Annotated in this window: 40 protein-coding genes, 1 pseudogene and 1 riboswitch; of the genes and pseudogenes, 20 read left to right on the top strand and 21 right to left on the bottom strand. The window is 63.9% G+C overall.

Features of this window, described 5'->3' with window-relative positions:
* The first annotated feature begins 168 nt into the window (after nucleotides 1-168).
* Complete coding sequence (locus NKJ26_RS11820) at nucleotides 169-1,236, top strand: alpha/beta fold hydrolase (RefSeq protein WP_352695367.1); 1,068 nt, start codon at nucleotides 169-171, stop codon at nucleotides 1,234-1,236.
* Between the two features lie 197 nt (nucleotides 1,237-1,433).
* Here NKJ26_RS11820 and nadE read toward each other — a convergent pair whose 3' ends face one another.
* The 3 genes from nadE to NKJ26_RS11800 form a co-directional block, all read right to left on the bottom strand.
* Nucleotides 1,434-2,261, bottom strand: coding sequence for an NAD(+) synthase (nadE, locus tag NKJ26_RS11810; protein WP_352695366.1), 828 nt, complete (start codon nucleotides 2,259-2,261; stop codon nucleotides 1,434-1,436).
* Between the two features lie 603 nt (nucleotides 2,262-2,864).
* Nucleotides 2,865-4,298 carry a pyruvate kinase gene (gene pyk / locus NKJ26_RS11805; RefSeq protein ID WP_027023535.1) on the bottom strand — a complete coding sequence of 478 codons (1,434 nt, stop codon included), beginning with the start codon at nucleotides 4,296-4,298 and terminating at the stop codon, nucleotides 2,865-2,867.
* Complete coding sequence (locus NKJ26_RS11800; RefSeq protein WP_502903103.1) at nucleotides 4,295-4,741, bottom strand: DUF1036 domain-containing protein; 447 nt, start codon at nucleotides 4,739-4,741, stop codon at nucleotides 4,295-4,297. Before NKJ26_RS11800 ends, pyk begins: the two co-directional genes overlap by 4 nt.
* A gap of 287 nt (nucleotides 4,742-5,028) precedes the next feature.
* Here NKJ26_RS11800 and NKJ26_RS11795 point away from each other — a divergent pair, with 287 nt between their 5' ends.
* The 3 genes from NKJ26_RS11795 (at nucleotide 5,029) to NKJ26_RS11785 (ending at nucleotide 7,731) form a co-directional block, all read left to right on the top strand.
* Nucleotides 5,029-5,826 carry an N-formylglutamate amidohydrolase gene (locus tag NKJ26_RS11795; protein ID WP_352695365.1) on the top strand — a complete coding sequence of 266 codons (798 nt, stop codon included), beginning with the start codon at nucleotides 5,029-5,031 and terminating at the stop codon, nucleotides 5,824-5,826.
* A gap of 10 nt (nucleotides 5,827-5,836) precedes the next feature.
* Nucleotides 5,837-6,145, top strand: coding sequence for a DUF1244 domain-containing protein (locus tag NKJ26_RS11790; protein ID WP_352600310.1), 309 nt, complete (start codon nucleotides 5,837-5,839; stop codon nucleotides 6,143-6,145).
* A 404-nt stretch (nucleotides 6,146-6,549) separates the two neighbouring features.
* A complete protein-coding gene (locus NKJ26_RS11785) occupies nucleotides 6,550-7,731 on the top strand; it encodes an MFS transporter (RefSeq protein WP_352695364.1) in 1,182 nt (393 codons plus the stop codon).
* Here NKJ26_RS11785 and NKJ26_RS11780 read toward each other — a convergent pair.
* Nucleotides 7,689-8,603, bottom strand: coding sequence for a LysR family transcriptional regulator (locus tag NKJ26_RS11780; RefSeq protein WP_352695363.1), 915 nt, complete (start codon nucleotides 8,601-8,603; stop codon nucleotides 7,689-7,691). The genes NKJ26_RS11785 and NKJ26_RS11780 overlap by 43 nt on opposite strands.
* Before the next feature lie 97 nt (nucleotides 8,604-8,700).
* On the opposite strand from NKJ26_RS11780, the gene NKJ26_RS11775 reads away from it, so the two are divergent.
* A complete protein-coding gene (locus NKJ26_RS11775) occupies nucleotides 8,701-9,672 on the top strand; it encodes an SDR family oxidoreductase (protein ID WP_352695362.1) in 972 nt (323 codons plus the stop codon).
* Between the two features lie 57 nt (nucleotides 9,673-9,729).
* Here the strand turns inward: NKJ26_RS11775 and NKJ26_RS11770 are convergent, their stop codons facing one another.
* From NKJ26_RS11770 to NKJ26_RS11760, 3 genes are all read right to left on the bottom strand, one after another.
* Nucleotides 9,730-9,888 carry a DUF3309 family protein gene (locus tag NKJ26_RS11770; RefSeq protein WP_140735496.1) on the bottom strand — a complete coding sequence of 53 codons (159 nt, stop codon included), beginning with the start codon at nucleotides 9,886-9,888 and terminating at the stop codon, nucleotides 9,730-9,732.
* Between the two features lie 144 nt (nucleotides 9,889-10,032).
* A complete protein-coding gene (locus tag NKJ26_RS11765) occupies nucleotides 10,033-13,209 on the bottom strand; it encodes an efflux RND transporter permease subunit (protein WP_352695361.1) in 3,177 nt (1,058 codons plus the stop codon).
* Nucleotides 13,210-13,288: 79 nt separating this feature from the next.
* Entirely contained in the window at nucleotides 13,289-14,458 is a 1,170-nt protein-coding gene (locus tag NKJ26_RS11760; RefSeq protein ID WP_352600320.1) for an efflux RND transporter periplasmic adaptor subunit, read from the bottom strand.
* 163 nt (nucleotides 14,459-14,621) lie between these two features.
* On the opposite strand from NKJ26_RS11760, the gene NKJ26_RS11755 reads away from it, so the two are divergent.
* Nucleotides 14,622-14,825 (top strand): hypothetical protein, encoded by a 204-nt coding sequence (locus tag NKJ26_RS11755; RefSeq protein WP_352695360.1) that lies wholly within the window; start codon nucleotides 14,622-14,624, stop codon nucleotides 14,823-14,825.
* A 455-nt stretch (nucleotides 14,826-15,280) separates the two neighbouring features.
* On the opposite strand, the gene NKJ26_RS11750 is transcribed toward NKJ26_RS11755, so the two are convergent.
* Both NKJ26_RS11750 and NKJ26_RS11745 read right to left on the bottom strand, forming a co-directional pair.
* On the bottom strand, nucleotides 15,281-16,411 hold the full coding sequence (locus tag NKJ26_RS11750; RefSeq protein ID WP_352695359.1) for a patatin-like phospholipase family protein: 1,131 nt from the start codon (nucleotides 16,409-16,411) through the stop codon (nucleotides 15,281-15,283).
* Between the two features lie 314 nt (nucleotides 16,412-16,725).
* Nucleotides 16,726-17,815: pseudogene (locus NKJ26_RS11745) on the bottom strand (citrate synthase/methylcitrate synthase).
* Nucleotides 17,816-17,907: 92 nt separating this feature from the next.
* On the opposite strand from NKJ26_RS11745, the gene NKJ26_RS11740 reads away from it, so the two are divergent.
* Nucleotides 17,908-19,050, top strand: a complete 1,143-nt coding sequence (locus tag NKJ26_RS11740) for a citrate/2-methylcitrate synthase (RefSeq protein WP_352695358.1) — start codon at nucleotides 17,908-17,910, stop codon at nucleotides 19,048-19,050.
* Between the two features lie 24 nt (nucleotides 19,051-19,074).
* On the opposite strand, the gene phaR is transcribed toward NKJ26_RS11740, so the two are convergent.
* Complete coding sequence (gene phaR / locus NKJ26_RS11735; RefSeq protein ID WP_352600329.1) at nucleotides 19,075-19,683, bottom strand: polyhydroxyalkanoate synthesis repressor PhaR; 609 nt, start codon at nucleotides 19,681-19,683, stop codon at nucleotides 19,075-19,077.
* A 302-nt stretch (nucleotides 19,684-19,985) separates the two neighbouring features.
* Here phaR and NKJ26_RS11730 point away from each other — a divergent pair, with 302 nt between their 5' ends.
* From NKJ26_RS11730 to NKJ26_RS11705, 6 genes are all read left to right on the top strand, one after another.
* On the top strand, nucleotides 19,986-21,170 hold the full coding sequence (locus NKJ26_RS11730) for an acetyl-CoA C-acetyltransferase (RefSeq protein WP_352600331.1): 1,185 nt from the start codon (nucleotides 19,986-19,988) through the stop codon (nucleotides 21,168-21,170).
* 126 nt (nucleotides 21,171-21,296) lie between these two features.
* Entirely contained in the window at nucleotides 21,297-22,022 is a 726-nt protein-coding gene (gene phbB, locus NKJ26_RS11725) for an acetoacetyl-CoA reductase (RefSeq protein ID WP_352600333.1), read from the top strand.
* Nucleotides 22,023-22,732: 710 nt separating this feature from the next.
* Nucleotides 22,733-26,146, top strand: a complete 3,414-nt coding sequence (locus NKJ26_RS11720) for a helicase-related protein (RefSeq protein ID WP_352600335.1) — start codon at nucleotides 22,733-22,735, stop codon at nucleotides 26,144-26,146.
* Between the two features lie 28 nt (nucleotides 26,147-26,174).
* Complete coding sequence (locus tag NKJ26_RS11715) at nucleotides 26,175-26,561, top strand: RNA-binding S4 domain-containing protein (protein WP_352695357.1); 387 nt, start codon at nucleotides 26,175-26,177, stop codon at nucleotides 26,559-26,561.
* A 235-nt stretch (nucleotides 26,562-26,796) separates the two neighbouring features.
* Nucleotides 26,797-27,135, top strand: a complete 339-nt coding sequence (fdxA, locus tag NKJ26_RS11710; RefSeq protein WP_352600339.1) for a ferredoxin FdxA — start codon at nucleotides 26,797-26,799, stop codon at nucleotides 27,133-27,135.
* A gap of 370 nt (nucleotides 27,136-27,505) precedes the next feature.
* Complete coding sequence (locus tag NKJ26_RS11705) at nucleotides 27,506-28,087, top strand: CarD family transcriptional regulator (protein ID WP_006327799.1); 582 nt, start codon at nucleotides 27,506-27,508, stop codon at nucleotides 28,085-28,087.
* A gap of 143 nt (nucleotides 28,088-28,230) precedes the next feature.
* On the opposite strand, the gene NKJ26_RS11700 is transcribed toward NKJ26_RS11705, so the two are convergent.
* The 3 genes from NKJ26_RS11700 to NKJ26_RS11690 all read right to left on the bottom strand — a co-directional run bounded on the left by NKJ26_RS11700 (nucleotide 28,231) and on the right by NKJ26_RS11690 (nucleotide 30,611).
* Nucleotides 28,231-29,016: an amino acid ABC transporter ATP-binding protein gene (locus NKJ26_RS11700; protein ID WP_352695356.1), complete on the bottom strand. Its 786-nt coding sequence runs from the start codon at nucleotides 29,014-29,016 to the stop codon at nucleotides 28,231-28,233.
* Nucleotides 29,013-29,693, bottom strand: a complete 681-nt coding sequence (locus tag NKJ26_RS11695) for an amino acid ABC transporter permease (RefSeq protein WP_352600342.1) — start codon at nucleotides 29,691-29,693, stop codon at nucleotides 29,013-29,015. Before NKJ26_RS11695 ends, NKJ26_RS11700 begins: the two co-directional genes overlap by 4 nt.
* Before the next feature lie 144 nt (nucleotides 29,694-29,837).
* Nucleotides 29,838-30,611: an amino acid ABC transporter substrate-binding protein gene (locus NKJ26_RS11690; RefSeq protein WP_352695355.1), complete on the bottom strand. Its 774-nt coding sequence runs from the start codon at nucleotides 30,609-30,611 to the stop codon at nucleotides 29,838-29,840.
* A gap of 328 nt (nucleotides 30,612-30,939) precedes the next feature.
* Here NKJ26_RS11690 and NKJ26_RS11685 point away from each other — a divergent pair, with 328 nt between their 5' ends.
* Entirely contained in the window at nucleotides 30,940-31,803 is an 864-nt protein-coding gene (locus tag NKJ26_RS11685; protein WP_352600345.1) for an RNA polymerase factor sigma-32, read from the top strand.
* An 18-nt stretch (nucleotides 31,804-31,821) separates the two neighbouring features.
* Here the strand turns inward: NKJ26_RS11685 and NKJ26_RS11680 are convergent, their stop codons facing one another.
* The 4 genes from NKJ26_RS11680 to thiB all read right to left on the bottom strand — a co-directional run bounded on the left by NKJ26_RS11680 (nucleotide 31,822) and on the right by thiB (nucleotide 37,208).
* Complete coding sequence (locus NKJ26_RS11680; protein WP_352695354.1) at nucleotides 31,822-33,228, bottom strand: M48 family metalloprotease; 1,407 nt, start codon at nucleotides 33,226-33,228, stop codon at nucleotides 31,822-31,824.
* Between the two features lie 322 nt (nucleotides 33,229-33,550).
* Complete coding sequence (gene thiQ / locus NKJ26_RS11675; RefSeq protein WP_352600349.1) at nucleotides 33,551-34,327, bottom strand: thiamine ABC transporter ATP-binding protein; 777 nt, start codon at nucleotides 34,325-34,327, stop codon at nucleotides 33,551-33,553.
* Nucleotides 34,320-35,936 carry a thiamine/thiamine pyrophosphate ABC transporter permease gene (thiP, locus tag NKJ26_RS11670; protein ID WP_352600351.1) on the bottom strand — a complete coding sequence of 539 codons (1,617 nt, stop codon included), beginning with the start codon at nucleotides 35,934-35,936 and terminating at the stop codon, nucleotides 34,320-34,322. Before thiP ends, thiQ begins: the two co-directional genes overlap by 8 nt.
* Before the next feature lie 273 nt (nucleotides 35,937-36,209).
* On the bottom strand, nucleotides 36,210-37,208 hold the full coding sequence (gene thiB / locus NKJ26_RS11665) for a thiamine ABC transporter substrate binding subunit (RefSeq protein ID WP_352695353.1): 999 nt from the start codon (nucleotides 37,206-37,208) through the stop codon (nucleotides 36,210-36,212).
* Nucleotides 37,209-37,251: 43 nt separating this feature from the next.
* Nucleotides 37,252-37,366, bottom strand: a riboswitch (TPP riboswitch).
* A gap of 87 nt (nucleotides 37,367-37,453) precedes the next feature.
* Between thiB and NKJ26_RS11660 the strand changes: the two genes are divergently transcribed.
* From NKJ26_RS11660 to NKJ26_RS11640, 5 genes are read left to right on the top strand one after another with little or no spacing between them, the layout of a single operon-like run.
* Nucleotides 37,454-38,098: a thiamine diphosphokinase gene (locus NKJ26_RS11660; protein WP_352695352.1), complete on the top strand. Its 645-nt coding sequence runs from the start codon at nucleotides 37,454-37,456 to the stop codon at nucleotides 38,096-38,098.
* Nucleotide 38,099: 1 nt separating this feature from the next.
* Entirely contained in the window at nucleotides 38,100-39,920 is a 1,821-nt protein-coding gene (locus tag NKJ26_RS11655) for an ABC-F family ATP-binding cassette domain-containing protein (RefSeq protein ID WP_352695351.1), read from the top strand.
* Nucleotides 39,921-39,976: 56 nt separating this feature from the next.
* Nucleotides 39,977-40,219: a type II toxin-antitoxin system CcdA family antitoxin gene (locus NKJ26_RS11650; RefSeq protein ID WP_352695350.1), complete on the top strand. Its 243-nt coding sequence runs from the start codon at nucleotides 39,977-39,979 to the stop codon at nucleotides 40,217-40,219.
* Nucleotides 40,167-40,361: a CcdB family protein gene (locus tag NKJ26_RS11645; RefSeq protein WP_352695349.1), complete on the top strand. Its 195-nt coding sequence runs from the start codon at nucleotides 40,167-40,169 to the stop codon at nucleotides 40,359-40,361. Before NKJ26_RS11650 ends, NKJ26_RS11645 begins: the two co-directional genes overlap by 53 nt.
* A 35-nt stretch (nucleotides 40,362-40,396) precedes the next feature.
* Nucleotides 40,397-40,516, top strand: coding sequence for a CcdB family protein (locus NKJ26_RS11640; protein ID WP_352695348.1), 120 nt, complete (start codon nucleotides 40,397-40,399; stop codon nucleotides 40,514-40,516).
* Between the two features lie 24 nt (nucleotides 40,517-40,540).
* Here NKJ26_RS11640 and NKJ26_RS11635 read toward each other — a convergent pair whose 3' ends face one another.
* Together NKJ26_RS11635 and NKJ26_RS11630 are read right to left on the bottom strand one after the other, a co-directional pair.
* Entirely contained in the window at nucleotides 40,541-42,190 is a 1,650-nt protein-coding gene (locus tag NKJ26_RS11635) for a hypothetical protein (RefSeq protein ID WP_352695347.1), read from the bottom strand.
* A 75-nt stretch (nucleotides 42,191-42,265) separates the two neighbouring features.
* Nucleotides 42,266-43,564: an adenylosuccinate synthase gene (locus NKJ26_RS11630; protein WP_352600363.1), complete on the bottom strand. Its 1,299-nt coding sequence runs from the start codon at nucleotides 43,562-43,564 to the stop codon at nucleotides 42,266-42,268.
* Nucleotides 43,565-43,777: 213 nt separating this feature from the next.
* Between NKJ26_RS11630 and NKJ26_RS11625 the strand changes: the two genes are divergently transcribed.
* Nucleotides 43,778-44,689 (top strand): DMT family transporter, encoded by a 912-nt coding sequence (locus NKJ26_RS11625; RefSeq protein WP_352695346.1) that lies wholly within the window; start codon nucleotides 43,778-43,780, stop codon nucleotides 44,687-44,689.
* A gap of 55 nt (nucleotides 44,690-44,744) precedes the next feature.
* On the opposite strand, the gene serA is transcribed toward NKJ26_RS11625, so the two are convergent.
* Nucleotides 44,745-46,346 (bottom strand): phosphoglycerate dehydrogenase, encoded by a 1,602-nt coding sequence (serA, locus tag NKJ26_RS11620; RefSeq protein WP_352695345.1) that lies wholly within the window; start codon nucleotides 46,344-46,346, stop codon nucleotides 44,745-44,747.
* Nucleotides 46,347-46,408: 62 nt separating this feature from the next.
* Nucleotides 46,409-47,584: a phosphoserine transaminase gene (locus tag NKJ26_RS11615; RefSeq protein WP_352695344.1), complete on the bottom strand. Its 1,176-nt coding sequence runs from the start codon at nucleotides 47,582-47,584 to the stop codon at nucleotides 46,409-46,411.
* Nucleotides 47,585-47,721: the final 137 nt, after the last annotated feature.

The raw sequence follows: 47,721 nt of genomic DNA, 5'->3' as shown, positions 1-47,721 counted from the left end.
CCTACGCTCTTACCTGAGTACTTATTTTATCTTGTACGCCAGTAGGATATTAGTTCAGACCTTCAGTACTACTGCCGTACTGCAGTACTGACCTACTGCCCTACTACCCTACTGCCCTACTACCCTACTGCCCTACCCCACAACTTATCCCGTCCCACCCCGCTCCACATGAACCTGATCTACGCCGCACTGGCCTTCCTGATGGCGCTTGTCTTCGGCCTTGTCGGCGTGACGCGCGTCGGCTCATGGCGGATCGAGCGGCGCAATCCCTCGATCGGTGAATTTGCCGACATCGGCGGCGCTCATATCCACTATGTTCATGTGCCGGCGCCCGCCGGTGCCGACCTGCCGCCGATCGTCTTCATCCACGGCGCCAGCGCCAACCTCAGGGACCAGATGCTACCGCTGCGGCCGCTGCTCGAAGGCCGCGCCGAAATGCTGTTCTTCGACCGGCCAGGCTTCGGCTGGTCGGGCCGCGGCTCCGGCAACAACGAGGATCCCTCGGCCCAGGCGAACACCCTCGCCGTGCTGATGGACGGTCTGGGCATCCGAAAGGCGATCATCGTCGGTCATTCCTTTGGCGGCGTGGTGACATCGGCTTTCGGCCGCGAGCATCCCGACAAGACGCTTGGTCTGGTCTTCCTGGCACCGGCGACCCATCCCTGGCCGGGTGGCGCAACCTCCTGGTACTACGATCTGACCACAATTCCGGTGATCGGCCGGCTGTTCTCCGAAACGCTTGCCTATCCTGCCGGAATGCTGCGGATGGCCGACGCCACGACCTGCGTGTTCTCACCCAACAAGGTGCCGGAGACCTATCTCGCCAATGCCTCGATCCCGTTGGTGCTGCGGCCATCGGCCTTTCGCGCCAACGCCAACGATGTCGCCGGGCTCTATCGCTATACACTCGGCGCGGCGCCCCACTATGCAGACATCCAGGCGCCGGCCGTGATCATTTCGGGCGATCGCGACAAGGTCGTCTATGCGAAGATCCACTCCGTCGGTCTCCAGCGCGACATACCCGGCGCCCAACTCGTCTGGGTGCATAATCTCGGCCACAAACCGGACTGGATTGCCCCCGATCTCGTCGTCGGCGCCATCGAGAAGGTCTCCGGCAGGGATGTCGACCTGCTGGCGATGGCCAAAAGCGTCGAAGCCCGGATCGCGGGCGATCTGTATGGCGTCGGCAAATGCGCCGATCTCAAGGAGCCGGAAGCAGAGCTTGCACCGACCTGACACGTGTCATCCGAGAGTCATCGCAAGACGCCATTGATGGGCACCGCATCTTCTTCGGTCACGGCGCATGCGCCGTTCTCGCCGGCACCTTTCTCGACCATTCTCCTCTGGAAGGATCTTACGCAGAACGGATCATCCCAGGCGGGGCTTTGCCGGAAACCATATCGACGCTTCCCATGACATTCTCGCCGAGTGAATCATGGCGCAAATGGCATCTCACGCTTGTGATGGGTCTTCTCGTACGTCCGGCAGATGATATCGAAGGCTTCCTGGCGTACCGGCTCGCCATGCAGGAAGGCGTCGATCTCAGCATAGGTGACGCCATGGGAGGCTTCGTCGGGCTTGCCCGGTGCCAGGTCCTCAAGGTCGGCGGTGGGGATTTTTTCCACCAGGAACTCCGGCGCGCCGAAGTGCCGGGCGATGGCCCGGACCTGGTTCTTCACCAGCCCGCTCAACGGCGCCAGGTCGCAGGCGCCGTCCCCGAACTTGGTGAAGAAACCCATTACCGCTTCCGCCGCGTGGTCGGTGCCGATCACCAGGCCATGGGCCGCCCCGGCGATGGTGTATTGCGCGACCATGCGCATGCGCGCCTTGGTATTGCCGAGGACGAAGTCCCGCGACAGCGCGGCCTTGCCTTCGAACGCCGCGACTTCCCCGGCCAGGGATTTGACCGCCGGGCCGATGTTCACCGTGTGGCGCTCGTCGGGGGCGATAAAGTCCACCGAAGCCTGAGCTTCGTGTTCGTCGAACTGGGTTTCGTACGGCAGGCGCACCGCAATAAAGCGATAGTCCAGGTTGCCGGCGCGTTCGCGCAGCTCACGCATGGCGCGCTGGGCCAGCAGGCCGGCGGTCAGCGAGTCGACGCCGCCACTGATGCCCAGCACCAGGGTCTTGAGCCCGGAGTTCAGCAGGCAATCCTGGACAAAGGAGATCCGCCGCGTCACTTCGGCTTCGAGGGCGGCCTGGTCGGCGAACGGTGGCTGGACCTTGAGCTGTTCAGCAATCTGGCGCTGTACGGCTTGCATGATTCACTCCTTGCGGGATGGGGGCTTGAACGGGTTGATGGGTACGGCCTGGCGAGGCTCTAACGGTGACCTGGAAGACCTGGCGCAGGTAGGCCACGACGTTCGGATCCTTGCACTGGGCCTTGCCCGCTCGTCGGAGATCTTCGCCACGGGCTGGCCGTTGCGGTCATTTTAAGCACGATGCTCATCGGTTCCATCCCCACGATGTCGCAGTGAAGTTGGTGCCGATGCCGAAGCTGATATTGATCCGACCGCGGCGCGCGGAACATCCCAGGTGGGCCTCCCACAGCGCCGCCGGGCACTGCGCAATCGAGAAAGTCGATTTCGACCTGCTCGACGCAGCCGAATTGAATTGACGAAAGATACTGGGCCCGGACCAGCACCTCCATTACCCATTCCTCGTATGCGCCGCTTTCTGCGGCGCATAGACCATGCCGATGCCGCGGCAAGGGCGCTCAGGAAACACTTCAAGACACGGCTAGACCGTTTCACCGTTTCATGGAAACGGCGAACCGCTCTAACTCTTTGTTTTGAATGCGATTCCCAAGAGAAAGCGCTATGCGCTTTCCCGGGAAAACCGCTCACGCTCTTCCTGGAATTGCTCTAGCGGCCGGCCGCTTCCGATCCGACATAGGCGATGCGCAGCATGTTGGTAGAACCCGGCGTCCTCAGCGGCACGCCGGCGGTGATGATGACGCGGTCTCCCGGCTTGCCGAATTCTTCTTCCAGTGCGATGCGGCAGGCGCGATCGACCATGTCGTCGAGATCGGTGGCGTCGGGCGAGACGACGCAATGCGTGCCCCACAGCAGCGACAGCCGCCGCGCGGTGTTGACGATCGGCGACAAAGCCACGATCGGCACCTGTGGCCGCTCGCGGGCGGCGCGTAGCCCAGTGGTGCCGGACGCCGTGTAGGTGATGATCGCGGCCAATTTCAGTGTCTCGGCGATCTCGCGCGCGGCCAGCGAAATGGCGTCGGCGCCGGTCGCTTCCGGCTCGGAGCGCTGCGCGTTGATGATGCCGGCGTAGGTGGGATCGGTTTCGACCTTGGTGGCGATGCGGTTCATCATCGCCACCGCTTCGACGGGATAGGCGCCCGCCGCCGATTCGGCCGACAGCATGATGGCGTCGGCGCCCTCGAAAACGGCGATCGAAACGTCGGACACTTCGGCGCGTGTCGGCACCGGTGCGGTGATCATCGATTCCAGCATCTGTGTTGCAATCACGACCGGCTTGCCGGCACGGCGCGCGGCGCGCGTGATCTGCTTCTGGATGCCGGGCACGGCCTCGAGCGGCATCTCGACGCCGAGATCGCCGCGCGCGACCATCAGCGCGTCCGACAGTTCGATGATCTCGGCCAGCCGGGCGACTGCCTGCGGCTTTTCGATCTTGGCCATGATCAGCGCCCGGCCGCGCGCGATCTTGCGTGCTTCCGCCAAATCCTCCGGCCGCTGCACGAAGGACAGCGCCACCCAGTCGACGCCCGTGGACAACACGGCGTCGAGGTCCTTGCGGTCCTTCTCGGTCAGCGCGCCGACCGGCAGATCGGTGTCGGGCAGGCTGACGCCCTTCTTGTCGGAAATCGTGGTGCCGGCGACGACCGTGCAGACGATCGCCTTGCCGTTGCTCTTCACGGCCTTCAACTCGAGCTTGCCGTCGTCGATCAGCAGGCGATGCCCGGCCTCGACCGAGCTCAGGATTTCGGGATGCGGCAGATAGACCCTGGTCGAGGTGCCGGGCTCGGGATTGTCGTCGAGCGTGAAAGTCTGGCCGACGGTCAGCACTTCCTTTCCATTGGCGAACTTGCCGACGCGCAGCTTGGGGCCTTGCAGGTCGGCCAGGATGCCGATCGGCCGCTCGACCGCTTCCTCGACCGCGCGGATGCGTGCGACCAGCGTGCGCATCAGCTCATGATCGGTGTGGCTCATGTTGATGCGGAACACATCGGCGCCCGCTTCGAACAACTTCTTCAGCATTTCCTCCGAGGAGGAGGCCGGACCGATGGTGGCTAGGATCTTGACCTTGCGGCTACGTCTCATTGACTGTTTGTTCCCGGGGCGGCTGGAGCGCCTCCCGTTGCGGGCTCATCGGTCAGCTGGACCATCCAGCTTGCCTGCTCGCCCGTGTCATATTCCTGGAATCCGGCGCGCTGAAAGCCCCGGGCGACGCAATCGGTTACGCCGGCGATCTTGAACTCTTTTTCAGCCACGCACATGTTGATCGGGCCGTCCCAGCGTCCACCGCGCTCGGCGTCTTCTGCATAAAGATAGTAAAACCTTGATGACAGCGGCCCTTCGATCAAAGTCTTGCAGCTCGATCCTTCTATGTGCCACCAGCCTTCGGTGATCCAGCCGGCCTTGGCGCGATAGCCTATACCGACGCCGACAAGGTTTTGCGTGGCATTGCAGACGCGGAAATCCGCGCGCGCGGGCGAGGCCGCGACCATCGCGGACAGCCCCGTGGCGAGCGTCAGGAGCGGCATGGCGAAGGCAAAGCGCACGCGCCGCCCGCCGGCGAAACTCATCCTGAAACCCCTCAAGAACCACATCAGCATCTCTCTGCGCCCCTTTTCGGAAAAGTCCGGGCGCATGTCAACGCGCCGTTTTGTCCAATTCCAATCGATTTAGAAAGGCAACGGCGCACAATTCGCCGGCTGCTTCCAGATTTCCGCAGAAACCTTGGCCAAACAACGGCATTGCGCAAGCGTCGTCTTCGTGGAATGACGATAGCATCCTCCCCGGAAGCCAGCGAACAGACCATTTCCCGCCGATGACCCGATCCACAGTTTTCGCGCCTTTGGACATTGTCGAGGGCGACCGCAAGCGAGGCATCGTGCTGCTGGCCGACCATGCCCGCCGCGACCTGCCGGAGGACTATGGCAGCCTCGGTCTGCCCTTGGCGGAGTTCGACCGCCATATCGCCTACGACATTGGTGTCGAGGCGGTGACGCGCGAACTCGCCGCCTCGCTTGACGTACCTGCGGTGCTCGCCAATTTTTCGCGGCTGCTGATCGATCCCAATCGCGGCGAGGACGATCCGACCCTCATCCGCCAGCTCTATGACGGCACCGTGGTGCCGGGAAACTACCCTCTCGCGCCGGAGGAGCGCGAAAGACGGCTCGATCGCTTCTACCGGCCTTATCACGACGCCGTCGGCGCCATGATAGCCTCGGTCGCGCAGGCCACAGGGCAAGCGCCATTCATCCTCTCCGTGCACTCCTTCACCCCGACCATGCAGGGGATCAAGCGTCCGTGGCATGTCGGCATCTTGTGGGACCGCGACGACCGGGTAGCCCGGCCGCTGATCGACATGCTCGCCGCCGACAAGAGCCTCGTCGTCGGCGACAATGAACCCTATGACGGCGCGCTGCGCGGCGACACCATGTTCAGGCACGCCATCGTCAACGGCTACCCCCACGCGCTGGTCGAGATCCGCCAGGACCTGATATCAGACCAGAAGGGCATCCTTGCGTGGGCCGAGCGGCTGGCACCGATCGTTGACGCGATCGATCGCCGTGCCGATATACACACGGTGAAGCAATTCGGCTCGCGCACCGGGCCGGTATGAGGAGGTTTCGATGACCGAACTCAGTAACGAGCAGAAGCGCGACTTCGAGGCCGCCGCCTTCCGCCGGCTGCTGGCGCACCTGCGCGAACGCAGCGACGTGCAGAACATCGACCTGATGAATCTCGCCGGCTTCTGCCGCAACTGCCTGTCGAACTGGTATCGCGACGCAGCCAACGCCGAAGGCATCGATCTCTCCAAGGACCAGTCGCGGGAGATCGTCTACGGCATGCCCTATGCCGAATGGCAGGTGCTCAACCAGACCGAAGCCTCCGACGCCAAGAAAGCCGAATTCGAGGCAAGGCGGCCCAGGGATCATTAGAGATAGGAGAGCGGCCCCCAGCCACGGTATCTGCGATCGGCGAGGCTTCTCCGACTTCGTCATCCTGGGGTGGAGCAGTCGCGAAGCGACGTCGCGGAAACCCTAGGATCCATGCCGCGACGGTTTCCGAGAGCACAGCGGCTCAGAATGAAGGGCGCACTCACCGGAGCTAATTTTGCACCGTAGCATCGCTCAGAAGTCGCGGCAGGATCCTCGGGTCTGTGCCGCGTCGCTATGACGAAGGGGGAAGCGTTTCCGTTAATCTCCAACGTAGTAAGTCCGCCAAGAACGATGCCGGGCCTATTTCGGCTTTGGTCCAAGCATTTCCCTGCGAGCAACGCTTGACTGGAAATTGAATCGATCTAATTTGCCGCGCAAAGCCATTTTCTGACCGGATTCGCCCGATGAATGCGCAAAACGCCATGCAGACTGCCATTCGCGGACGATGGGCCGTGGCCGCCATTTTCCTTGCCAATGGCTTTCTGACCGGCAGCTGGGCGCCACAGATTCCGGTGTTCCTGACCCGGCTGGACATTTCGAAATTCACGCTCGGCCTGCTGATTCTTTTGTTCGGCGCCGGCGCCGTCGCCGCCATGACCTGGTGCGGCCACCTGATCTCCAGGCATGGCTCGCGCACAGTGCTGCGCTGGTTCGGTCTTTGCGGCAGCCTTGGCTTGCTGGTGGTGGCATTGGCGCCCAACGTTCCGCTGGCCGCCATCGCCATGTTCGTCTTCGGCGGCTCGATCGGCGGCATGGATGTCGCCATGAATGCCAATGCGGTGGTGGTTGAACGGCGGCTCTCCCGCGCCATCATGTCGTCCTCGCATGGTTTCTGGAGCCTTGGCGGTTTCTTCGGCGGCGCGCTTGGCGGCTTCGCCATTCAGAATTACGGCCACCTCGCCCACGCTGCGGTGGTAACGGCGCTTGCCTTCGCGGTGATCGCGGCGGCGGTCCGCCACCTGATCGCCGAGGCGAGGCCGCAAGCAGCCGAGCATCATAAATTCACGCTGCCGGCCAACCCGCTGGTCTACCTCGTCGGCCTGATGGCGCTGCTGACGATGATCTCGGAAGGCGCGGTGCTCGACTGGGCAGCCCTGTATCTGCGGCAGGAACTCGGTGCCGATCTTGCCATTGCCGGTCTTGCCTATGCTGCCTTTTCCGGTGTCATGGCGGTCATGCGCTTCTTCGGCGACGGCGTGCGCAACCGCCTCGGCGCGGTCACGACGCTGCGCGGCTCGGCGATCGTCGCCGCCGCCGGCATGCTGGTCGCCGGCCTGTCGCCCTCGCCCTGGCTTGCCATCGCCGCTTTTGCCCTTTGCGGCTTCGGCATTGCCAACATGGTGCCGATCATCTTTTCAGCTGGCGGCAACCAGGAAGGCATGTCGTCGGGAACCGGCATGAGCGTCGTCACCACCATGGGCTACTCCGGTATCCTCGTAGCGCCGTCGGCGATCGGCTTCGTTGCCGAGCATTCCAGCTTCGGCCCGATCTTCATTGCGATGTCAGGCCTACTGATCGTTGTTCTGCTGATGGCCGGACTTGCTCACCGCGCCGAATTCGCCCCTGACGCAGCACCCGCCGAATAGCGCTTCAGCTCCTCGTGGAGAAAATCCGCCACGCGGCGGATGCGCACACTGGTGCGCACGTCGCGGTGCATGGCCAGCCACACCGGCAGATCGGGCAGTGGAAAGCCAGGCAGCACCTTTTCCACCAGCGGGTCGCGGTCGGCCAGCGGCTCCTGGCCGAGACCAATACCGTTTCCCGCCCGCACCGCTTCCCACAGGACGATCTGGTTATCCGCCCTGAAGCGGAAACTGCCACGGGTGACGGGAATGCCATGCTGGACAAAGGCACGAAGCATTTCGTCGCTGCGGTCGAAGCCGACCAGCGCGTGCCCGGCAAGATCGGCGGGCTCGCCGGGACGACCACGCCTGTCGAGATAGGATTTGGCTGCACAGGCGCAGAGCGGGATATCGCAGACCTTGCGCGCCACCAGCTCGTTTTGCGCCGGCTTGACCATGCGGATGGCGATGTCGGCATCGCGGCGTAGCAGGTTCTCGACTTGGTTCGAGGCGACGATCTCGACCTCGATCCCCGGTTCCTCCACGCCGAGCCGTGCCATCATCTCCGGCAGCACATAAGCCGCCACCACCTCGCTGGCGGCAATGCGCACCGTGCCCTCGATCGCCTCGACCGAGCCCAGCGCCAGCAGCGAAAAAGCGCTCGCCTGCTCGCTTACCGCCTTGCCGCGCTCGAACAGCGTGCCGCCGGCTTCCGTCAGTTCATAGCCACGCCGCCCACGCCGGAATAGCGTGACCCCGAGCGCCTGTTCGAGCTCGCCGATGTGACGGCCAAGGGTCGGCTGGCTTGCCGAGAGCTTTCGCGCCGCAGCCGAAAGGCTGCCGGTTTCCGCCACGGTGACGAAGCTCTTGATCAGGTTCCAGTCGATTTCATCCATTCATTTCTGAATATCAGGACTCCATTCACAGTCAATTTCCATTCGCATATGAGGTGATCATATTCGGACTGCAAATCCCAACCCAGGAGTACTTCCAATGACCAAGATCGCAATTCTCGGTGCCAATGGCCGGCTGGGCCGCGTGGTCGCCAAGGCCTTCATCGACGCCGGCTACGATGTCCGCACCATCACCCGCAGCGGCAAGGTGCCTGACGAACTCAAGGGCGCCACGGGCGTTGCCGGCGACGCCCTCGACCGCGAAGCCCTCATCCGCGCCACGCAAGGCGTCGATCTCATCTTCAACGGCCTTAGCCCGATCTACACGGACTGGGGCAAATGCCTGCCGATGGCCGAGAATGTGATGGCCGCCTGCCATGCGAACGGTGCGCTGCATCTCTTTCCCGGCACCGTCTACAATTACGGCTCGCCGATGCCGGCGGTGATCACCGAAGACACGCCCTTCTATCCGACAACGGAAAAAGGCCGCATCCGTGTCGCCATGGAAGATCTGTTTCGTCGCGAAGCCGCGGCCGGGCGTGTCCGCACCGTACTCTTGCGGGCCGGCGACTTCTTCGGCGGCACCGGCAGCGGATCATGGTTCGATCTGGTCGTCGCCGCCAAGATGAACAAGGGCACCTACACCGCGCCCGGTCCGGTCGATCTGGTGCACGAATGGGCCTATCTGCCGGACTTCGCCAAGGCCTTTGTTGGCCTGGCGAAAAACCTCGACAAGCTCGACGCCTATGAATCCCTGAACTTCCCGGGCCATGCAGTCACCGATCTGCAGATCAAGGCGGCTTCCGAGAAAGCGCTCGGCCGCGCGCTCAAAATGACCTTGATGCCTTGGTGGGTGCTGCGTGCCGGCAGCCCGTTCGTGGCGATGTGGCGCGAGATCGTCTCGATGTCCTATCTGCGCTTCGAACCGCACCAACTGGCCTCGGCAAGGCTGGAAGGCATCATCGGCCCAGTCCCGCATACGCCGCTCGATCAGGCGGTCGCCGAGGCTCTCGAAGATATCGGTATCCGCACAGTGGATGTTGACGTAAACGGCGTTTCGAGAGTTGCCTGAGACGCACGGCGACGGGCGCAACGGCGAAATGCCCGCTACACCCGTCCTGCGGGCGGCTCAGAGCCGGCCCATCAGCAGCAGCACCAGGACCACCACCAGCACCACGCCGACAATGCCCGATGGTCCGTAACCCCAGGAGCGCGAATGCGGCCAGGCCGGCACCGCGCCTATGAGGACCAGGATCAGGACGATAATGACAATGGTGCTGATCGGCATCAGAAATTCCCCGCTCTGCGTTTGCTACGGAGCAATGCCCTGCATTGCTCCGTAGCAATGCTTTGCATCGGCTCTCTGGAGAACAATGCAAAAGGCCGCCCGATTGTTCCGGGCGGCCTTTGTCTGTGAGATCGGGAACCCTGTCTATTCGGCTGCTTTGGGGAAAGCGATCGCCGGTTCCGCTCCGGCATCCGCCGCCGGCGCATCCGGCGAGATCTCGTCCTTGCCGCGCCGCAGCAGGCGGCTGAACCAGCCGCGCCGGGCGCCGGGCTTGACCTTGGCGCGGGTGAATACCATGAGCATCGACGGCGTCACCACCAGCGTGAGGATGGTGGCGAAAGACAGGCCGAAGACGATTGCCGAGGACAGCGAAATCCACCATTGCGTCGACGGCGCGTTGATCGTCGTCTCATGATGGAATATTTCGAGCCCAAGGCCGAAGGCGATCGGCAGCACGCCGAGGATCGCCGAGACGGCCGTCAGCACCACCGGGCGCGCGCGCTCGCGACAGGTCTGCAGCACGGCTTCCATCTTGTCCCAACCCTCTTCGCGCAACCGGTCGTAAGTATCGATCAGCACGATGTTGTTGTTCACCACCACGCCGGCCAGCGCGATGACGCCGATACCCGACATGACGATGCCGAAGGCCTCGCCTGTCAAAAGCAATCCCAGGAACACGCCGATCGTCGCCATGACCACGCAGGACAACACCAGCCACACGCTGGTGAACTTGTTGAACTGCGCCAGCAGCACCAGGAAGATCAGGAAGAGTGCGGCGCCAAAGGCCTTGCTGAGGAAGGCGCTGGCTTCCGCGCTGTCCTCGTTGGAGCCGGCAAGCTTCCATCGGATGCCGCTGCCGAGGTCCATCTCGGAGACGGCCTTGGTGACCTGTTCCTGTACGGCGGCAACTTGCGCACCGGCGGCGACGTTGGCCTGGATCACCACGGTGCGTGCGCCGTCGATGCGGTTGAGGATGCCGACAGTCGGCTCGGGCTTGCGCACGACGAAGTTCGAGATCGGCACCGACCCTTGCGAGGTCTGCACCCTGAGCTCGTCGAGCGTCGACAGCGTGCGCCGGTCTTCCGGCAGCCGCAGACGGATATCGACCGCGTCGTCGGCCCCGGCCGGCCGGTATTCCGAGAGCTTCAGCCCATTGGTCACCAGTTGCACCACGGTTCCGACCGAAGTCGGGCTGATGCCGTATTGCGCCGCCTTGGCGCGGTCGACCTCGAGCGCCCAGTCGACGCCGGGCGGAGGCAGGCCATCCGATATGTCGATGACGCTGGGCACCTTGGCGATCCGCGCCGCCACGGCCCGTGCCTTGTCGTCGAGCCCCTTGGGATCCGCGGCCGAAAGCCTGATCTGGATCGGCTTGCCGGTCGGCGGACCGGCCTCCGGCACGCGCACCTCGACATCGACGCCGGGAATGCCAGCCATGACGGTGCGCAGGTCACTGAGGATCTGGTTGGCCGATTTGCGCTCGCGCCAGTCGACGAACTCGTACTGGATCACGCCGACGACGTCTTCGGGGATGTCCTGGCCGCCGCCTTGCGTCTTGCCGACACGGGTATAGACCGACTTCACGCCCGGCCAGCCGAGCAATCTGTTTTCGGCGATCCTGGTTGCCGTGTCCATTTCGGCCAGCGAAAGGTTGCCGCGCGCATGCACATAGAGCAGGCCGTAGTCCGGCTCGACGCTGGGGAAGAACTCGACGCCGGCGCCATATTTCGAATAGGCAAAACCGACACCGAACAGCAGCGCGACAGTCAGCACCAGCACGGTGACGGGGAAGCGCACCGCCTGCTTGACCACCGCCATGTACCAGCCGTCGCGATTGTCATCCTCGTGGTGCTGTGGCGCCTTGGCGAAGATCGCCCCCAGTGTCGGCGCGAACACCAGCGCGTAGAGCATCGAGGCCGACAGCGTGACGATCAGCGTGATCGGCATGTACTTCATGAAATCGCCGATGATGCCCGGCCAGAACAGCAGCGGCGAGAAGGCGGCGATGCGCGTCATCGTCGCCGCGATGACCGGGCCGGCCATGCGCTTGGCGGCAAGCGCGAAGGCCTCTTCCTTCGGCATGCCTTCGCTCATGCGCCGTTCCGCGAATTCGGTGACGATGATGGCGTCGTCCACCAGCATGCCGACGGCCAGGATGAGGCTGAACAGCACGATCATGTTGATCGTGTAGCCCATCATCGCCAGCAACAGGATGCCGATCAGGAAGGATGACGGGATGGCGAGGCCGATGAGCAGCGAGGCGCGCCCCGACAGTGCGTAGAGAATGACGATGAACACCAGGATCACGGCGATCATGACGTGGTTCTGCAAGTCGCCCAGCAGCTGGTTGACGAAGACCGACTTGTCCTGCGTGTAGGTGACGTGCATGCCTTCGGGCATGGTCTTGATGAAGGTGTCGGACACCTCCCTGACATGGTTCAGCGTGTCGATCAGATTGGCGCCGATGCGCTTCTTCACCTCGATGGCGATAGCCGGCTTGCCGTCGAGGCGGGTCACCGTCTCGGCGTCCTTGAAGGTCGAGCGGATGGTGGCGATATCCTTGGCCTGCACCACGGCAGTGGGCGTGGCGACGACCGGCAGGCTGGCGACATCCTCCGGCGTTTCGATCAACGAGGGCACCTTGACCGCATATTTGCCTTCGGAGCCTTCGAGGTTGCCGGCAGCGACCAGGCTGTTCCAGGCGCCGACACCCTGCATCATCTGATCGAGCTGCAGCCCATAGGACGACAGCTTCACCGGGTCGATGACCACTTCGACCAGATCGTCGCGCGCGCCCTGGAGCGAGCCTTCCAGCACGCCCGGCACTTCCTCGATGCGGTCGCGCAACTCGCGCGCCGCCGCCGTCAGCACACGCTCCGGCACATCGCCCGAAAGCGTCACGACGAGAACGGGAAACTCAGAGACGTTGACTTCCGTGACGGTCGGTTCCTCGGCCGCCTGCGGCAGGTCGGCCTTGCCGTCCTGCACTTTACTGCGCGTGTCCTGCAGCGCCGTCGCCAGATTGGTCTGCGGCTGGAACTCGACGAGCACATAGCCGCCGCCTTGGAAAGCGGCCGAGCGCATTTCCTTGAGGCCCTTCAGGCTCTTCAGCTTGGTTTCCATTGGCCTGAGCAGGAGGCGTTCCGAATCCTCCGGCGAGATGCCCTGATAGATCAGGCTGACATACATCATCGGGATCGGAACATCGGGTTCCGCTTCCTTCGGTGTCGACTGATAGGCGACCCAGCCCGCCGCCAGCAGGAAGAGCAGGGCGGATATTGTGAGGCGGGCGTTGTGGATTGCGAGTCTGACGATATCCATGACTTATGCCTGCTGTTGCTTTCGGGAGTGGCGAACGAACCGCCGTCGCCAGGGCAAGGCCCAGCGCCGGTGCCGCTGCCTACTGCGTGCCGGCGGTGGCTTCGCCGATCAGTTTGTTGATAGTCGCCTGGTCGGCCTCGACCGGCTTGACCGAATCGCCTTCCTTCACCAGTTCCTGGCCGGCGACGATGATGCGCGCGTCATCCGGAATGCCGCCGAGCACCAGGCCGTTCGGCGTGTCGTCCACCAGGTCGATCGGGAAGAACGCCACCTTGTCGTCCTTGCCGACGGCGCGGATGCCGAGATCGCCCTTGTCGCCCAGCGTCACCACCGAGCGCGGCAGCAAGATCGCGTCGGCCGGCTCGGCACTGAGCGTGATTTCGGCCGTCATGCCGGCAGGAATGCTGCCATCCGCATTGGGTATCGCCACTTCGACGCGGAAGGTGCGGGTCTGCGACGAGGCATCACGGCTGATATAGCGCACCGTGCCGGTGACCTTCTGGTCGTTGACCAGGCGCACATTGGCTTCGTCGCCGATCTTGATGTAGCGCAGATCGCGCTCGCTGATCTCGCCGCGCGCGATCACCGGGTCGAGCTTGAGGATGGTCGCCACTTCGCCGCCCTGCATCACCGAGCTGCCGAGTTCCACCGCCACCCGGTCGATGACGCCATCGAACGGCGCCTTCACCTCGTTGCGGTCGAGCTCCGCCTGCGCCGTCTCCAGCATCGACTGCGCCGCCGTCAGGTTCGAGCGCGCGGTGTCGAGCTGCAGCTTGGGAAGATTGCCCGTCTTCATAAGCCGCAGCGCCGCGTCCAGCTCGGCCTGGCGCTGCGCCACGAGCTGCTTGGCGTTGTCGACCATCGAGATCTTTTCCTCGGCGGCGAGCATCAGCACCAGGTCGCCGGTCTTGACGTGCTGGCCCTGCTTGACCGGCAGCTTGTCGATGACGCCCGCGACACGCGTCGCCAGCACCGCGCGCTTGTCGGCCTCGGTCAGGCCGGAAATGCGGATGGCGCGCGCATATGTCTTGCGCGGCGGCGTCACCACCGCGACGGTGCGCAACGGCGCCTTTGGTTCGGCCTCGGCCGCCTTCGGCTTGCCGGCCTCCTGCTCCTTCGCGGCCTCTCCTGCCTTCTTGTTGTCGACAGCGGCGCTGCCGACCGACGAGAACTCGCCCGTCACCATCCAGGCCGCGAAACCAATAAGCACAACAATGGCTGCAAGCTTGTGAAACCTGATTCTCGGCATCGTCGTTGTTTTCCATTGCGGGTTCGGCACCGCGTCTTGATAACGCGGGCGCGTCGCCGATATGGGTGCGCGCCGGGCCGTGTTCAATTTGCCGTGATCGGCGAGCGAGCTTCTACCTCAAAGTTGCGGCGCAATATAGTCAGAAAAGTTGCGGGACCATTACATGGCCGGACAAGATGCGCCCGCCGAGTTCAAGTTTCCCGATCAGCTGACAGGCCGCTCCTCTCAACCCGGCATCGCTCGCCACTCCACCCCTGTCCCCGATCCAGGCAGCCCGCATTCCGGTACCGGCCCTGGCGGCGACGTCTTCGTCGTCGCGCGCCGCTGCGCGCCGGACCGTGGTCCTGGCAGCGACTTTCGCCGGTAATCTGCCGATCAGCCCCACCTTCGCGAGCACCGGATGTCTGGCTCTCCATATCGGGGGACAGCCATGCAAAACATTGGAACTGCTTTAGAAATGGACGGGCCGAAGCACGGATTCCGAATGACAGATCGGATCTACCCTTCGCTGCGGAGCTTGAGGGCACGAATGCGAATGCAGCCAGAAATCCGCGCCCGAACAGCGCGACCTGTCGTCAGTGACATCGCAACCGGTGCGGCCCCGATACGGAGACAGCGCAAGTGTTACGGCTCACGCGGACAGTTTCCCGGCCGCCTCGACCGTCAAGCCGGATGCCACCCCCCTTGCTCGCGCAGATGCGAAAAAGGCGTTTCGCACATCAACATGGCAGCAGGCGTCAGCATGATGCGGAACTTTTTTACGGCAGGCTCCGCCTTCGACAAATTCGGCATCGGATGCACTTGCGATGGGCGCTGGCGTCCTCAGGCCCGGCGGCGCTCCGCCTGCGGGTTTTTGCGCACCGCAAGAAATTCCTTCACCCGCCGGCCGGGTGCGGGACCGCGCACCGGTCTGAAGCCGTCATCGAGTTCGCCGGAGAGATCGAGCGTCGCTTGGCTCCCAACGGCGTCGTAGTTCTCCTCCAGCCAATCGCTGGCGGCGGTGCGGCCAAGGTCTCTGAGATAGGTCAGGAACGCCCATTCGGCGTTGACCTTCGACGATGCCGACAGGTCCTTGAACGCCTCGTCGGCATCGATGCGGTGCATGCGGATATCGCGGTACTCGCCATGCGGCAGGCGGCCGGCGGCGATCAGTTCCTTGACGAAGGCGATCGAGCGGAATTCACGCAGCAGCCCGGCATTGAAGGTGATCTCGTCGATGCGATTCTGGATTTCGTTGGCGCTTTTCGGTGTTCTTTCGCGCACCACGGGATTGATCTGCACCAAAAGCACGTCCTCGGTCGCCGCCGTCTTGAAGAAGGGATAGAGCGCCGGATTGCCGCCATAGCCGCCGTCCCAATAGGGCACGCCCTTGATCTCCACGGCGCGGAACAGCTGCGGCAGGCAGGCCGAAGCCATCACCGTGTCGAGATCGATCTCGCCGTCGGAGAAGACACGCAGTTGGCCTGTCTCGACATTGGTCGCCGAAATGAACAGTTCCATCGACTTGCAGGCGCGGACATTGCCGAAATCGATCTCCCGCTCGACCACGTCGCGCAGCGGATTGAGACCAAGCGGGTTGGCGACATAGGGCGAAAACACCCGTGACATCGTATCGAAGAAGACATAACCCGGCGTGTTCTCGATCGACCAATTGCCCCAGGCGACATCCCACGGCATACGCTGCACCGGGCTGAACCGGCCCTTCGCCGCCACCGCGCCCCAGAAATCGTCGAGCTTTTGCCGCGCGCCCTCTACACCGCCGCGAACGAAGCCATCGGCCAGAGCCACGGCGTTCATGGCGCCGGCGCTGGTGCCGGAAACCGCTGATATCTCCAGCCTGCCATCCTCGAGCAAGCGGTCGAGCACGCCCCAGGAAAAGGCGCCATGCGAGCCACCTCCCTGAAGCGCGATGTTGATCTTCTTCTTTTCCTCCGCCTTGCCGTTTTTCGTCATGGCGTTCCTATTCTCGGTGCCTGATCCCGGCCCGGGAATCGGAACGGAGTCACGGCCGACCTATGTTGCAGTGCAGCATATAAGGGCGCACAAAGGCAAGAACACGAGCACGGTCGCGTGATCGCGTAAAAATTGGTCATGCCGAAAGCCCCTCCGCCTTGCGGCGGAGAGGCGGTGTTTCCTTCGAACGGATCAAATGCCTAGAGTCGGATGATTTCAGGTCGAATCGACCTTAAATCTGAATCCGCCTCTAAATCAAAGGGATAGAGCATGATGTGATCCGAAAACCGCTTCGCACTTTTCGGCATCATGCTCTAGGCGACGAGGTCCGGCATCGGTCCGACGTAGCGCGACTGCGGACGAATCAGCCGTCCCGTCATCTGCTGCTCGCGCGCATGCGCGATCCAACCGGCGACGCGCCCGGCGGCAAAGACATTGCTGAAGGCTTGGCTGGGGAAACCCGCCGCTTCGAGCACGAGCGCGGTATAAAACTCGACATTGGTCTGCAGCGAGCGCTGCGGCTTGGCAATCCGAAGCACGTCGAGCGCCGTTTGCTCCACGTTCTCCGCGAACGCCAGCCGGCGGCCGGTCTCGCCCTCGCCGCCGAGCTGGCGCACCACCGCCTTCAGCACATCGGCGCGTGGATCGCGCACGCGGTAGATGCGATGGCCGAAACCCATGATGCGTCCGCCACGCGCAATCTCGCCGCGCAGCCAGCCGGCTGCGTCGCCATGCGCCTGGATGGCATCGAGCATCTCGATGACAGGGCCGGGCGCGCCGCCATGCAGCGGCCCCTTGAGCGCGCCGAGGCCAGCCAGCACCGACGACGTCAGCCCGGCCTGCGTCGAGGCGACGATGCGCGTGGCGAAGGTCGAAGCATTGAGGCCGTGGTCGCAGACGGTCACGAGGTAAGTGTCGAGTGCCTTTGCCAGAGCGTCCGTTGGCACCGAACCCTCGAGCATCCTCAGCATATCGGCGGCATGATCGGCCTTCCCATCCGACGCGACCGGCTGCTCGCCGCGCTGCAGGCGCAAGAGGGCCGGCGTCAGCACGGCGGGCGCCGCGATCAGCCGAAGCGTATCCGCCAGCGTCTCGCCGTCCGGCAGCAGCGCCATGCCGGCGCGCATGGCGCTGTAGACGTCGAGTGGCGCCAGCAGGGGCAGCGAAGGCAGGAGCCGGTCGAACACCTCGACGCGCGCCTGGCCCAGTCTCGCGGCCAGCTCCGCATCGCCGGGAAGGTCATCGAAGAAGCCGTCGAGAAGCAGGCGGACGACCTGCGGATAACTCCATCGCCCGGCCAGTTCCGGCAGGGAGTGCCCCCGGATCGTCAAGCGGCCGCCCAAGCCCATCCACGTCGGACAGCACTGTTTCCGCCGCCACCACATCATCGAGCCCGGTTGCCATGGCCTTGTCTCCTTGAGCTTTTCCGAGTTCAAGAATAAGGGTGGGCAATACAAGCATCAATCTTGATCAATAGAATCAATCTGAGAGCCGATATGTCCGAATGGCTGTCGCGGGACGAGGCACTGAAACGGCTCAAGGTGCGGCCGCAGACGCTCTACGCCTATGTCAGCCGCGGGCGGATCGGCATGCGACCCGACCCGATCGATCCACGCCGAAGCCAATATCGCGCCGACGATATCGCCGCACTGGCGACCCGCCGGGCGCGCGGACGAAGCCCGTCTGCCATCGCCGAAAGCGCCATTGCGTGGGGCGAACCGTCGATCGTCACCGCGATCTCGACCGTTTCGCACGGACGCCTTATCTATCGGGGCCGAGACGCGGTTGCATTCTCGGATACGGCCACGCTGGAAGAAACCGCCGCCTTGCTCTGGGCCCTGCCTGGACCGGTGGTTTTCAAGGCACAGTCGTCGGATGCGTCCCAGCAAGTCGGCCGAATCTCGGCGTTTACGCAACTTTCCACGCTCGCCGGTCAGGGGCGGCCTTCGCTCGGACGCAGCGCCGTCTCGCTGTGCGCCGATGCCGCGCACGCCGTGGATGCGCTGGCGCAATCGCTGGGCGCAGTAGCCGGCGTAGCTCCTGTACACCAGCGGCTGGCGCAGGGCTGGTCGCTGGGTGCGACGGGAGCGGAAGCGATCCGCCGCGCCCTTGTTCTCCTTGCCGACCACGAACTCAATGCGTCAACCTTCGCCGCGCGCGTCGCGGCCTCGACCGGGGCGTCGCCCGCCGCTTGCCTGCTGGCGGGTCTGGCGACACTTTCCGGCCCGCGGCATGGTGGCGCCGGCGAGGCAATGATGCAACTCGCAGACGATGCGGCGCGGCACGGCGCCGAGACGGCGATCCGGCTCTGGCTCGGCCACGACCGGCCGTTGCCGGCGTTCGGCCATCCGCTCTATCCCGAAGGCGACCCCCGCGCCACGGCGCTTTTGGCGGCCATCGACACCACCGACGAGACATTGAGATCGCTCGAGATCGCCGCCATTGCCGCGACCGGCGCCCGCCCGAACGTCGACTTTGCCCTGGCGGTGCTGACGCGCAGCCTCGGTCTGCCGCGCGATGCGCCATTCCAGTTGTTCGCGCTTGGACGCAGCGTTGGCTGGGCCGCCCACATGGTCGAACAGGCGGTGAGCGGCGGCAGCATCAGGCCGCGCGGCCGCTATGAGGGATTGTTGCCGTAGGATCGGGAGAAAAGCGCTACGCGCTCACGACATCGTATCGAGCTTGCGCTGCATGGCGGCGATCTGGTTCTTCAGTTCCTGAAGATCGTCGGGCTTTTCCGGCGTTTCCTTCCTGGCCGGTTCGGCCGCGGGTGCGGCCGGCGCCGGACCTGCTGGCGGGAACGGCGTGAATAGCCGCATCGCGTTCTGGAACATTTCCATGTTGCGGCGCGTCTGCTCCTCCAGCGCCTTGATCGGCGTCGTCATCTTCATCATGTCGAGCGGCGACTTGCCGATGGCACCCTTCATCTGCTCGCGGAACCGCTCCTGTTCCTTGGAGAAGGCGATCATCGACTGTTCGAGGAAGCTCGGCACGATCATCTGCATCTGGTCGCCGTAGAAGGCGATCAGTTGGCGCAGGAACGGGATCGGCAGCATGTTCTGCCCATCCTTGTTCTCCAGTTCGAAAATGATCTGGGTCAACACCGGATGCGTGATGTCGTCACCGGTCTTGGCGTCCTGGACCGTGAACTCCTCGCCCTTCTTGACCATCTCGGCAAGATCCTCGAGCGTCACATACGTGCTGGTGCCCGTATTGTAGAGGCGGCGATTGGCATATTTCTTGATAATGATCGGATCGTCTTTTGCGGCCATCTGCATCCTCCCCGGACACCGGCGTGCCTGAGTAAGCAGCCGGTAACGATTGCGCCTTTTTCGAAGGATATGCGCAAAAGCGTCATAATTCCAAGCAGTTTGTGCAGTGCGGGATTATTTATCGCTGCATGGCCGGGGCAATATGCTGCGCAGCAGTGGCACGGTTCCTGACAAGGCGATGCGAGACCCGCTTGCGGGGCATGGGCGCCATGCCGATTTCCGGTTTGACTTGAACCGTGGAAACGGCAAGAAAAGTCGCCAACAACGTCCAAAACACGACAATTCGAAGTCCGGAGAAGAAAATGTCCTCTGCCAACGCCATCGTCATTGCCAGTGCCGCGCGCACGGCCGTCGGGTCTTTCAACGGCGCCTTTGCCGCCACCCCGGCGCATGAACTCGGTGCTGTCGTCGTGCGGGAACTTCTGTCGCGCGCCGGTGTCGAGCCGGCTGAAGTGGACGAAGTAATCCTTGGTCAGGTGCTGACCGCGGCCCAAGGCCAGAACCCGGCCCGCCAGGCATCGATCATCGCCGGCCTGCCCAAGGAGACCACCGCATGGGGCCTCAACCAGGTTTGCGGCTCGGGCCTGCGCGCCATTGCTCTCGGCATGCAGCAGATCGCCACCGGCGATGCCAAGGTGATCGTCGCCGGCGGCCAGGAATCGATGTCGCTTTCGCCGCATGCCCAGCACCTGCGCGCCGGGGTCAAGATGGGCGACTACAAGATGATCGACACCATGATCAAGGACGGTCTGTGGGATGCCTTCAATGGCTATCACATGGGCAACACGGCCGAAAACGTCGCCCGCCAATTCCAGATCACACGCGACGATCAGGACCAGTTCGCGCTGGCTTCGCAGAACAAGGCCGAGGCCGCGCAGAAGGCCGGCAAGTTCAAGGACGAGATCGTTGCCTTCACCATCAAGGGCAAGAAGGGCGACACCATCGTCGACCAGGACGAATACATCCGTCATGGCGCCACGATCGACGCCATGAACAAGCTGAAGCCGGCCTTCGACAAGGACGGTACCGTGACCGCCGCCAACGCTTCCGGCATCAATGACGGCGCCGCCGGCGCGCTGCTGATGAGCGAGGCGGAAGCGGCCCGACGCGGCATCACGCCTCTGGCGCGCATCGTCTCCTGGGCGACCGCCGGCGTCGATCCGCAGATAATGGGCACCGGCCCGATCCCCGCCTCGCGCAAGGCGCTGGCCAAGGCCGGCTGGTCGGTCGGCGATCTCGATCTGGTCGAGGCCAACGAGGCCTTTGCCGCGCAGGCCTGCGCCGTCAACAAGGACATGGGCTGGGATCCCTCGATCGTCAACGTCAATGGCGGCGCCATCGCCATCGGCCATCCGATCGGCGCTTCGGGTGCCCGTATCTTCAACACGCTGATCCACGAGATGCGCCGCCGAGGCGCCAAGAAAGGCCTCGCCACACTCTGCATCGGCGGCGGCATGGGCGTCGCCATGTGCGTCGAAGCGCTCTAAAAGAAGAAGTGAATAGCGAATAGGGAGTAGCGAATAGGGGAAGAATGGCGTCAGCGCGGCGGGACATCAAATCCCTACTCGCTATTCGCTACTCCCTATTCGCTCCTCCGACCCAAGGGAGGACATATGACCAAGGTTGCAATCGTCACAGGCGGATCGCGCGGGATCGGCGCGGCGATCTCGATGGCGCTGAAGAGCGTCGGCTATGCGGTTGCCGCGAACTACGCGGGCAACGACGAGGCGGCGGCGAAATTCAAGGCCGAGACCGGCATCCCGGTCTACAAATGGTCGGTCGCCGACTACGATGCCTGCGCCGCCGGCATCAAGCAGGTCGAGGCCGATCTTGGTCCCATCTCGGTGCTGGTCAACAATGCTGGCATCACCCGCGACGCCATGTTCCACAAGATCACGCGCGAGCAGTGGAAGGAGGTTATCGACACCAATCTCTCGGGCGTCTTCAACATGACGCATCCGCTGTGGAGCGGCATGCGCGACCGCAAGTTCGGCCGCGTCATCACCATTTCCTCGATCAACGGCCAGAAGGGCCAGGCCGGCCAGGTCAACTACTCCGCCGCCAAGGCCGGCGACATCGGGTTTTCGAAGGCGCTCGCGCAGGAAGGCGCTCGCGCCGGCATTACCGTCAACGTCATCTGCCCTGGTTACATCGCCACCGAAATGGTCAAGGCGATCGACGAGAAGGTGCTCAACGAGCGCATCATCCCGCAGATTCCCATCGGCCGGCTCGGCGAGCCGGAAGAGATCGCGCGTTGCGTCGTCTTTCTTGCGTCCGAGGATGCCGGCTTCATCACCGGCTCGACCATTACGGCCAATGGCGGCCAGTATTTCGCCTGAGCAATGCTCCGGCAACGCAAAGCGACAAACGGGCGGGAAAAACAGGTTCCGTTTTCATGGCGGCTAGGTCGCCTGGAGGCCGCGCCGCCATGCGATGATCCAATCCGGCACGCAAAGGTTAATGGCGGCCGCGCCGCCTGTGCGAAACTTGTTTGCAATCCTGTGGATTCTCGGTGGATAAGCTGTTCGAAACACAAGATGTTGGGGTGAACAGATCGGGAATATTCCGGCCATCCCGATTCGTCGCCATTTCGTTCCGGCTTTGAGCGCAACGTTAACGACAGCGGCCGGAATCGCCCACAAATTCCTTAACGCGGATTAGGAAAGATCAACAATTTCATAATGTTGGTTCGGCACGCCCAAGCCGCCGCGATCGCTTATCGGCAAAAGTTAACGACAGGGCTCGCCAAGCATGAAACGGGCCAGTTCGACGATTCAGCATGTGGTGAGACTCGTGCCCGCCAAATCCACATATAGCCGTGAACAAAACCTGAATCTCGGCGAGTCACTGATTCGTCGCCGATTCGTTCCAGACTCGTTCCAACTGTTAATCGGCACCCAATCGGGAACTTGACACGGACGCCTTCTGAGCCCTGCCGGAACATTCCGCTTTCGCTTCGCGCCCGAAATCCCTATGTGTCGCCTGTCATACGCGCCACCCAGGGCGCGCTCCCGACAACGAGAGACCAGAAAGCCCTATTTCCAGGTCAATGAACATCCAGCCGAAACACACCGAGCCGCTGATCCTGACCGGTCGCGACGTGACCGCCGTTCTCGGGCCGACCAACACCGGCAAGACCCACCTCGCCATCGAGCGCATGGTGGCGCATGAGAGCGGCATCATCGGCCTGCCGCTCAGGTTGCTCGCCCGGGAGGTCTATACCCGCGTCTGCGAGAAAGTCGGGGCCCACAAGGTTGCGCTGATCACCGGCGAGGAGAAGATCCAGCCGGCGGGCGCCAGATATTCGGTCTGCACCGTCGAGGCTATGCCGCGCGAGACCGACGCCGCTTTCGTCGCCATCGACGAGGTGCAACTGGCTGGCGACCTCGAGCGCGGCCATATCTTCACCGACCGCATCCTGCATCTGCGCGGCCGCCAGGAAACGCTGCTGCTCGGTGCCGCCACCATGCACGGCATTTTGCAGCGCCTGCTGAGAGGCATCTCTGTAGTGACGCGGCCAAGGCTGTCGCATCTCGCCTATGCCGGATCCAAGAAGCTGACCCGCCTGCCGCGGCGAACGGCGATCGTCGCCTTCTCCGCCGACGAAGTCTATGCCATCGCCGAACTGATCCGCCGCCAGCAGGGCGGCGCCGCCGTCGTGCTCGGCGCACTCTCGCCGCGCACCCGCAACGCCCAGGTGGCTTTGTTCCAGTCCGGCGATGTCGACTATCTCGTCGCCACCGACGCGATCGGCATGGGCCTCAACCTGGATCTCGACCACGTCGCCTTTGCCCAGAACCGCAAGTTCGACGGCTACCAGTATCGCAATCTGACCGCGGCCGAGCTCGGCCAGATCGCCGGGCGCGCCGGACGCCATTTGCGCGACGGCACCTTTGGCGTCACTGGACAGGTCGATCCGTTGGACGAGGAACTGGTCAAGAAGATCGAGAGCCACGATTTCGATCCGGTGAAGGTGCTGCAGTGGCGCACCGCCCGTTTCGATTTCGCCAGCCTCGACGCGCTGAAGCGCTCGATCGAGACCAACGCGCCGGTCGAGGGGCTGACGCGCGCGCTGCCGGCGGTCGATGCACAGGCGCTTGAGCACCTGTCGCGTGACGAGGACATCCGCGCGCTTGCCACCGACGCCAAACGCGTGGCGCTGTTGTGGGAGGCCTGCGCCTTGCCCGACTACCGCAGGATCGCGCCGGCCCAGCACGCCGACCTCATTGCGTCGATCTACCAGGACCTTGCCCGGCATGGCCATGTCGATGAGAATTACATGGCCGAGCAGGTGCGCCGCGCTGATACAACGGAGGGCGATATCGACACGCTGTCGCACCGCATCGCCCAGATCCGCACCTGGACATTCGTGTCGAACCGGCCCGGCTGGCTGGCCGATCAGGCACACTGGCGGGAAAAGACGCGCGAAATCGAAGACAGATTGTCGGATGCGCTGCATGAGCGGTTGACGAAACGCTTCGTAGACCGCAGGACTTCCGTCCTCATGCGGCGCCTTAGAGAAAATACCATGCCTGAAGCCGAAATCAGTCCTACCGGAACCGTCCTCGTCGAAGGCCATCATGTCGGCGAACTGCAAGGGTTCCGCTTCACCGCCGACCAGACCGCCGGCGGCGAAGACGCAAAGGCCGTGCGCACCGCCGCGCAAAAGGCGCTCGCCGCCGAATTCGAGGCCCGCGCCGAACGCTTCGGCGCCTGCGCCAACGGCGACCTCGCGCTCGGCTCGGACGGCACGCTGCGCTGGATCGGCGCACCGATAGGCACGCTGGTTTCCGGCGAAGACGCGCTGAAGCCGCGCCTGGTGCTGCTGGCCGACGAACAGCTCACCGGCCCGGCGCGCGATAAAGTCGCGGCACGCGCCGAACGTTTCGTCAATTTCCAGGTCGAAACCCTGCTGAAGCCGCTGGTCGATCTCAGGAATGCCGAGCAGATTTCCGGCATTGCCCGCGGCATCGCCTTCCAGCTGGTCGAGAATTTCGGCCTCATCAACCGCCGCGACATCGCCGAGGAGATGAAATCGCTCGACCAGGAAGGCCGCGCCGCGCTTCGCCGGCTCGGCGTGCGCTTCGGCGCCTACCATGTCTTCGTGCCGGCGCTGATCAAGCCGGCACCCGCCGGATTGGTGACCTTGCTGTGGGCGTTGAAGAACGACGGCAAGGACAGACCGGGCTTCGGCGACGTCGTTCATGCGCTGGCCTCCGGCCGCACATCGGTGGTCATCGACCCGACCTTCGACAAGACATTCTACAAGCTTGCCGGATATCGCAATCTCGGCCGCCGCGCCGTGCGTGTCGACATTCTGGAAAGACTGGCGGACCTGATCCGTCCGGCCACCAACTGGAAGCCTGGCCTCGGCCAGCGTCCGGACGGCGCCTATGACGGCCAGTCCTTCATGGTGACACCGCCGATGATGTCGATCCTCGGCGCCACCGCCGACGACATGGAAGAGATCCTGAAAGGCTTGGGCTATCGAGCCGAGCCGAAGCCGCCGGCCGAAGTGAAGGCGCGGCTTGAAGCGCAGGACAATGCCGCGCGCGAAGCTGCGGCGGCTAAGCTCGCGGCGGAAGAAGCCGCACGCGCCGAGCAGGCCAAGGCGGCGGAAACCGCGGCGACCGATGGAGCCGCGGAGGCGTCGGTCGAAGCTTCGGAGCCGGAACCGGCTGTCCCCGCAGAAGCGGAGCCGAATGAGACAACCACTGTCGATGCTTCAGCTGAAGTGCCCACCGAACCCATCTTGGAAGCAGCGGCACAGCCTGTCGTGGAAGAACAGCCCGAAGCTCCGGCGGAGACCCCGCAGGAGGTTCCACTCGTTGCAGGGGCCGTCGCTGACGCCACTGTCACCGAAAGCGCCGACGCGCTCACCTCCTCCTCGATGGAGGAGGTCGCGACGCAAAGCGGCGCGGGTGGGGGTGACGGCGCCGACGCTCCTCACGAGGGGGAGGCTGAACCCGGCGAACCCGCACCAGAGGCCGAAGCGCCCAAGCCGATCCTGTTGTGGCGTCAGGGCCGTTTCGAGCAGCGTCCGCGCCATCACGAAGGCCGCGGCAATCGTCCGCGCAACGGACAGGCGCGCGGCCGCAGCAATGCACCGGCCGATGCCGCTGGCGTACCAGCGGCGGCACCTGGAGAACGCCCAGTCCATGAGGCAAGGCGCGACGGCGCCGGCAAGCCGCGCTTCGATCGCTCGAAATTCAAGCCCAAGCCACAGGGCGAAGGCGAGCAGCGGCGTGACGGCCGTCCGCAAGGCGAGCGTCCCGACCGCCGCGAAGGCCGGCCCGACTGGAAGGGCGGCAGACCGGAAGGCAAGGCCGGCGGCCCCGATCGACAAAAGGGCAGCGGAAAGCCTGCCTTCCAGCCAAAGCCGCGTGAGGAGCGTCCGGTGCGCTTCGATCCCGACTCGCCCTTCGCCAAGCTCGCCGCCTTGCGCGACCAGTTGAAGAAGTAGCCCCGGCTCGGCTTCGATGGTCGCCCCAATGGCCGCGACAGACCGCCAGCGCATCGACAAATGGCTGTTCTTCTCGCGCGCTGTGAAATCACGCTCGCTGGCGGCGAAACTGGTGGTCGCCGGCCGCGTTCGCATCAATCGCGACAAAGCAGCGCAGGCCTCCGATCTGGTCAAGCCGGGTGACGTGCTGACCATCACGCTCGAGCGGCGCATCTTCGTCTGGAAAGTGCTGAACCCCGGCGCCCGGCGCGGTCCGGCCGAGGAAGCGCGTACCCTTTATGAGGATATATCGCCGCCGCCCGCGCCGAAGGGCGAAGCCGTTCCCGATGCGCTTCCGGCTCTGCGTGAGGCCGGCAGCGGCCGCCCGACCAAAAGAGAGCGCCGACAGACCGATCGCCTGCTTGGCGAGGACTGATGCTTGCCGCGCGCGAAATGCGTATGATATTTTTGAAACAAGGGGCACGCCTGAGTCAAAGCGAGCCCGGCAAAAAGACGCTCCCCGGGAGGGGTCGGGTCTCGATTGCGCCAGCCGTCTGGAATTCCATTCCGGAACGCCGACGCCGCCGGGAATGGCTGCCCTTGCAAGCAGCGGCCAAAGGCGTTACCTCACGGAAAAAGCCAACAAAACTGGGACGTCCCGGAGCCTACCGATGACCTATGTCGTGACCGACAATTGCATCAAATGCAAATATATGGACTGCATCGAGGTCTGTCCGGTCGACTGTTTCTATGAAGGCGAGAACATGCTCGTCATCCACCCCGACGAGTGCATCGACTGCGGTGTCTGCGAGCCGGAATGCCCGGCCGACGCGATCAAGCCCGACACCGAGTCCGGCCTCGACAAATGGCTGCAAATCAACACCGAATATGCCGAAAAATGGCCCAACATCACCGCCAAGAAGGAACCGCCGGCCGACGCCAAATCCTTCGACGGCGAGGCCGGCAAGTTCGAGAAATATTTCTCCCCCGAACCCGGCGAAGGCGATTGACAACAACCCCGCAAAGGCCGGTATTACGCGGCGTAAGGGGCACTTCACATTAACCGCCTTGACAGGCGGCGATAAAGTGCGGCCTTCGCTTTTGCAGCAAAACCTTGATTCTTCCGACTTTTTGTGCTACATGAGCGAAACATGCCGGTGACACAACGTCGATTTATGGCGCAGACGCCCCAAATCACTGAAAGGTGACAATCCCATTCCGGACCAGAGCGATCTGGGGCAGGCGGTCGCAGTTCGTGCGGTTTGCCGGTCCTTGGCCTTCCGGTGGGTTCATCTGTTGTGCGGCTAATGATCGGGTTTCCCGGTCACGCGAGTTCGGGCCGGCAGCATGCCGGCACCACAACAAGGAGTTCAGGGCGTAATGGCAACGATCACCCCGCAGAAGAAGTCCACCGCTGCGCGCCACGGTTTCAAGACCGGCGAGTACATCGTCTATCCGGCGCATGGCGTCGGCCAGATCGTCTCCATCGACGAGCAGGAAGTGGCTGGGCACAAGCTGGAACTGTTCGTCATCGATTTCCAGAAGGACAAGATGCGCCTGAAGGTGCCGGTCGCCAAGGCGACCTCCATTGGCATGCGCAAGCTGTCGGAAGAGGATTACGTCGAGCGCGCGCTGAAAGTCGTGCAGGGCCGCGCCCGCGTCAAGCGCACCATGTGGTCGCGCCGCGCCCAGGAATATGATGCGAAGATCAATTCCGGCGACCTGATCTCGATCTCGGAAGTCGTGCGCGACCTCTATCGCGCCGACAACCAGCCGGAGCAGTCCTATTCCGAACGCCAGCTCTACGAAGCGGCGCTTGACCGCATGGCCCGCGAGATCGCCGCGGTCAACCGCATGTCGGAAACGGAAGCCGTGCGCCTGATCGAGGTCAACCTCAACAAGGGCCCCAAGCGCGGCGCCAAGGCCGACAACGAGGAAGCCGAGCAGGAAGAAGCTGCCTGAGCTTTCCAGCTTTGAGTTCTGAAAAACCCGGCCTCATCGCGCCGGGTTTTTTGTTGTCGACAATACCGGAAGGTCCGCTGGCCCTGCCGGCATTTTCCCCGGATAGTGAAGGTCGGGCAGGCGACGGATGAGGCAGCGCAAACCTATAAGGTTGGTCCACCCTCGCCGCCACCTTCCTTCTCCGCCTCCTGCTTCAGCGTCGCGATGAAGCGCTTCGTGCGCTCACGCTCCGGATTGGCGAACAGCACGGTTGACGGCGCCTTCTCGACGACAACGCCGGCATCGAGGAACACCGCTTCCTGTGCGATCTTGGAGGCGAGGCGCAGATCATGTGTCGCTATCACCATCGTCGTGCCTTCGCTGGCGAGCTTGCCAAGTACGTCGACCACCTCTTGCGCCAGTTCCGGGTCGAGCGCCGAGGTCGGCTCGTCGCAGAGCAGCACTTTCGGCGACGGCGCCAGTGCCCGTGCGATCGCCACGCGCTGCTGCTGGCCACCTGATAATGTTGCCGGCCAGGCATCGGCCTTGTGCACCATGCCTACTTTATCCAGCAGCGCGCGCGCCCGTTCGCGCGCCCGTTCAGGCGACCATTTCAGCACCGTGACCAAGCCTTCCATGACATTCTCGATCGCGGTGCGATGCGGGAACAGCTGGAAATTCTGGAACACCATGCCGGTCTGCAAGCGAAGACGCCTTATGTCCCCGGCCGGAACCTTGCCGCCGGGGCGGAACTCGAGCGTCTCGTCGCCGATCCGCACCGTGCCGGAGGTCGGAATCTCCAGGAGATTGATGCAGCGCAGCAGCGTGCTTTTTCCCCCGCCCGAAGGGCCGACAAGCGCGGTGACGCTGCCTTCCGCAAACGCCACAGTCACGCCCTTCAGCACGAGATTGTCGCCGAAGCGCTTTTCGATGTTGGTGAGGCCGATCATGAGCGTGCCTCCAGGAAGCCGCCATAGCGGTTGAGCCGTCGTTCCAGCCGTGTTTGCAGGGCCGACAGCACCGAGCTCATCGCGAGGTACAGGATCGCCGCCTCGACATAGAGGATCAGCGGCTCATAGGTGGTGGCGACGATGCGCTGCGCGGCCTGGAACATCTCCGGCACGGTGATGGCGGCGGCCAGCGAGGTGTCCTTGACCAGCGAGATGAAGGTGTTGGAGAGCGGTGGCACGGCAACGCGGCCGGCTTGCGGCAGGATGGTGCGCCGCATCGCCTGGCCCCAGGTCATGCCGATCGAATAGGCGGCTTCCCACTGGCCTTTCGGCACCGAGCCTATGGCTGCGCGGATGATCTCCGACGTATAGGCGCCGATGTTGAGCGTGAAGCCGATCAGCGCCGCCGTGAAGGCGTCGAGCAGGATGCCGACCGACGGCAGGCCGTAGAAGATCAGGAACAGCTGCACCAGGAGCGGCGTGCCACGGAAGATCCAGACATAGAAGCGCACAAGCGCGACCAGCGGCTTCGGGCCGAACAGCCGGCCGAGTGCCGCACCCAGGCCGACCGTCAGCCCAAGGGCGAAAGACAGCAGCGTCAGCGGCACGGTGAAGATCAAGGCGGCCCACAGCAGCGAAGGCAGCGACTCCAGCATCAGTTGCAGCCAGTGCAGCACGAAAGATCCTCCGGAATGGGCAAGGTGGCTTGATGAAGCGCGAACGCTGGGTGCCATATCACGATAAAAGCGACGAGCCGTCAAAGACAGCTCGCCGCTCGATACGTTGCTGGGAGCCGGAGAGACCGGCCCAACTCGTAAGGATTACTTCGAAACGTCCTGGCCGAAATAGGTATCGGCAATCTTCTGGTAGGTTCCATCGGCCTTGATGTCGGCCAGCGCCTCGTTGATGGCCGCCACCAGCTCCGGATCGCCCTTGCGCACGATGACGCCGGAATAGTCGGCGTTCTCTTCCTGTGCGGCGATCTTCACATTGGCGTCGGGCTTATGCTTCTTGAAGTCGAGGAACGACAGGCTGTCGTTGATGGTGGCGTCTGCGCGGCCGGTCAAAAGCAGCTGGATCGACTGGTCGAAACCATCGGTGCCGACGAGCTCGGCGCCGTTTGTCTCGGCCAGCTTGCCGAAATTCGAGGTCAGCGACTGCGCCGATTTCTTCCCCTTGAGGTCGGCGAAGCTCTTGATGTCGGTGTTGTCGCCACGCACGATCAGCACCGCCTTGGAAGCGATGTAGGGATCTGAGAAATCGTACTTGGCCTTGCGGGCGTCGGTGATGCCGACTTCATTGATGACGGCGTCATAGCGATTGACATCGAGACCGGCAATCAGCCCGTCCCATTTCCCTTCGAGGAACTCGACCTTGACCCCGAGCTTGTCGCCGATCGCCTTGGCGATTTCGACGTCGAAACCGACCAGCGCACCGGAAGCGTCATGATAGGTGAACGGCGCATAAGTGCCTTCGGTGCCGACCTTGATGACTCCTGCCTGCTTGATCTGGTCGAGATTGGCGCCGGCATGGCCAGCGGTGATTGCCAGAACCTGCAGCGTTCCGGCGACTATGAGCGACTTCAGCCATTTCATTTTTCTGTGATCCCGTCCTGGGCCTGATGTCAGGCACGTTGTGAGCGCAGGAAACTGACAGATGCTGGGGAGAAAAATAAGGAACAGAATTTCAAAGACAGCCAATTCCTGAAACCAGATTCCATAAAAAGCGCTTTCCGGTGGCGATCAGGATCATCACGGATCACCGCCGACGTCTCCCAGGCAACGCAGTCCGCCCGCAAGCGGCCACGGAACCTTTCCCGAGCATGGCACGTTCTGGCTGTTGTAGGGCAGGACGCCGTCATTTCAACCCGGCTCCTGCCACGTTCGCGAAGTCATCCGCATCGCCTGAGCCAGGGAGCACCTCATGATGGAAGACACGGCAGGACGGATCATGGTCCGTGCGGCAATGAAGGCTCCCTACCTCGAACGTGACGAGGAACACCGGCTCGCGTTGCGTTGGAAGGAAGACAACGACCAAAACGCGCTGCATAGCATAACAGTCGCCCATATGCGGCTGGTCATCTCGATGGCCTCGAAGTTCCGCCACTACGGCTTGCCGCTCGGCGACCTGATCCAGGAAGGTCATGTCGGCCTGCTTGAGGCCGCCGCCCGCTTCGAACCGGAGCGCGAAGTGCGGTTCTCGACCTATGCGACGTGGTGGATCCGCGCCTCGATGCAGGACTACATCCTGCGCAACTGGTCGATCGTACGCGGCGGCACCAGTTCGGCGCAGAAGGCTTTGTTCTTCAACCTCAGGCGCTTGCGTGCCCGTCTTGCAAACGGGACCGAGCCGCTCTCCAACGAAACCCTTTACCGCGAGGTGTCGGTTGCACTTGGCGTTTCCGAGGCTGACGTGGCGATGATGGATTCGCGGCTGTCGGCTCCGGATTCCTCGCTCAACGTGCCGCTAGCCGACGAAACGGGCGCCACCGAACGGATGGACTTCCTGGTCTCGGACGATCCCCTGCCCGACGAAATCGTGGGCGATACGATCGATGTCGAGCGCCGTTCGGTGTGGCTGAAGACAGCGCTTGGCGCGCTCAACGCGCGCGAGCTCCGCATCATCGAGGAGCGCCGGCTGAGTGACGAGGGGGCCACGCTCGAGGCACTCGGCGAGACGCTCGGCATCTCCAAGGAACGCGTCCGCCAGATCGAAGCCCGCGCCATGGAAAAGCTAAAGGTCGCACTGGTGAAGCAGAACCCCGAATTTCTGGCGGCCGCCGCCTGAACTTCCGACAAAAGGCCCTTACCTGTCGGTGACGATCTTGACCTTGTCACCGGCCGAAACCGCCGCGCCCGGCGACAGCGCGTTGAGCACGCGGAATAGGTCGAGCTTGCGGTCGACACCAACCATCTGAGCTGAAAGCGAACCCATCGTCTGCCCCGGCTGAACGGTGAGCACGCGGATACGCAGCGGTTTCAGGGCCGCCTTTTCCGCGGCACTCAGGATCCGGAAGGAGCCGCTGACCGAGCGCGCCACCGTGTCCAGCGAGGTGCTGGCCGAGGGTGCCGCGGTGAGCAGCCGGTAGACCTGGCCGCCGGCACGGATCACCGCGATGTCGAACTGCCAGCCTTCGGCGCCGGCATGCGCGGTCGCCGCCTCATTGCCGTTGATCGTTTCCTGCTTGACGGTGCTGTCGTCGAGACCGGCGACCCAGCCGCTGCGGATGTAGTCGGTCAGCGTCCGGTTCTTGTCGATCGAAACCCCGTCGAAGCGGATCGCTATGTCGCCCGGCCCGGTCGCCGTCACTGCCGCCGCCGAATTGTCGATGATGAAGCCTTCGGGCACCGAGAAGGACACGCCAAGGCCAGGATGCAGGAAGGTTTCGCCGCGCACATAGCCTTCCTCGGGCGTGTCCCCGTAAAGCAGGCCGTCTATGCCGGCGAGGAAGGAATCACGGTCGCGCGTGCCGACGCCGGGCGCGCCGAACTGGCGGGCGTGGCGTTGCGCCAGATCGATGCGCTGCGGCGTATTGGGGTGCGTGGCCAGGAAGTCGAGGCTGGCATCGGTGGCGCCGCTGATCGAGCGGAAGTCGGTGTAGGCCGACATCGACTGCAGAAAGCGGCCGGCGGCATAGGGATCATAACCCGCCTCGCCGATCGACTTGATGCCGATGGCGTCCGCCTCCAGTTCCTGGTTGCGCGAGAATTGCGCCAGCCTGAGCTTGCCGCGGATCAGCGCGGCCTTGGCGGTCGGGCTATCGCCGAGCACGTCGGAAACGACCTTGGTCGCCAGGCCTTCCTCGGCCTCCAATTGCTGGCGCTGCAGGCCGTGATTGGCAGTGACATGGCCCATCTCGTGCGCGATGACGGCGGCGAGCTCGGAAGAGTCGTTGGCCAGCGCCAGGAGGCCGCGCGTGATGTAGAGATAGCCGCCCGGCAGCGCGAACGCGTTGACGTTGGGCGAATTCAGGATGGTGATGCGATAGGTCTGCGTCGGGTTGGCCGACACCACTGTCAGGCTGCCGACCACCTTGGCGACCATGCGCTCCAGCCTCGGATCGGAATATTCGCCGCCATAGGTCGCCAGAATGCGCGGGTGCTGCGCCTTGGCCAGTTCGGCGAGCTTGTTGTTGCCGGTGACATTATCGACCGTGATCGGCTTGTCGGACGGCTGGAAGCCGGATTCCTGAACTTCCGGAGGCGTAAACATCTGGCAACTCGCCAACGCCACGGCAAAACCGGCCAGAGCGAGAAAGCGCGCCAGCGGATTCGTTCGTGGTCTGTTGACGCCGATCGCCAGAACGGCCTCCTTTCGGGTCCCGGCGCATGGCCACGAAAATCGGGAGCGATCTTCGGAAGGTGCCACGCGTAAAAACAAACTGCTACAATATCCGTCGCGCGTCCCCTCCGGACGGGCGGCGGATGCTGTAGCCAAATCAGGGTCCATGCCGGACCAATAAGGCGGACCTAGCCACACTACTCCAGCCATGGCAAGCAAGCGCCCCATCGCCTGGAGCCGGTTTGACCGTAAATTATGGCCGCTTCCGGGCAATATCTCGTGATACGGCCTCCCCTGCACTCGCACCGACATAGCGCCGGAATTCTTCCGGACCAGCCCCGGCGAAGAAATCATCCGCCTCGCCGGCGGCAGCGACCATGCCGTCGTCCAGGAACACCACGTGCTGGGCGATACGGCGGGCATCTTCGGGCTGATGCGTGACGAACACCACCGTCATGCCGCGCTCGGCATGGACCGCGGCAACCAGATCGAGCATGTCGGCACGCAAGGCAGGCCCGAGCGAGGCGAAGGGTTCATCGAGCAGCAGCACCGGACGGTCGCGCACCAGCACGCGGGCGAGCGCAACGCGCTGCCGCTCGCCGCCGGAAAGTTCGCGCGGTAGCCGCTTTTCCTTGCCGGAAAGACCGGTGCGCGCAAGCGCATCGGCGACGGTCGCCTGATCGGCCTGCGTCAACCGCAGCGATGGCGAGCGGCCGAGCCCGACGTTCTGCTCGACGGAGAGATGGGCGAAAAGGTTATTTTCCTGGAACACCATCGACACCGGCCGAGCCGCCGGCGGCTCGGCCGTAACATCGACCCCGTCGATCAGGACACGGCCGGACAGAGGTGTCTCGAAGCCGGCGACCAGATTGAGGAGCGTCGACTTGCCCGAGCCGCTCGGCCCCATGACCGCGGTGATTTTCGCCACGGCGAACGCTATGTCGAAGACAAGCGGTGCCTCGCCATAGCTGAACGAGACCTTGTCCAGCCGAACTGGAACCCCTTTCCCGCCGGCCGCGTCGTCAGGCATCACGGATCTTCTCCCTTCCAAGCCAGTCCGCTGCCAGCACCAGCGCGAGACAGACGAGGCCGAGCAGCAACGCCAGGCCGGCGGCATCCTCGGTGCGGTAACTGCCCATCCGCGCCAGGAGAAGGTAAGGCAAGGTCTGCACGGAATCACTGCCGAACAGGGCGATGACGCCGAGATCGCCGAGCGACAGTGCCATGGCGAAAGCAAAGGCGGTGGCAAGTGGCCGCCGCAGTGACGGCCAGTCGACCAGAATGAGCCGGTTCCATCCAGCGATGCCGAGCTGTGCGCAGAGCCGTTCGTGTCGCTCGCTTGCGGCATCGTAGCCGGGACGGACGGCCCGCAGCGCGAACGGCATCGCCATCACCGCGTTGACGGTAACGACCATGACCGGGGCAATGGCGAAGACGTCGCCGATATGGCGCAGCAACAGGAACCAGCCGGCGCCGATGACGATCGGCGGCACGACCAGGACAAACCCCGCGCCTGTATCGGTGGCATGTTCGAGCATCGTCCTCGGGCCGACGCGGCGGTTCATCGCCAGCGCACGCCGCGCCATGGTCAGCGCCAGCGACAGCATCACCGAAAGCAGCGCCGACAGAAAGGCGAGCACCGCGCTGGTCAGCATCGCTTGTCTTACGGCGACCTCGCTGGCCAGGCGGCCAAGATCGGCGCCAAGTCCGGCCATCACCGTGGCCGCCATCGGTCCGATGACGAACAGCAGTGCAAGCACGATCAGCACGGCATTCAGCGCGGTCTCGGTGCCTTTGATGGAGAGATAGCGGCGTGGCGCGACCGGCAGGCTGGTATCTCCGACCACGTTGGCGCCAAGCCGCGTCAGCGCCAGCACCACGACGAAGGTCAATGCGATTTGCAGCAGGGTCAGCGTCACCGCCCGCGACGGATCGAAATCGAAGCGCAGCGCCTGGTAGATGCCGACCTCGAGCGTCGTCGCGGCCGGCCCGCCGCCGAGCGTCAGCACGATGGTGAACGAGGTGATGCAGAGCATGAAGACAAGCCCGGCGACACCTGGCAAGGCGGCACGCAAGGTCGGCCACTCGATCAGCCGGAAGGCCGGCCGCGCCCCCATGCCGAGCTGGCTCGCCAGCCGCCACTGGTCGGAAGGTATGGTCCGCAGCGCCTCCAGAAATAGCCTGGTCGCCAGTGGCAGGTTGAAGAAAACGTGAGCGATTAGAATGCCGGACAGGCCATAGATTCCCGGCCAGCTCTGACCGCCAGCAGCACTGAACAGACCGGCGAAATATCCGGCACGGCCATAGAGGGCGAGGATGCCGAGTGCCGCGACGATCGCCGGCAGGGCCAGGGGTATGGCGAAGAGTTGCAGGATGAAGGCGCGGCCGAAGAAAGCTGGATGCCGCGACAGCGCGCGCGCCACGAACAATGCCGGGCCGACTGAAAGCAGCGTCGAGAGCGCCGCCTGCCAGAGCGTGAAGCGGATAACGCGCAGGAGATAGGCGTCGAAGGCCCCCCGCGCGCCGGATAAGTCGTGGGCACCCTCGATGATCAGGCCGGCAAACGCCCCGCCAATGAGGAGCGCGATTGCAGCGAGTGCGAGGACACCGGCGGTGGTGCGGGGGTCAGCGCGTTGCACGCTGCACCATCTGCCTCGATATCATCGACTGGCGGGGACTTGACGAACGTGACTGCCGGACATCTCCCCCACGAGGGGGAAGATCGGATGTCGCTGCGGCTTCCGCCAATCTCAAACGCTGCCAGGAACGAGCCGGCAACGAAGCTGCCAATCTCCCCCCTTGTGGGGGAGATGTCCGGTCCATCCTCTGCAGCAGCTGCGCTGCAGCTGCGGAGGACGGGCAGGACAGAGGGGGGCGCCGGAGGGCGATCATCTTTCAATCATATAGCCAAACTACTTGCTCATCACCGCCAGCCATTCATCCACCCAGGCCTTGCGGTTGGCCGCGACCTCCTCGGGGCTGAACAGCAAGGTCTTGGCCGGCTTGACCAGTCTGTCGAAGGCCGGGTTGAGCGGTTTGTCGGTCTTGCCGGCCGGGAACATCCAGTTGGTCTCCGGGATGGCGTCCTGGAATTTCGGTCCGGTCATGAAGGCCATGAACTTTTCCGCCAGCGGATTCTTGGCCCCCGTGGTGGTGACGCCCGCGACCTCGATCTGCAGGTACTCGCCCTCGTCGAAGGACGCCGCCTGGTAGCGCTCGGTGTTTTCGGCGACCATGTGATAGGCCGGCGAGGTGGTGTAGGACAGCACCATGGGCGCCTCGCCCTTGGTGAACAAGCCGTAGGCCTCGCTCCAGCCCGGCGTCACGGTCAGCACCTTGGCCTTGAGCTTGGCCCAGGCCTCCGGCGCCTTGTCGCCATAGACCGACTTGACCCACAACAGCAGGCCGAGACCCGGTGTCGAAGTGCGCGGATCCTGGATGACGATCTTGTCGTCGGCGCTGCCTTCGACCAGCTCCTTCAGGCTCTTCGGCGGTGTCTTCAGCTTCTGCGTGTCATAGACGACGGCGAAATAGCCGTAGTCGAAGGGAACAAAAGTGTCGTCGCTCCAGCCACCCGGCACGTTGACCTCCGTCACCGCGCCATGCGGCGCGAACAGGCCGCTGGCCTTGGCGTCGGCGGTGAGGTTGGTGTCGAGGCCAAGCACGATGTCGGCCTTGGTCGAGGCGCCTTCGAGCTTGACGCGGTTGAGCAAGGCCACGCCATCGGCGACCGAGACGAACTCGACATCGCAGCCGCATTCCGCCTCGAACTCCTTCTTCACAACCGGGCCGGGACCCCAGTCGGCGGTGAAGCTTTCATAGGTGTAGACGGTGAGCTTGTCCTTGGCCAAGGCCGGTCCGGACAGGGCCAGGACCATTGCCGAGACAAGAGAGTATAAAAGCGTGCGCATCGGCGCCTCCTTCGTTCGAGTTGAAGGGAATTGAGGCGTCGGACTGTCCGAAACGTCTAATCCCTCCGCCGGTACAAACCGGATCAGGTTCAGCGGGTTGGCGAGACTGCCTCTCAGCCGGTCCGCGAAGATCGCGTCCGGCACCCCGTTAGAGCGCCTCGACACATAGGCCCGGCCGGCGAACCACGCAAGCGGAGTTTGCCGGCCTTCCGTTTCCCGTGCCGGGCTGGTAAGGGCGACAGGATATGAGCACATTCACCATCCTGCTTGGCGGCGATCTCATCCGCACGCCGCGGCTCGACCGCCATGTCGAACGTTCCCGCGTGATCGCCGCCGACGCCGGCATCGGCCACGCGCGGCTGCTGGACCTTACCCCGGAGCTGTGGGTGGGCGATTTCGATTCCGTGCCGGCCAATCTGCCTGACGATCTCGCCGCCGTACCGCGCCGGACCTTTCCGGCGGAGAAGGACCAGACCGACGGTGAACTGGCGATCGCGGCTGCGCTCGAACGCGGTGCGACCCGTCTCGTGCTTGCAGGCGCCTTCGGCGGCAAGCGCGCCGACCACGCCTTCCTGCATATGGCACTCGGCCTGCGGCTGGCCGAGGCGGGAACGGAAGTGCTCTTGACCAGCGGCGCCCAGGAAGGCGTTCCTCTGCTGTCCGGGAAAGCCGGTTTCGACTATGCCGCCGGCACGCTGTTTTCGATCCTTGGCTTCTCCGAACTTGCCGGCCTGACCGTTTCCGGCGCCAAATGGCCGCTGAACCACGTCCAGGTGGCGTTCGGCTCGTCGCTGACCATCTCCAACGAAGTCAAGGGCAGCCTTGAGATCGCCCTCGGCCACGGCCGCGCGATGCTGCTTGCTCATCCCTATCCACTACCTGAAAGCTGACATGGCCCCGCCCCTTCTCAATCTCGACGGGATAAAACTGACCTTTGGTGGCGCGCCGCTGCTCGATGGCGCCGCCTTGACCGCCTCGGCCGGCGACAAGATCGCGCTGGTCGGCCGCAATGGGTCCGGCAAGTCGACGCTGCTCAAGATCGCCGCCGGACTGATCGAGCCGCAGGACGGCGAGGTGTTCCGCCAGCCTTCGGCGACCGTCCGCTATTTGCCGCAGATGCCCGACATGGAAGGCTTCGCGACCGTGCGCGCCTATGTCGAGGCCGGGCTTGGCCCCGCCGACGATCCCTACCGCGCCAGCTACCTGATGGAACACCTCGGCCTGTCGGGCGAAGAGCGGCCGAACGACCTGTCCGGCGGCGAGGCCAGGCGCGCGGCACTTGCCCGCGTCATGGCGCCGGAACCCGACATTCTGCTGCTCGATGAGCCGACCAACCATCTCGATCTGTCAGTCATCGAATGGCTGGAAGAGGAACTCGTTCGCACCTCCTCCGCCCTCATCGTCATCTCGCACGACCGCCGCTTTCTCGAACGCGTGTCGCGTGCCACCGTCTGGCTCGATCGCGGCCAGACCCGCAGGCTGGACAAGGGCTTTGGCCATTTCGAGGAGTGGCGCGACCTCGTGCTGGAGGAGGAAGAGCGCGAGCAGCACAAGCTCGGCCGCCAAGTCGTGCGCGAGGAGCACTGGCTACGCTATGGCGTGACGGCAAGACGCAAGCGCAACATGCGCCGGCTGGGCGAATTGCAGACCATGCGCCAGCGTTTTCGCGGCCATCGCGGCGCCGAAGGTTCGGCCACCATGGTGGCGAGCGACGCCGCCGAATCCGGCAAGCTGGTAATCGAGGCCAAGAATATCGAGAAGAGTTTTGGCGACCTCACCGTGGTCAAGGGCTTCTCGACCCGCATCCAGCGCGGCGACCGCATCGGCCTCGTCGGCCCGAACGGCGCCGGCAAGACGACGCTCTTGAAGATGCTGACCGGCGAACTGGCGCCGGACGCCGGCTCCGTGCGGTTGGGCACCAACCTGGAGATCGCCACGCTCGACCAGAAGCGCGAAGCGGTCGATCCGCAGGAGACGCTGGCGCAATATCTCACCGACGGACGCGGCGAGAACCTCGTCATCAATGGCGAGCAGCGCCATGTCGTCTCCTACATGAAGGACTTCCTGTTCAAGCCGGAGCAGGCGCGCACGCCGGTGCGCGAGCTTTCCGGCGGCGAGCGGGCGCGGCTGATCCTGGCGCGCGTGCTGGCACGGCCGGCAAACCTTCTGGTGCTCGATGAGCCGACCAACGATCTCGACATGGAGACGCTGGAACTCTTGCAGGAACTGGTCGCCGGCTTTGCCGGCACGGTCATCCTGGTCAGCCACGACCGCGATTTCCTTGACCGCACCGTGACCAGCATCATCGCGCCCGATGGCGGCGGCCGCTGGATCGAATATGCCGGCGGCTATTCCGACATGCTGGCGCAGCGCGGCGGCACCAGGCTCGATGACCGCAAGGCGCGCGCGAAGGCCGAGGCCGGCGAAGCGCCGGCGACGGGCAAAGGCGAGCCGGCAGCGTCAAAAGGGCCAGCGAAGAAACTGTCGTTCAAGCAAAAGTTCGCACTGGAATCGCTGCCGAAAAAAATCGAGGCGGTGATGGCCTCGATCTCACGGCTGGAGAATAACATCGCCGACCCCGCCTATTACGAGCGCGATCCGGCCTCGTTCCAGAAAACCATCGCCGCTCTCGACAAGGAGCGCGCGACACTGGCGGCGCTCGAGGAAGAATGGCTTGAGCTGGAAATGTTGCGCGAGGAGATGGAGGGGTGAGATCGCAACTGAACTTTTATGCGCGTACAATATGCGCATAAAAGGAGGTGGTTTCTGTGCTTCAGTCGACGCCAAAACCTCAGCGACAATCTGTTAACACGTCCATCGACTCCCAGTTGATCGAGGACGCCAAGGCGTTGGGCATCAATATCTCACGCGCCGCCGAGGCAGGTATCGCGAAAGCGATTGCGGCGGAAAAAACCCGTCGATGGCAAGAAGAGAACAGAGAAGCCATTGATAGCTCTAATGAATATGTCAGACGCAACGGACTGCCATTGGCCAAACATCGGCTGTTTTGATGGCACGCTACGATCTCTATCGAAATGCCGAAGGTACGGTTATCTTCTCGACGTTCAGTCTGAGCTTCTTGAAGGACTGGGCACGAGGGTCGTCGTTCCGTTGATGCCGCCCAACATAGCCCCGGTTCCGGGCGACGGCTAAACCCGACTTTCGCCATAGATGGCAAAGATCATGTGATGGTCACACAGTTCATATCAGCCTTGACAGCATCTGAATTGGCGGATGCCGAGGGAAATCTTTCCAAGCACCACGACGACATCGTCGCCGCGCTCGACATGCTGTTTCAGGGCTTCTGACCGGAGTCGGCCGTTGCCTCGACTTCAGCCCGCCGTCTTCGCTTGCCAGGCCTTGATAGCCTCGTCGAACACCTTTTCGCCGGGAATGCCTTTTTCCATGGTCAGCAGCGCCCGTCGTCCGGTCTTGTAGACCACCGGCACGTCGATCCAGTCCTGGCCGCGAAGCAGCGTCAAATTGGCGTCTTCGTCGGCCTTGGTGTCGTTGAGCGCGACGAGGAAGAACCCATCGGCGATCTTGGCCGGGATACCGATCAGCGGGCTGCCGGCGTCCTGTTCGGAGCCTTTCATGGCGACGCGCAGGATGTTGTCGACACCGCCGCCCTCGAAGCCGTCGGGCGTCAGGAAGATCATCTCGATGATATGGCTGGCCGGCAAGGTCTGGTCGGTGTTGCGGCGGATGGTCATGCGCAACTGGATGTCCTTGCCGGGAATGGTCGCTTCGGCGCGGATCGCCGGCTCCGGCGGCAGGTCACCGCCGGGCGATTCCTGCACCAGCGACCAGACGATGTTGCCAGGCTCGGCCGAACCCTGCGCAGTGCTGGTGCGCTCCTCGTAGAAGATCGCTTTCTGGCCGACCGGCAGCGACGTTTGCGCCGGTGCCGGTGCCGGGGCAGGCGCCGTCGGCGCGGCGCCTGCCGGCGCTGGCGGAGTGGCGGTCGCATCGGCCGGCGCAGCCGGTGCTCCATTGGCGGGCGGCGTCGCCTGTGCCGCCGGCGGAGCCGTATTCGCGGCAGGTGCGGCGGCGGGCGGCGTGCCGGCGCTCGGTGCGGCAATCGCCGGCGCGTTGGTCGCGGATGGCGGCGTCGTCAGTGCTGCGACGGATTCACCCTCGCCTACGCCGCTTTGCCCGCCGGCCGGGCCGGGATCTACCTCGCTGCCTTGTGGCGTCAGCCGCTGCGTGAACTTTGTTCCTTCGGCCTCGGTGCCGGCTGCGGGCGCTGGTTGGGCATCGGTGGCCGGCTTGGCCGGAGCTGGTTTCACCGGCTCGGTCTTCGCCACCTTGCTGCCATCGAGACCCAGCATCTTGCCGAAGGCGTCCTTGTTCAGCCAGATGCCGTAGCCACCACCGGCAACGACCAGCAAGATGGCCATGGCGGCGATCAGTCCGCCATAGCTGCGCTTGCGCTCGGCAGGCCGAGGGCGCTGGAAAGTCTCGGTCGCCGCCGGCTCGTCGTCACTCGGAAAGACATCCTCGCCCTCGTCGCGGTCCGCACCCATGCCCGGCAAGGCCTGGCCGGCGAAGTCCGGGACGGGCTGCACCGGAACCGAAGCGGGCTTTTGCCAACTCGGCTCGACCTTGGCGGCCGGCGGTGGGGCGGGCCGGGAGGGCTCAGGCTTGGCGGCGGGCGGTGCCGGCAAGACTGGTTCTGCCGGCGACCGTGTATGACTTGGCTGGTTCTTGTTCCGATCGATCGAGGAAAAGATGTGTTCCAGTTCGGCGAGCGGATCGGACTCCGGCAGGCTCTTGGCATAGTCCCGCTCGATGCCCGCGATGGCGTCTTCCAAAGAGCGTTTCTGTTTGCTTATGACGTCGGCGGAAAGCGGCGGCGAAAACTCCCCAAGTTTCCTTTGGAGCGCGGAACGCGCGCTATCATAGATCCGCTTGCGCGTATCGAGCGCCGGCTCGTCGTGCTTGTCGAGCTGTTTTTTCAGAACAGAAACGAAATCTGCCATGCTTGGGTCGACCTGTATTTTGCTCCCGGACCGGCCCCCGCAAATCAGCCGCCATGCCCGGAAAGGCTTGAGAAACTAGTCTTGAAACGGATCGGTCACAAGTATCGTGTCGTCCCGTTCCGGGCTGGTGGAGAGCAGTGCGACCGGCGCGCCGATCAACTCCTCGATGTGTCGGACGTATTTGACCGCCTGGGCCGGAAGATCGTTCCAGCTGCGCGCCCCGGCAGTGGTGCCTTTCCAGCCCTCAAGCGTCTCATAGACCGGTTCGACGCGGGCCTGCGCACCCTGGCTGGCCGGCAGATAGTCGATCATCTCGCCATCGAGCCGATAGCCGGTGCAGACCTTGATCTCGTCCAGTCCGTCGAGCACGTCGAGCTTGGTCAGCGCGATGCCCTTGATGCCGTTGACGGCGACGGCCTGGCGCACCAGCACCGCGTCGAACCAGCCGCAGCGACGCTTGCGGCCGGTGACGACGCCGAATTCATGGCCGCGCGTGCCGAGGAACTCGCCGATCTCGTTCTTCTGTTCGGTCGGGAACGGGCCTTCGCCGACGCGCGTGGTGTACGCCTTGGTGATGCCGAGCACATAGCCGATGGCGCCTGGGCCGACGCCGGAGCCGGCAGCCGCCTGCCCGGCCACCGTATTGGACGAGGTGACGAAGGGATAGGTGCCGTGATCGATGTCGAGCAGTGTGCCTTGAGCGCCCTCGAACAGGATGCGTTCGCCGGCCCGGCGCTTGTCGTCGAGTATCTTCCAGACGCGATCCATATAGGGCAGGATGTCATTCGCGATCGAGGTCAATTCCGCCATGATCGCGTCATGCGTGACCTCGCCATGGCCGAGCCCGCGACGCAGTGCGTTGTGATGCGTCAGCAGCCTGTCGACCTTCAAGGGCAGTGTTTCCAAATCCGCCAGATCCATCACCCGAACCGCGCGCCGGCCCACCTTGTCCTCATAGGCGGGGCCGATGCCACGGCGAGTCGTGCCAATCTTCGTTCCGGAATTGGAGGCGGCATCCTCGCGGAATCCGTCCAGCTCTCGGTGCAGGGAAAGGATTAGCGCTGTGTTTTCGGCTATTTTCAGGCGATCCGGCGTCACGTCGACGCCCTGTCCCTTGAGCTTCGCCACCTCGGCCACGAAAGCGTGCGGGTCGAAGACGACGCCATTGCCGATGATGGAAAGCTTGCCTTGCCGCACGACACCGGACGGCAGCAGCGACAGCTTGTAGACCTTGCCGTCGACGACCAGCGTGTGGCCGGCGTTGTGGCCGCCCTGGAAACGCACCACGACATCGGCGCGCTCCGACAGCCAGTCGACGATCTTGCCCTTGCCTTCGTCGCCCCACTGCGAGCCGACGACCACCACATTGGCCATGTTTCTTTTCCCTTGAGACGCCGCCGAGCGGCTTTAATATGGTTCGAAACGACAGGCCTCTATAACGTCAAGAGCAAGGCGATGCGACCTTTCTTTGCCGTCGAAAATGCCCTGAGGCACAACAATTTTCGGCTTTGACATCCTTTACTTGGCCGGGCGAGGGCAATAGGCCCGCAAGGACCACCAGTTCAGTCCTCCCGGCGGCGACCCGCGATGCATCGAAGCGCCTACATATTCCTGATGCTCACCACCTTGCTGTGGGGCGGCAACTCGGTGGCCGGCAAGCTGGCGGTCGATCATGTTTCGCCGATGACGCTGGTCTTCCTGCGCTGGGCGCTGGCCGTGCTGATCTTGCTGCCGGTCGGCTGGAAGACAATCCAGGAGGACTGGCCGGTAGTGCGCAGGCACTGGTTCGTTCTGGCCGCGCTCGGCGCCAGCGGCTTCACCTTGTTCAACACCATCTTCTACACGGCGCTCAACTATACGACGGCGATCAACGTCTCGATCGAACAGGCGGCGATGCCGATCCTGATCATGACAGCCAATTTCATCTTCTTTCGCTTGCGCGTGAACTGGGCGCAGATCGTCGGCGTGGTGCTGACCATCTTCGGCGTCATCCTGACAGCCTGCCACGGCGACCCCCGCCGGCTGCTGACATTGGAGCTCAATTTCGGCGACGCCATCATGCTGGTCGCGGTCGTCCTCTACAGCGGTTATTCCGTCGGGCTGCGGCTCAAGCCGGTGATGCGCTGGCAAAGCCTGATGCTGGCCATGTCGATGGCCGCGCTCGCCACCTCGCTGCCCTTTTTCCTGTGGGAGGTCGCTGCCGGCAATGTCATCGTGCCCGACGCGCGCGGCTGGGCGGTGATCGTCTATACCGCGATCGGCGCCTCGGTCGTCTCGCAGATCCTCTACATCAGGGGCAACGAGCTGATCGGCGCCAACCGCGCCGGCCTGTTCATCAATCTGGTGCCGATCTTCGGCACGCTGCTTTCGGTGCTGATCGTCGGCGAGACGTTCCAGCTCTACCAGGCGCTGGCGCTTGTGCTCGTGCTGGGCGGCATCGCTCTTGCCGAATATAGCGGGCGAAAGATGGCGATGCTGCCGTCGGCCAGGACGCGTTGAGCAATCGGAAGGCGCGGGTCAGGCCGCGCCTTCTGGATCTCCACGACAGGCTGGATCAAATCGTGTTGACGTCGAACTGCAGCCGCTTGGCTGAATCGATCGACTTGTGCGCCTTGACCTGCTCCAGCACTTTTTCCGGGAACGGCGCGTCGAGATAGAGCAGCGCGATGGCATCGCCGCCCGGCCGGTTGCGGCCAAGCTGGAAGTTGGCGATGTTGACGCCGTTCTCGCCGCAGACCGTGCCGAGCAGGCCTATGATGCCGGGGGCATCGGCATTGGTCGTATAGAGCATGTGCTGGCCGACTTCGGCGTCGAGATTGATGCCCTTGATCTGGATGAAGCGCGGCTTGCCGTCGGAGAAGCAGGTGCCGGCGATCGAGCGCGTCCTGTGCTCGGTCGTGACGGTGAGCTTTATGTAGCCGTCGAATACGCCGGATTTGTCCCGCTTGACCTCGGCGACGATGATGCCACGCTCCTTCACCATGATCGGCGCCGACACCATGTTGACGTCGGCGACCTGCGGCCGGATCAGGCCGGCAAGGGCAGCGCTGATCAGCGCCCGCGTATTCATGGTCGCGGTCGAGCCGTCGAACAGGATCTCCACTTCCTTGATCGGATCTTCGGTGACCTGGCCGACAAAGGCGCCGAGCACTTCGGCGAGCTTGACGAAGGGTTTGAGCCGCGGCGCTTCTTCCGCCGTGATCGACGGCATGTTGATGGCGTTGGAGACGGCGCCCTTGATCAGATAGTCGGCCATCTGTTCGGCGACCTGCAGCGCGACGTTCTCCTGCGCTTCGGCCGTCGAAGCGCCGAGATGCGGCGTCGCCACCACGTTCTCCATGCCGAACAGGGCGTTCTGCTCGGCCGGCTCGACCTCGAACACGTCGATGCCGATGCCGGCGACCTTGCCGCTCTTCAGCGCCGCGACCAGGTCGGCCTCGACGATCAGCCCACCGCGGGCGCAGTTGATGATACGCACACCGTTCTTCATCCTGGCAATCGCCGCGGCATCGATGATGTTGCGCGTCTTGTCGGTTAGCGGCGTGTGCAGCGTGATGAAGTCGGCTCGCGCGAACAGCTCGTCGAGTTCGACCTTGTCGACGCCGAGCTCCTCGGCACGTTTGTCCGACAGGAACGGGTCGAAGGCAATGACGTGCATCTTGAGGCCGACGCCGCGCGTGGCGACGATCGAGCCGATGTTGCCGCAGCCGATGATTCCCAGCGTCTTGCCGGTGATCTCGACGCCCATGAAGCGGTTCTTTTCCCATTTGCCGGCATGCGTCGATGCGTTGGCTTCCGGGATCTGGCGGGCGAGCGCGAAGATCATCGCGACCGCGTGTTCGGCTGTCGTGATCGAATTGCCGAAGGGTGTATTCATCACGATGATGCCCTTGCGGCTCGCCGCGGGGATATCGACATTGTCGACGCCGATGCCGGCGCGGCCGATGACCTTGAGCTTGGTGGCGGCGTTGATCAGCTTCTCGGTGACCTTGGTCGCCGAGCGGATGGCGAGGCCGTCATACTGGCCGATCACTTCGAGCAGCTTTTCCTTGTCCTTGCCGAGGTCGGGCAGGTAGTCGACCTCGACGCCGCGATCCTTGAAGATCTGCACGGCGGTGGGGGAAAGTTTGTCTGAGACGAGAACGCGGGGCGCCATGGCGGCCTCCTTGAAAATAGGATTGATCGGCGGAATGGGCGGCCCGCAGGCCGCGAATGATCTCAGGCCGCAGCCTTGAGCGACGCCTTCTGCGCGGCAAAGGCCCAGTCGAGCCAAGGCAGCAGCGCTTCGAGGTCGGATGTCTCGACCGTCGCGCCGCACCAGATGCGCAGGCCGGGCGGCGCGTCGCGATAGGAGCCGATGTCGTAGGCGACACCTTCCTTGTCGAGTGCGGAGACCAGGCCCTTGGCGAAGGCCGCCTGCGCGTCCGCGTCGAGTGCCGCGATATCCGGGTCCGTGAAGGACAGGCACACGGAGGTGTTCGACCGCGTCGCCGGCAGGGTGGCGAGATGCCCGAGCCAGGAAGACTTGCCGACAAAACCGTCGAGCACGGCGGCATTGGCGTCGGCCCTGGCGACCAGCGCGTCGAGGCCGCCGATCGACTTCGCCCATTGAAGCGCGTCGAGATAGTCCTCGACGCACAGCATCGACGGCGTGTTGATGGTTTCGCCCTTGAAGATGCCTTCGATCAGCTTGCCGCCCGAGGTGAGGCGGAAGATCTTCGGCAGCGGCCATGAAGGCTTGTAGGTCTCCAGCCGCGCGACGGCGCGGGGCGACAGGATCAGCATGCCGTGTGCGCCCTCGCCGCCCAGCACTTTCTGCCAGGAGAAGGTGACGACATCGAGTTTTTCGAAATCGAGCTTTTGCGCGAACGCCGCCGAGGTCGCGTCGCAGATCGTCAGGCCTTGGCGGTCGGCCGGAATGAAATCGCCATTCGGCACGCGCACGCCTGACGTCGTGCCGTTCCAGGTGAAGACCACGTCGCGATCGAAATCGATCTTCGCCAGATCCGGCAGTTCGCCGTAGCCCGCTTCGAGCTTGCGCACGTCGGCTAGCTTCAATTGCTTGACCACATCGGTGACCCAGCCGGAACCAAAACTCTCCCAGGCGACCATGTCGACGCCGCGCTCGCCGAGCAGCGACCACAGCGCCATCTCGACGGCGCCTGTGTCCGACGCCGGCACGATACCGATGCGGTAGTCGGCAGGAACCTGGAGGATTTCGCGCGTCAGCGCGATCGCCTGCTCGAGCTTGGTCTTGCCGACCTTGGCGCGGTGGGAACGGCCCAGCGCAGCGTTCTTCAACGCCTCGACCGACCAGCCGGGGCGTTTCGCACAGGGACCTGAGGAAAAATTGGGGTTTGCCGGACGGAGTCCGGGCTTCGCATGCGTCGTCATCGTGGTCTATCCTTCCAGATAGTGGCCCCTCGTTGGGGAGGGGTGGCCCACGGACGGCGATATGCGTTCAGGCTTCGGGCGTCAAGAGGAAAGTTTTTGTCGCTGCCGGGATACCGGCGATCCACGATCAGCATCGC

Origin of the sequence: Mesorhizobium sp. M0152 (assembly GCF_040322415.1) — a bacterium.
Lineage (GTDB): Bacteria > Pseudomonadota > Alphaproteobacteria > Rhizobiales > Rhizobiaceae > Mesorhizobium.
The sequence above is the reverse complement of the archived record's forward strand: the minus strand, read 5'-3'. Positions and strand labels throughout refer to the sequence as shown.

Coding starts and splice junctions, on each gene's coding strand:
- NKJ26_RS11820 (WP_352695367.1), top strand. CDS start 169: ATGAACCTGATCTACGCCGCACTGGCCTTCCTGATGGCGCTTGTCTTC.
- nadE (WP_352695366.1), bottom strand. CDS start 2,261: ATGCAAGCCGTACAGCGCCAGATTGCTGAACAGCTCAAGGTCCAGCCA.
- pyk (WP_027023535.1), bottom strand. CDS start 4,298: ATGAGACGTAGCCGCAAGGTCAAGATCCTAGCCACCATCGGTCCGGCC.
- NKJ26_RS11800 (WP_502903103.1), bottom strand. CDS start 4,741: ATGCCGCTCCTGACGCTCGCCACGGGGCTGTCCGCGATGGTCGCGGCC.
- NKJ26_RS11795 (WP_352695365.1), top strand. CDS start 5,029: ATGACCCGATCCACAGTTTTCGCGCCTTTGGACATTGTCGAGGGCGAC.
- NKJ26_RS11790 (WP_352600310.1), top strand. CDS start 5,837: ATGACCGAACTCAGTAACGAGCAGAAGCGCGACTTCGAGGCCGCCGCC.
- NKJ26_RS11785 (WP_352695364.1), top strand. CDS start 6,550: ATGAATGCGCAAAACGCCATGCAGACTGCCATTCGCGGACGATGGGCC.
- NKJ26_RS11780 (WP_352695363.1), bottom strand. CDS start 8,603: ATGGATGAAATCGACTGGAACCTGATCAAGAGCTTCGTCACCGTGGCG.
- NKJ26_RS11775 (WP_352695362.1), top strand. CDS start 8,701: ATGACCAAGATCGCAATTCTCGGTGCCAATGGCCGGCTGGGCCGCGTG.
- NKJ26_RS11770 (WP_140735496.1), bottom strand. CDS start 9,888: ATGCCGATCAGCACCATTGTCATTATCGTCCTGATCCTGGTCCTCATA.
- NKJ26_RS11765 (WP_352695361.1), bottom strand. CDS start 13,209: ATGGATATCGTCAGACTCGCAATCCACAACGCCCGCCTCACAATATCC.
- NKJ26_RS11760 (WP_352600320.1), bottom strand. CDS start 14,458: ATGCCGAGAATCAGGTTTCACAAGCTTGCAGCCATTGTTGTGCTTATT.
- NKJ26_RS11755 (WP_352695360.1), top strand. CDS start 14,622: ATGGCCGGACAAGATGCGCCCGCCGAGTTCAAGTTTCCCGATCAGCTG.
- NKJ26_RS11750 (WP_352695359.1), bottom strand. CDS start 16,411: ATGACGAAAAACGGCAAGGCGGAGGAAAAGAAGAAGATCAACATCGCG.
- NKJ26_RS11740 (WP_352695358.1), top strand. CDS start 17,908: ATGTCCGAATGGCTGTCGCGGGACGAGGCACTGAAACGGCTCAAGGTG.
- phaR (WP_352600329.1), bottom strand. CDS start 19,683: ATGGCCGCAAAAGACGATCCGATCATTATCAAGAAATATGCCAATCGC.
- NKJ26_RS11730 (WP_352600331.1), top strand. CDS start 19,986: ATGTCCTCTGCCAACGCCATCGTCATTGCCAGTGCCGCGCGCACGGCC.
- phbB (WP_352600333.1), top strand. CDS start 21,297: ATGACCAAGGTTGCAATCGTCACAGGCGGATCGCGCGGGATCGGCGCG.
- NKJ26_RS11720 (WP_352600335.1), top strand. CDS start 22,733: ATGAACATCCAGCCGAAACACACCGAGCCGCTGATCCTGACCGGTCGC.
- NKJ26_RS11715 (WP_352695357.1), top strand. CDS start 26,175: ATGGCCGCGACAGACCGCCAGCGCATCGACAAATGGCTGTTCTTCTCG.
- fdxA (WP_352600339.1), top strand. CDS start 26,797: ATGACCTATGTCGTGACCGACAATTGCATCAAATGCAAATATATGGAC.
- NKJ26_RS11705 (WP_006327799.1), top strand. CDS start 27,506: ATGGCAACGATCACCCCGCAGAAGAAGTCCACCGCTGCGCGCCACGGT.
- NKJ26_RS11700 (WP_352695356.1), bottom strand. CDS start 29,016: ATGATCGGCCTCACCAACATCGAAAAGCGCTTCGGCGACAATCTCGTG.
- NKJ26_RS11690 (WP_352695355.1), bottom strand. CDS start 30,611: ATGAAATGGCTGAAGTCGCTCATAGTCGCCGGAACGCTGCAGGTTCTG.
- NKJ26_RS11685 (WP_352600345.1), top strand. CDS start 30,940: ATGATGGAAGACACGGCAGGACGGATCATGGTCCGTGCGGCAATGAAG.
- NKJ26_RS11680 (WP_352695354.1), bottom strand. CDS start 33,228: ATGTTTACGCCTCCGGAAGTTCAGGAATCCGGCTTCCAGCCGTCCGAC.
- thiQ (WP_352600349.1), bottom strand. CDS start 34,327: ATGCCTGACGACGCGGCCGGCGGGAAAGGGGTTCCAGTTCGGCTGGAC.
- thiB (WP_352695353.1), bottom strand. CDS start 37,208: ATGCGCACGCTTTTATACTCTCTTGTCTCGGCAATGGTCCTGGCCCTG.
- NKJ26_RS11660 (WP_352695352.1), top strand. CDS start 37,454: ATGAGCACATTCACCATCCTGCTTGGCGGCGATCTCATCCGCACGCCG.
- NKJ26_RS11655 (WP_352695351.1), top strand. CDS start 38,100: ATGGCCCCGCCCCTTCTCAATCTCGACGGGATAAAACTGACCTTTGGT.
- NKJ26_RS11645 (WP_352695349.1), top strand. CDS start 40,167: ATGAATATGTCAGACGCAACGGACTGCCATTGGCCAAACATCGGCTGT.
- NKJ26_RS11640 (WP_352695348.1), top strand. CDS start 40,397: ATGGTCACACAGTTCATATCAGCCTTGACAGCATCTGAATTGGCGGAT.
- NKJ26_RS11635 (WP_352695347.1), bottom strand. CDS start 42,190: ATGGCAGATTTCGTTTCTGTTCTGAAAAAACAGCTCGACAAGCACGAC.
- NKJ26_RS11630 (WP_352600363.1), bottom strand. CDS start 43,564: ATGGCCAATGTGGTGGTCGTCGGCTCGCAGTGGGGCGACGAAGGCAAG.
- NKJ26_RS11625 (WP_352695346.1), top strand. CDS start 43,778: ATGCATCGAAGCGCCTACATATTCCTGATGCTCACCACCTTGCTGTGG.
- serA (WP_352695345.1), bottom strand. CDS start 46,346: ATGGCGCCCCGCGTTCTCGTCTCAGACAAACTTTCCCCCACCGCCGTG.
- NKJ26_RS11615 (WP_352695344.1), bottom strand. CDS start 47,584: ATGACGACGCATGCGAAGCCCGGACTCCGTCCGGCAAACCCCAATTTT.